This window comes from Rothia sp. HMSC078H08, from assembly GCF_001808955.1.
Classification (GTDB): Bacteria; Actinomycetota; Actinomycetes; order Actinomycetales; family Micrococcaceae; genus Rothia.
The window spans coordinates 75138-124871 of sequence record NZ_KV795243.1; the positions used below are offsets into that span (position 1 = coordinate 75138).

35 protein-coding genes, 3 tRNA genes and 2 riboswitches are annotated in these 49734 nt (G+C 58.9%); of the genes, 25 read left to right on the plus strand and 13 right to left on the minus strand.

What is annotated here, in order from left to right; translation table 11 throughout:
• The coding region (locus tag HMPREF2528_RS01420) for a zinc-dependent metalloprotease family protein (protein WP_070541764.1) at positions 1 to 773 on the plus strand (773 nt) is incomplete at its 5' end.
• Between the two features lie 95 nt (positions 774 to 868).
• On the opposite strand, the gene HMPREF2528_RS01425 is transcribed toward HMPREF2528_RS01420, so the two are convergent.
• Positions 869 to 1720 carry a transcriptional initiation protein Tat gene (locus HMPREF2528_RS01425; RefSeq protein ID WP_070541767.1) on the minus strand — a complete coding sequence of 284 codons (852 nt, stop codon included), beginning with the start codon at positions 1718 to 1720 and terminating at the stop codon, positions 869 to 871.
• 233 nt (positions 1721 to 1953) lie between these two features.
• Here HMPREF2528_RS01425 and HMPREF2528_RS01430 point away from each other — a divergent pair, with 233 nt between their 5' ends.
• Complete coding sequence (locus HMPREF2528_RS01430; protein WP_070541769.1) at positions 1954 to 3042, plus strand: zinc metalloprotease; 1089 nt, start codon at positions 1954 to 1956, stop codon at positions 3040 to 3042.
• Positions 3043 to 3217: 175 nt separating this feature from the next.
• On the opposite strand, the gene HMPREF2528_RS01435 is transcribed toward HMPREF2528_RS01430, so the two are convergent.
• The 4 genes from HMPREF2528_RS01435 to HMPREF2528_RS01450 all read right to left on the minus strand — a co-directional run bounded on the left by HMPREF2528_RS01435 (position 3218) and on the right by HMPREF2528_RS01450 (position 8592).
• A complete protein-coding gene (locus tag HMPREF2528_RS01435) occupies positions 3218 to 5341 on the minus strand; it encodes an AMP-binding protein (protein WP_070541773.1) in 2124 nt (707 codons plus the stop codon).
• 443 nt (positions 5342 to 5784) lie between these two features.
• Entirely contained in the window at positions 5785 to 6627 is an 843-nt protein-coding gene (locus HMPREF2528_RS01440; RefSeq protein ID WP_049338266.1) for an ABC transporter permease, read from the minus strand.
• A complete protein-coding gene (locus HMPREF2528_RS01445) occupies positions 6627 to 7691 on the minus strand; it encodes an aliphatic sulfonate ABC transporter substrate-binding protein (RefSeq protein WP_049338265.1) in 1065 nt (354 codons plus the stop codon). The genes HMPREF2528_RS01440 and HMPREF2528_RS01445 overlap by 1 nt, the downstream gene beginning before the upstream one ends.
• A 64-nt stretch (positions 7692 to 7755) precedes the next feature.
• Positions 7756 to 8592 (minus strand): ABC transporter ATP-binding protein, encoded by an 837-nt coding sequence (locus HMPREF2528_RS01450; RefSeq protein WP_049327389.1) that lies wholly within the window; start codon positions 8590 to 8592, stop codon positions 7756 to 7758.
• 4 nt (positions 8593 to 8596) lie between these two features.
• Positions 8597 to 8693, minus strand: a riboswitch (SAM riboswitch).
• A gap of 175 nt (positions 8694 to 8868) precedes the next feature.
• Positions 8869 to 8977, plus strand: a riboswitch (SAM riboswitch).
• A gap of 104 nt (positions 8978 to 9081) precedes the next feature.
• Between HMPREF2528_RS01450 and HMPREF2528_RS01455 the strand changes: the two genes are divergently transcribed.
• Both HMPREF2528_RS01455 and HMPREF2528_RS01460 read left to right on the plus strand, forming a co-directional pair.
• On the plus strand, positions 9082 to 10509 hold the full coding sequence (locus HMPREF2528_RS01455; protein WP_049333932.1) for an LLM class flavin-dependent oxidoreductase: 1428 nt from the start codon (positions 9082 to 9084) through the stop codon (positions 10507 to 10509).
• Between the two features lie 183 nt (positions 10510 to 10692).
• Positions 10693 to 11121, plus strand: a complete 429-nt coding sequence (locus HMPREF2528_RS01460) for a YchJ family protein (RefSeq protein ID WP_070541776.1) — start codon at positions 10693 to 10695, stop codon at positions 11119 to 11121.
• Positions 11122 to 11337: 216 nt separating this feature from the next.
• Here HMPREF2528_RS01460 and HMPREF2528_RS08995 read toward each other — a convergent pair whose 3' ends face one another.
• The 3 genes from HMPREF2528_RS08995 to HMPREF2528_RS01475 form a co-directional block, all read right to left on the minus strand.
• Positions 11338 to 12021, minus strand: coding sequence for a hypothetical protein (locus tag HMPREF2528_RS08995; RefSeq protein WP_083297860.1), 684 nt, complete (start codon positions 12019 to 12021; stop codon positions 11338 to 11340).
• A gap of 142 nt (positions 12022 to 12163) precedes the next feature.
• The gene (locus HMPREF2528_RS01470; RefSeq protein WP_070541782.1) at positions 12164 to 13612 is read right to left on the minus strand and encodes an NCS2 family permease; all 1449 of its coding nucleotides are present in this window, start codon (positions 13610 to 13612) and stop codon (positions 12164 to 12166) included.
• Positions 13613 to 13933: 321 nt separating this feature from the next.
• Positions 13934 to 15400: an NCS2 family permease gene (locus tag HMPREF2528_RS01475; protein ID WP_070541785.1), complete on the minus strand. Its 1467-nt coding sequence runs from the start codon at positions 15398 to 15400 to the stop codon at positions 13934 to 13936.
• 362 nt (positions 15401 to 15762) lie between these two features.
• Here HMPREF2528_RS01475 and HMPREF2528_RS01480 point away from each other — a divergent pair, with 362 nt between their 5' ends.
• Positions 15763 to 16128, plus strand: a complete 366-nt coding sequence (locus HMPREF2528_RS01480) for a DUF2218 domain-containing protein (RefSeq protein WP_070541788.1) — start codon at positions 15763 to 15765, stop codon at positions 16126 to 16128.
• 296 nt (positions 16129 to 16424) lie between these two features.
• Positions 16425 to 17828 carry an FAD-dependent oxidoreductase gene (locus HMPREF2528_RS01485; RefSeq protein WP_070541791.1) on the plus strand — a complete coding sequence of 468 codons (1404 nt, stop codon included), beginning with the start codon at positions 16425 to 16427 and terminating at the stop codon, positions 17826 to 17828.
• 356 nt (positions 17829 to 18184) lie between these two features.
• Here the strand turns inward: HMPREF2528_RS01485 and HMPREF2528_RS01490 are convergent, their stop codons facing one another.
• Positions 18185 to 18766 (minus strand): hypothetical protein, encoded by a 582-nt coding sequence (locus HMPREF2528_RS01490; protein ID WP_005507238.1) that lies wholly within the window; start codon positions 18764 to 18766, stop codon positions 18185 to 18187.
• Positions 18767 to 19773: 1007 nt separating this feature from the next.
• Here HMPREF2528_RS01490 and HMPREF2528_RS01495 point away from each other — a divergent pair.
• From HMPREF2528_RS01495 to HMPREF2528_RS01525, 7 genes are all read left to right on the plus strand, one after another.
• A tRNA-Glu gene (locus HMPREF2528_RS01495) sits at positions 19774 to 19846 on the plus strand.
• A gap of 68 nt (positions 19847 to 19914) precedes the next feature.
• A tRNA-Asp gene (locus HMPREF2528_RS01500) sits at positions 19915 to 19988 on the plus strand.
• A 73-nt stretch (positions 19989 to 20061) separates the two neighbouring features.
• Positions 20062 to 20134: transfer RNA gene (locus HMPREF2528_RS01505), tRNA-Phe, on the plus strand.
• 277 nt (positions 20135 to 20411) lie between these two features.
• Positions 20412 to 21362 carry an ABC transporter ATP-binding protein gene (locus tag HMPREF2528_RS01510; RefSeq protein WP_070541794.1) on the plus strand — a complete coding sequence of 317 codons (951 nt, stop codon included), beginning with the start codon at positions 20412 to 20414 and terminating at the stop codon, positions 21360 to 21362.
• Positions 21359 to 22138 carry an ABC transporter permease gene (locus HMPREF2528_RS01515; RefSeq protein WP_070541796.1) on the plus strand — a complete coding sequence of 260 codons (780 nt, stop codon included), beginning with the start codon at positions 21359 to 21361 and terminating at the stop codon, positions 22136 to 22138. The genes HMPREF2528_RS01510 and HMPREF2528_RS01515 overlap by 4 nt, the downstream gene beginning before the upstream one ends.
• A 3-nt stretch (positions 22139 to 22141) precedes the next feature.
• Positions 22142 to 22840, plus strand: a complete 699-nt coding sequence (locus HMPREF2528_RS01520) for an ABC transporter permease (RefSeq protein WP_070541800.1) — start codon at positions 22142 to 22144, stop codon at positions 22838 to 22840.
• A gap of 5 nt (positions 22841 to 22845) precedes the next feature.
• Positions 22846 to 23811, plus strand: coding sequence for an ABC transporter substrate-binding protein (locus tag HMPREF2528_RS01525; RefSeq protein WP_070541908.1), 966 nt, complete (start codon positions 22846 to 22848; stop codon positions 23809 to 23811).
• Between the two features lie 145 nt (positions 23812 to 23956).
• On the opposite strand, the gene HMPREF2528_RS01530 is transcribed toward HMPREF2528_RS01525, so the two are convergent.
• Positions 23957 to 25786: an alpha,alpha-phosphotrehalase gene (locus tag HMPREF2528_RS01530; protein ID WP_070541803.1), complete on the minus strand. Its 1830-nt coding sequence runs from the start codon at positions 25784 to 25786 to the stop codon at positions 23957 to 23959.
• 415 nt (positions 25787 to 26201) lie between these two features.
• Between HMPREF2528_RS01530 and ilvD the strand changes: the two genes are divergently transcribed.
• Both ilvD and HMPREF2528_RS01540 read left to right on the plus strand, forming a co-directional pair.
• Entirely contained in the window at positions 26202 to 28046 is a 1845-nt protein-coding gene (gene ilvD / locus HMPREF2528_RS01535) for a dihydroxy-acid dehydratase (protein ID WP_070541807.1), read from the plus strand.
• 252 nt (positions 28047 to 28298) lie between these two features.
• A complete protein-coding gene (locus HMPREF2528_RS01540) occupies positions 28299 to 29333 on the plus strand; it encodes a 2-oxoglutarate dehydrogenase (protein WP_070541811.1) in 1035 nt (344 codons plus the stop codon).
• A gap of 130 nt (positions 29334 to 29463) precedes the next feature.
• On the opposite strand, the gene HMPREF2528_RS01545 is transcribed toward HMPREF2528_RS01540, so the two are convergent.
• Positions 29464 to 29742 (minus strand): putative quinol monooxygenase, encoded by a 279-nt coding sequence (locus HMPREF2528_RS01545; RefSeq protein WP_044150828.1) that lies wholly within the window; start codon positions 29740 to 29742, stop codon positions 29464 to 29466.
• A 304-nt stretch (positions 29743 to 30046) separates the two neighbouring features.
• Here HMPREF2528_RS01545 and HMPREF2528_RS01550 point away from each other — a divergent pair, with 304 nt between their 5' ends.
• The gene (locus tag HMPREF2528_RS01550) at positions 30047 to 31243 is read left to right on the plus strand and encodes an RNase H family protein (RefSeq protein ID WP_070541814.1); all 1197 of its coding nucleotides are present in this window, start codon (positions 30047 to 30049) and stop codon (positions 31241 to 31243) included.
• 251 nt (positions 31244 to 31494) lie between these two features.
• Here HMPREF2528_RS01550 and HMPREF2528_RS01555 read toward each other — a convergent pair whose 3' ends face one another.
• Positions 31495 to 32052, minus strand: a complete 558-nt coding sequence (locus HMPREF2528_RS01555) for a hypothetical protein (protein ID WP_005507226.1) — start codon at positions 32050 to 32052, stop codon at positions 31495 to 31497.
• Between the two features lie 62 nt (positions 32053 to 32114).
• A complete protein-coding gene (gene cls / locus HMPREF2528_RS01560) occupies positions 32115 to 33593 on the minus strand; it encodes a cardiolipin synthase (RefSeq protein ID WP_070541817.1) in 1479 nt (492 codons plus the stop codon).
• A 113-nt stretch (positions 33594 to 33706) separates the two neighbouring features.
• On the opposite strand from cls, the gene HMPREF2528_RS01565 reads away from it, so the two are divergent.
• The 9 genes from HMPREF2528_RS01565 to HMPREF2528_RS01605 all read left to right on the plus strand — a co-directional run bounded on the left by HMPREF2528_RS01565 (position 33707) and on the right by HMPREF2528_RS01605 (position 49334).
• Positions 33707 to 34378 carry a TetR/AcrR family transcriptional regulator gene (locus HMPREF2528_RS01565; RefSeq protein ID WP_230457276.1) on the plus strand — a complete coding sequence of 224 codons (672 nt, stop codon included), beginning with the start codon at positions 33707 to 33709 and terminating at the stop codon, positions 34376 to 34378.
• 132 nt (positions 34379 to 34510) lie between these two features.
• Positions 34511 to 36238 (plus strand): MDR family MFS transporter, encoded by a 1728-nt coding sequence (locus tag HMPREF2528_RS01570; RefSeq protein WP_070541820.1) that lies wholly within the window; start codon positions 34511 to 34513, stop codon positions 36236 to 36238.
• 516 nt (positions 36239 to 36754) lie between these two features.
• Positions 36755 to 37750, plus strand: a complete 996-nt coding sequence (locus HMPREF2528_RS01575) for an ABC transporter permease (RefSeq protein ID WP_005507218.1) — start codon at positions 36755 to 36757, stop codon at positions 37748 to 37750.
• Positions 37747 to 38748, plus strand: a complete 1002-nt coding sequence (locus tag HMPREF2528_RS01580; protein ID WP_005507216.1) for an ABC transporter permease — start codon at positions 37747 to 37749, stop codon at positions 38746 to 38748. The genes HMPREF2528_RS01575 and HMPREF2528_RS01580 overlap by 4 nt, the downstream gene beginning before the upstream one ends.
• Entirely contained in the window at positions 38748 to 40841 is a 2094-nt protein-coding gene (locus tag HMPREF2528_RS01585) for an ABC transporter ATP-binding protein (RefSeq protein ID WP_049359635.1), read from the plus strand. Before HMPREF2528_RS01580 ends, HMPREF2528_RS01585 begins: the two co-directional genes overlap by 1 nt.
• A 431-nt stretch (positions 40842 to 41272) precedes the next feature.
• Positions 41273 to 42973, plus strand: a complete 1701-nt coding sequence (locus HMPREF2528_RS01590; protein WP_049353427.1) for an ABC transporter family substrate-binding protein — start codon at positions 41273 to 41275, stop codon at positions 42971 to 42973.
• 367 nt (positions 42974 to 43340) lie between these two features.
• Positions 43341 to 45071, plus strand: coding sequence for an ABC transporter family substrate-binding protein (locus HMPREF2528_RS01595; protein WP_070541823.1), 1731 nt, complete (start codon positions 43341 to 43343; stop codon positions 45069 to 45071).
• 409 nt (positions 45072 to 45480) lie between these two features.
• The gene (locus tag HMPREF2528_RS01600; protein WP_070541826.1) at positions 45481 to 47181 is read left to right on the plus strand and encodes an ABC transporter family substrate-binding protein; all 1701 of its coding nucleotides are present in this window, start codon (positions 45481 to 45483) and stop codon (positions 47179 to 47181) included.
• Between the two features lie 443 nt (positions 47182 to 47624).
• Positions 47625 to 49334 (plus strand): ABC transporter family substrate-binding protein, encoded by a 1710-nt coding sequence (locus HMPREF2528_RS01605; RefSeq protein ID WP_049357817.1) that lies wholly within the window; start codon positions 47625 to 47627, stop codon positions 49332 to 49334.
• The last annotated feature ends 400 nt before the right edge of the window (positions 49335 to 49734 follow it).

Here is a 49734-nt window from a genome sequence, read left to right on the forward strand (position 1 = left end):
ACGCCGGTAGCGCCCGCAGCGCCAAGTACAACCTCGGCGGGGGCAACGAAGTGGCGCACGAACAGCTCGACAACACCATGACCAAGTGGGCTGAAATCCGCTCGAAGAACATGGACCCCAACCGTGAAAGCGTCTTCCACTACATGATTTGGGGTGACGCCTACGACGAGTACGGCTCCTCGGGCCTGGGCTACGTGAGCGGCCGCGGCTTCATCGTGACCGTTGGCCCGCGCTTCTGGGGTAAGTCCGCAACCTCCGACGTGCGCGTGGGCACCTTCATCCACGAGCTGGGCCACAACCTGGGCCTGGGCCACGGCGGTACTGATGACGTGAACGACAAGCCGAACTACCAGAGCGTCATGAACTACAGCTACCAGATTTACGGCGTGCGCCGCGCCAGCGGTGAGCTGAAGTTCAGCTACTCGACCCGCGCTTACAAGACCCTGGACGAGAACAAGCTGGATGAGCGCGCCGGCTTTGGCCGTAACGCCTACGGCTGGCTGTACTTCCGCAAGCCGGCCTGGGAGGGTATCGACTTCAACGGCAACGGCAAGATTGACGACGAGCCGGTCTCGGTGGACCTGAACGGTGACGGCCAGCTGACCGAGCTGACCGCCCCGAATGACCTGGCAACCCTGAAGTTGCAGGCTGAGGGTAAGGAGGCGCAGGGCGGCGTGTACCGTTCCGAGAAGCACCTCTCGGCCGCGATTGATCGCAATGAGATGACCGCCGACATGGCCCGCTCCGAGGGCATGGTCCCGGCGAAGGACTAGTTCCTAGCGGCGGCCGATAGGCTGAGCCCTAAAGCAAAGGGGCCCGGCATCCATATTGGATGCCGGGCCCCTTTCTGCTTACTGTGGCGGCCGCGCTATCGGGTAATGGTTGCGGAGGCGCTTGCACCCGCCAGATCCCGGTAGGTGTACTCGCCGTCATCGGTCAGCTGCATCGCAACGGTGCCGCTGGTGAGCTGAACGGTCGTGGTCAGGGTGTAGCTGGAGGTCACCTCGGTGAAGTACACCGGAACCTGCGAGGCCAGCACCTGTGCGTAGCGCACGGGGCCGTTGGCGGTCGCGGTCAGGAAGTCCGAGGTGCGGATATCCAGCACGCCGGTCCAGGTGTTGCCCTCGATGACCGGCTCGTAGAACTTCGCCGCGTAGGCCACGCCGTTGAAGGCGCTCACTGCCGGGTTATTGGTCTTGGCGCCGCCCTCGCTCTTGTCCAGCGCGGCCACCTCGGCGTCGTTGTCGGTGTCCCACAGCAGCGGCGCGGTGACGTCTTCGGCGGTGGGGAAAGTGAACTCGAAGGTCACCTGCAGGTGCGCCGAGCCGTACAGGTAGGTGCTGCCCTGGAACTCGCCCTTGGAATTGATGGGGGCGGAAATCCACAGGCCGGCACCGCCGTACAGGCCCGCACCGACGCTACCGCCGGGGGTGAAGGTGCCGCCGCCTGCGCTCTTCGGGCTCGTGGAGGTTGCGGTCACGTTGGGCACCTGCACGGTGTAGGAGTCCAGACCGTAGCGGGTGTCGAAATCGTTGGAGGGGTTGGAGTTGAAGGCCTGGGTGAAGACACCGAACCTCATGGTCGGAGTCTCCTGCGCATCGGTGGACGCCGCGTAGGCGGGTACCGCCGCTGCGGTTGCGATGACGGGGGTGCTCCATGCGGCACCCTTGATGAGTGCGCGGCGGTTCAGACCGTTAGTGGTGTTCGAGGAAGAAGTCATGGGATCTCTCTTGTTGTGAAAAATGTGGTGATGCATGTGATTTGAATTACTGATACTCTAATGTAATTCAGCTCATCTTCAAAATTATCTCAACTTTTACTTCAATGTATGAACATTGCGGCACCCAGCTCACCTAATACGTGAAACGGGAGCATCATGGAAACCGTGGAGAACGCCCTCCCGGAAAACTCCACAGAAACACCACCGGTCACCACACACTGAAGGAACACAACATGGCATTTATGAAGAGCGCACGCGTCACGCTTGCCTCCCTCGCAGTGCTCTGCCTGGGCACTATCGCAGCCCCCGCAGCAAACGCCTACAGCCCCGATATTGACGGCGACGGCATCCCCAACACCTGGGAAATGAAGGGCTACGACGCTGACGGCGACGGCAAAATCGACGTCGACTTCCCCGCAATGGGCGCAGACCCCAACCACAAGGACATCTTCGTTGAGATGGACTACATGGCAGGTCTGCTGCCCAGCGAAGACGAACTGGACCGCATCACCAAGATTTATGCCGACCTGCCCCTGCGCAACCCCGACGGCACTACCGGCGTGAACATCCACCTGGACGCCGGTAGCGCCCGCAGCGCCAAGTACAACCTGGGCGGCGGCAACGAAATCAGCTACCAGGCACTCGACAGCGAATTCAAGGCACTCCACCGCATCAAGGCAACCGAAGGTAAGTTCAACCCCGCCCGCGAAGGCACCTTCCACTACGTCATCTGGGGCGACTACTACGACAACAGCACCTCCTCCGGCATTGCTAACTTCGGCGGCCGCAACCTCATGGTCACCGTCGGCCCGCACTTCTGGGGCGAGGCAACCAGCGACATCCGCGTGGCAGTGTTCGTGCACGAGCTCGGCCACAACCTCGCACTGAGCCACGGCGGCTGGGACGAAATCAACTACAAGCCCAACTACTACAGCGTCATGAACTACCAGTACACCCTCACCGGCGTGCCCATGGCTGACGGTAGCCGCTACTTCGGCTACTCCACCGCCGAATACCGCATGCTCAACGAGGCGAAGCTGTACGAGGCGCGCGGCTTCGGTCCCCGCGCGGCTGGCTTCCTGTACAAGGGCAAGCCCGCCGACCAGCCGATTGACTTCAACGGCAACGGCAAGATCGACACCGAGCCGGTGTCCGTGGACCTGAACGGTGACGGCATGATCACGAACCTGGGCGCGGCAAGCGATGTGAAGATGATCCGCTTCCAGGCGACCGAGCACCCCGAGAAGGACAAGGGCCCCGAGCACATTGAGCCGAGCGGCATTACCGCCGAACACGCTCGTTCGCTGGGCCTGATCAAGTAGGCTGACTGGACGGTGCAACGCCAACAAAAAGCCCTGTCAGCTTAGTAAAATGGCATAGCAAAAGGTGCGGATACCGAATCAGCATTCGGTATCCGCACCTTTACTCTATGTAGATTTTAGCTCAGCGCAGCTTTCAGCGCAGCTTTCAGCGCAGCGCTCAGCTCAGCAGCAGAGCCTAGACAGCCTCGCTCACGCGGCCGGTATCCACCAGCACCTGCGCAATGTGGCCCAGTGCCTCCTCATTCTGCAGCGAAGAAACATCGCCCAACGAGCGGCCCTGGTACAGCTCACCGAGCAGACGGCGAGTAATCTTACCCGAACGGGTCTTCGGGATATCGGCAACCGCCACAACGTCCTTCGGCTTAGCAATCGGGCCAATGTGCTCACGCACGTGCGCGGTCAGCGCCGCCTTCAGCTCATCCTCAGTCAGGTCCTTACCCTCATCGGTGAGCGTCACGTAGGCGACCGCCTGGTGACCGGTCAGCTCATCCTCCACGGGGCAGACACCAGCCTCAACCACAGCCGGGTGAGTCACCAGAGCCGACTCAATCTCAATCGTGGACAGGCGGTGACCCGAAATGTTAATCACGTCATCAATACGGCCGAGGATGTACACGTTACCCTCTTCGTCTTCCTTCGCGCCGTCGCCAGCGAGGAACCAGCCGCGCTCGCCGTAGTGACGCCAGTAGGAATCCAGGTAACGCTGCGGGTTCTGCCACACGGTACGAGCCATCGACGGGCCAATCTTATCGACCACGATGAAGCCCTGCTTGCCGGGTTCGACCGGGTCGCCGTGCTCATCCACCACGCGGGTGGACACGCCGGGAACGGCGCGGGTAGCGCAACCGGGCAGGGGAGTGCAGTGCGGGGTGCCCTCCGGGTAGGTGCCCTCGGGTGCGAATGCGGGGTCGTGCGGGCGCGGGGAGCACACGGTCGAACCGGTCTCCGACTGCCACCAGGTGTCGATGAACGCCGCAGTACCGCCGCCCACGTGCTGACGCAGCCAGCGCCACGCCTCCGGGTTGATGGATTCGCCCACCGAACCGAGCAGGCGCACAGTCGAGAAGTCGTACTTGCCGGGCTCCGGGCCGTTCGGGAACGCACCCATGAGGGAACGAATCAGGGTCGGTGCGGTGTAGTAGTTGGTCACGCCGTAGCGCTCAATAACCTCAAAGTGACGGCCGTAGTGCGGGGTGTTCGGGGTACCCTCGTAAATCACCTCGGACACGCCGTTAACCAGCGGACCATAAATTTCGTAGGTGTGCGCGGTCACCCAGGCGAGGTCGGCGGTGCACCAGTGAACGGTGGACTCTACCTTCTCGGGGTCGTTGACGGCGGACAGCTCGTCGGGGCGTAGCACGCCGTTCTCGTCCACGTAATCCGGCAGCAGATCGTACAGCAGCGCGTGAGTGTACGCGGTCTGCACCAGGTATCCAGCCATGGTGTGCACCAGGCCCTTGGGCTTACCGGTGGTGCCGGAGGTGTAAATGATGAACAGCGGGTCTTCTGCGTCGTGCAGTTCGTAGGCGTGGGTGTCCGGCTGATCGTCGACCAGGTCGTGGTACCAGACGTCGCGACCCTCGGTCCAGGGAACCTCAGCGTGCGCTACGGGGTCGGAGGCGCTGGTGCGGTCCACCACGATAACGTGCTCAATGTTGTTCTCACCGGAGCAAGCTTCGTCGGCGTTCACCTTCACGGGAACGACCTTGCCGCGGCGGTTCTGGCCGTCGGTGGTGATGAGAACCTTCGCGCCGGTGTCTTCCACACGGAACTTCAGCGCCTCAGCGGAGAAACCACCGAAGACGAGGGAGTGGATCGCGCCAATACGCGCGCAGGCGAGGGTGAAAATAATGGTTTCGGGGATGACGGGCAGGTAGATGACTACGCGGTCACCCTTACGCACGCCCAGGGACAGCAGGCCGTTCGCTGCCTTCGCGATGCGGCGCTGCAGCTCGGCGTAGGTGATGGCTTCGCGGTCGCCGGGTTCACCTTCAAAGTAGAGGGCGACCTTGTCGCCGCGGCCCGCCTCCACGTGGCGGTCCACGCAGTTGTAGGCGACGTTCAGCTTACCGCCCTCGAACCACTTAATTTCGGGGATCGTGAACTGTTCGATGCCTTCCTCATCGAAGCCGAGGGACTTCGGCTTCTCGAAGCGGTGCGCGGTGTGCCAGGGCTCAGCCCAGGTGAGGCGCTGCGCCTGCTTCTCCCAGAACGCGACGCGTGCCTCGTCAGATTCGAGGGCGGGGTTCGGGGTGGGGTTCAGCGGGTCGGTGAACGAGTAGGGGGTGGGCAGTCCCATTTTTCTCCCATCGGTTGCTGGCATTAGCACCCTTGCTCGCCGCGCCGCTGTCTGTGTGACCGTGGGGTCTGTGTGTGCGTTGGCGAGGGGGTTGCTGCGACGTCGTTGAGCCAGGTCTCTCGGTCGCTCTGGATGGTTTGCCTTCTTAGTAAAGCGCGCTCCGGGCTCGGACGCAAAGGGGACCGTCATATTCGGAATGGTGAGTACCAGTTCGTAATATAACGACATATTTAAAGACCCCGCCCCGCGCTCACTGCTGTGGGGCGCGGGGCGGGATTCATCATCATCATTCAGTAGGCGACAGGTTTCCCCGCCGACTTCTTTCTCCGGCGCGTAGCGATGATTAGCTCACCTTCGGGGAGCAGCCACGCGGCGGACATCTCTCCTAAAACTCAGCGCGTGCTGAGTGTTGCGTTTAGCTGTGGTGCTAATTGCTGGTGGCGTTAGTTGCTGGGGTACTTCGCCTTCACCCAGCGCTCGAACACGCCCACCAGCGCGTCGGTAATCTTACCGAGCACCGCCAGCGCCACAATAGCCAGCAGCAGGCGGTCGGTACGGCCGTTGTTCTGCGAGTCGGTCAGCAGGTAACCCAGACCCATGGATGCACCCAGCAGCTCAGCGGCGACCAGGAACAGCCACGCCTGAGCCAGCGCCAGACGCAGACCCGAAACCACCGACGGCAGAACCGCGGGAAGCTGAACCGTGGTGAACAGACGCAGACCCTTCAGGCCGAAGGCGCGTGCCGCCTCCACGAGCTTCGGGTCAACGTGCGCCAGAGCCGCAGAAACCGTGGTGTACACCGGGAAGAACGCACCAATAGCAACCAGGGTCACCTTGGAATTCTCACCAATACCAATCCACAGCAGAAGCAGCGGAACCCACGCCAGGGAGGGCACGGCACGCAGCGCACCAATGGTCGGTGCGGCAATCAGACGCACCGGTGCAGACAAGCCAATCAGCGCACCCAGCACCAGGCCGAGTACGGCACCAATACCGAAACCAATCAGCACACGCTGAGTAGAAATCGCCACGTGGCGGCCCAACTCGCCGCGCTGCGCCAGCTCAATACCGGCATTGACCACACGGTCGGGGGAGGGCAACTGAACCTGGGTGAACACGCCGTTGGTGCTCAGGATGTACCAGAGGGCAATCAACGCCAGGGGAAGAATCAGACCCAGGTACTGCTTACCGGCGAACGGGTTCGACGGCAGCTTCACGGAAGAGACACGCTTCTCAGAACGCTCAGCGCGAGTGCTGGAGGCGGCGGTAATCGTTGCGGCGGTCATTACTTCTCAACCACCTTTGCGATCTTCTCAACGGCTGCGCTGTCAGCCTTCTTTGCGAACTGGTCGTCCACAATGCTGTTCAGTGCCTTGTCCACGTCGGACTGGGAGGGAACGTCGCCGGACTCCACCAGAATCGGGCCGACACCCTTGAGAACCTCAACCTGCTTAGCGCCCGGAACCGGGTCGATATCCAGGTGGGTGCGCTCCATGACGACCTGGGCGGTCTCGTGCTTAATGCCGGACTCCTCCTCGACAATCTTCACAGCCTCTTCGGGGTTCTTCTTAGCCCAGGCGCGAGCGTACTCGTACACGTCCACGATGGTCTGTGCGGCGGTCGGGTTGGACTGAATGAACTTCTCGGTCGCGTTCAGGAATCCGTAGGTGTTGAAGTTCAGGTTGCGGTAGAAGAGCACGTCGCCGCTTTCCACCTCGGCAGCAGCCATGATCGGGTCCAGGCCACTCCACGCGTTGACCTGACCGTTATCCAGGGCGGTGCGGCCGTCGGCGTGCTGCAGGTTCTGAATGGTCAGGTCCGAAGCGGAAATACCCTCCTGCTTGAGTGCCTGCAGCAGCAGGAAGTACGGGTCGGTACCCTTGGTCACGGCAACGGTCTTACCCTTCAGGTCCGCAACCTTAGTGATGCCCGAATCCTTGCGGGTCACCAGTGCCGACCATTCCGGCTGCGAGTAGAGGCTAATGACCTTGATGGGGGAGCCATTAGCGCGTGCCAGCAGCGCCGCCGAACCGGCGGTCGAGCCGACATCAATATTGCCGCTACGCAGCGCCTCATTCGCCTTGTTCGAGCCGGCCGACTTGACCCACTCAACCTTCTTACCCTCGGCGGCGAGGGCGGTCTCAAGCCAACCCTTCTTGCGGATAATCAGGGACAGCGGGTTGTAGGTCGCGTAGTCAATGGTCACGGTGTTCTGGCCGCCACCACCGGCAGCACCGGAGGCGTTAGCGGAACCGGAACCTTCACCGGCGCAGGCGCTGAGCAGAGTAGCAAAAGCGGCGGCTGCGGCAAGGGACTTGAGGGCGGTACGGCGAGACGGGGAGTAAGTCATGATGAAATCTTTTCGCTTCTGAAGATGATGATGTGATGTGTGAGAAATGCGTTTCGTGGCGGCTTTAGGCGTTATCTTCCACGCCGAGCTCAGCCAACAGTTCGCTACGCAGCGCCGTGATCTCTGCATCGGCGCGGTCACGCGGGTGAGAACGGTCAACGGTCACAATGCGCTGGATGGTGGCGGGCGCCTCCGGGGTGTCCTTACCGAGGACAATCACCCGGTCAGAGAGGTACAGCGCCTCTTCCACATCGTGGGTGACCAGCAGAATCGTGGTCGGGTCTTGACGGTGCACGTCCAACAGCAAATCCTGCATGTTGATGCGGGTCAGCGCGTCCAGAGCACCGAAGGGCTCGTCGAGCAGCAACACGCCGGGGTTGCGTGCGAGCGCTCGCGCCAGGGACACGCGCTGAGCCATACCGCCTGAAATTTCCTTGGGACGGTGGGTTGCGTATTCACCCAGGCCGACTAGGTCGAGCAGGCGCGCTACGGATGCTGCACCTTCAGATTTTTTGGTGCCCTGCGGCAGTCCGAGCGCCACGTTGTCGGCGACGGTGCGCCAGGGGAGCAGGCGCGGTTCCTGGAAACCGATAGCTACGCGGGGGTCGAGGCCGGTCACTGCCTTCTCGCCGATACGCACGGTACCTGCGGTGATGCGGTTCAGGCCTGCTGCTGCACGCAGGAGGGTGGATTTGCCGCATCCGGAGGATCCGATGACGGAGATAATCTCGCCGGGGGCTGCGGTGAAGGAGACTCCGCGAAGAACTTCGTGGGTTCCGCCGGGCACGGGGAAAGACTGTCCGACGTCTTCAAAGCTCAAGGGGACGGCGGCGGTGGATACGGCACGGCGGCCGTTCTTTTCACTGGTGGGTACGTCAGTTACTGCACTGTTGAGTGTCATGTCACTTCCATCGTTCCTGGCGTTAGCACCGGGGGCGGAAGAATCCGTGTCGGTTGCTGCGACGTCGTGGAGCCAGGTCTCTCGGTCGCTCTGGATGGTTTGCTCTACTCACCCTATGGGCTGTGCCACGCCTCAATCAACCCGACGGGCGCGTATGAATTTCTATGACCGTATATTTCGCATTTATCACGAAATATTTCGGTTCCGCGTCACAAAAAGATTTTTTCGTCACAAACGTGACCTCCCTCCCGCGCGCCCCGTACACTCAAACCACGAGATCATGAGTCCCGGCGCTAAGCTCTGGCTAGCCGGGCGGCAACCCTCTCCCGTAGCGGGGTGCCCCAGATGATGATCTGGCCTCAACGGAAAGAGGCAAGTACGGCGCGAACGCGCCACCTGCACGAAGGCCACCACCGAACGCAGAAGGCAAGAAGGAGGCGGCGCGCGGGGTGCAGGGCACTAACCCGATCATTCGCGAAAGGAAAATCGATGGCTGAGCAGAAGAAGCGCATCGTAGTTAACGCATTCGAGATGACCTGCATTGGTCACCAGAGCTTCGACCTCTGGCGCCACCCGCGTTCCCGCGCAACCGAGTACAACACCATCAAGTACTGGACTGACCTGGCTAAGACCCTTGAGCGCGGCCTGTTTGACGCCGTGTTCATCGCTGACGTTGTTGGCATCTACGACGTGTACAAGAACTCTGCCGCTCCCGCCATCGAGGGTGCCGCTCAGGTTCCCGTGAATGACCCCGCAACCCAGATTTCTGCAATGGCTGCAGTGACCGAGCACCTCGGCTTCGGCGTGACTGCTGCCGCTACTTTCGAGCAGCCCTACACCCTGGCTCGCCGCTACGCCTCCCTCGACCACCTCACTGAGGGCCGCGTCGGCTTCAACGTGGTGACTTCTTACCTGCCTTCGGCTGCTGAGAACCAGGGCCTGCCCACCCAGATCCCGCACGACGAGCGTTACGAGATCGCCGACGAGTTCCTGGACGTCTGCTACAAGCTGTGGGAAGGCTCCTGGGAAGACGGCGCAGTCATCAAGGACCGCGAGCGCGGCATCTACGCTGACCCCTCCAAGGTTCACCCGATTGGCCACAAGGGCAAGTACTTCTCCGTGCCCGGCATCTCCCTGACCGAGCCGAGCCCGCAGCGCACCCCCGTGATCTTCCAGGCTGGTGCATCCAGCCGCGGCCAGAAGTTCTCCGGTAAGCACGCTGAGGCTGTGTTCATCAGCGCCCTGCGCCCGGACCTGACCCGCGTTGTGACCGACCGTATTCGCGCCGCTGTCGAGGAGCAGGGCCGTAGCCGCGACGACGTGAAGATCCTGGCAATGCTCTCGGTCATCGTGGATGAGACCGAAGAGAAGGCAAAGGCAAAGTACGAGGATTACAAGAAGTACGTGAACCTCGACTCTGCACAGGCTATTGTCGGCGGCTGGTCCGGTGTTGACCTGTCCCAGTTCGACGAGGACGAGGTTCTGAACTACGTGCAGACCGAGTCGATTCAGTCCTTCCTGACCCCCTTCACCCTGCAGGCGAAAGACAAGAAGTGGACCCGCAAGGACATCGCTGAGCACACCACCCTCGGCGGCATGGGCGAGGTCATTGTTGGTGACCCGGTTCAGGTTGCTGACGAGCTGGAGCGTTGGATCGACGAGGGTGGCCTGGACGGCATCAACCTGGCGTACCACGTCTCCCCGGGTTCCTTCGAGGACTTCATCGAGTACGTTGTTCCCGAGCTGCAGAAGCGCGGCCGCTACCGCACCGAGTACGAGGGCAACACCCTGCGTGAGAACATCTTCGGCAAGGGCCACACCAAGGTCGCTGACTCCCACCCGGCCGCTAAGTACCGCGGCGCATACGTGGGCAAGCCTTCGGCTGCTGACACCCCGGCTCGCGCAATCGCTGAATAAGAGTTGCCGCTGAAGCGTACCGTGTAGGTTCGCTCAAACTTAACGATTGAAAACAAGAACGCCCGTTCTGCTGAGGACAGTGTCCCCGGCGGAGCGGGCGTTTCTCTGCGCTGTGCCTTCTTGCCGCTGTGCTTTCTTGACGCGGGGCTTCCTTGGTGCGTCGCGTTCCCTATACTGGTTGGCATGACTGAACTGAATCATGACGACCGCTGCCCCTGCTCGAGTGGCGAGGTGTACGGCGCCTGCTGCGGCAGGTTCCTGGGCGAGTTTGCCGCCTCCGGTGCGCTGACCGCTCCCGCGCCGGAGCAGCTGATGCGCTCGCGTTTTACCGCCTTTGCGACAGGGGATGCGGCGTACCTGCTGGCGAGCTGGCATCCGAGTACCCGCCCGGCCGCCTTGGAGCTGGAGGATGGTATCCGCTGGTACCGCCTGGATATTCTGGGTGCTTCGGGTGGCCCCTTTGACGCCTCCGGTACGGTGGAGTTCGTTGCGTATTACCGGTCGGTGCCGGGCACCCCTGCGGAGGAGCGGGTGAAGGGCAGCATGCATGAGCTGTCGCGCTTTGAGAAGGTGGGCGGCGCCTGGTTCTACGTGGACGGCGACGTCCGCTAGATCCCGTAACTTTCCCTGCCTCTCGTACGTGTAGAGGGCAGGCATAAAAGAAATGGCAGAATCATTCCGAAACCGGAATGATTCTGCCATTTCTTGTTTTAGTTAGCTTCTGTCTTTTAGAAGATTTTCAAAGTCAATCTGAAATATCAGCCAGACCAAGCCAAGAGGCACGCTCTGCCCCAATAGCAGGAATCAAAATAGGGGATGCGGTCATGACTAAGACGCTTTCTTGAAAACAGAATTTTGAAGAATGCGCTCTGCCTCAGCAGAACTTCGCGGATCCCCCAAATCTAGAAGATCTACCGCCACATGCAGGGGCAGAATATGGGGCGGCTCATCGCATTCACGCAAGATAACATTCGCTGAACCTGCGGACGCCGGAACCAGATTGTACAGAAAAATAATGTTCTCTAAATCCTGATGCGAGATATATGCATCAACCATTGAGCCGTACACCTGCGAAATATCGCTACTAATGCCGGTAAGCGACAATGCAGGGTCTTCCAAAATTGCAGGAATTTCAGCGGGAGGAGCCTGCAGATGATGCACTTTCAGACCGCGGCGAGCTCGGTACCGCTCAACAGATGCAGGCCCTTGTATCTGAATCGCTGAGGCACGTTCTTTTGCCCTGCGGCGTTCCTCAGCAGATAGAACAGACAACTGCCCATCGCAGTAACGCGCCAAAGCGTTGAATGCATCGAAGGAAATAGGGCGACCAGCATTACTGTGGTGTGCTGCGGGAATGGCATCGACAATCCAGCGGCTTCCCAACTTACGCCCTTGGAGCATTCCGCGTTCTAGGCGGGCGCGTACGCTTCGCTCTGAAACCTTAGCTTCTTGAGCATACTCTTGAACGGACATCATGGCAGAATCATACCGAAAACGGAATGATTCTGCCATGATTTTTTCTCGCGCCCAGGTGCGATAAGGAACGTGTAAGAGTGAGCCAGATACACAAAAGGCAGGCCCTTCGGAAGCTTGAAAACTTACGTTCTCAGCTACCTCAGGAACCTGCCCTCAGTAGATATGTAGACCGTTGGACTTAGCTAGTCCAGCCGTTAATGATGCCCATACCGAAGTAAATCACGAACACCGCGGAGACCAGGTACATCAGCCAGTGCACATCCTTGCCGCGGCCCTGCACCAGGCGAATGAAGGTGTAGGACACGAAACCGGCGCCAATACCGTTCGCAATCGAGTACGACAGCGGCATGAAAATAATGGTCAGGAACGCCGGGATGCCCAGACCCCAGTCAGTCCAGTCAATATTCACGGCCTGGCGAATCATCAGGAAGCCGACCACAACCAGTGCGGGGGCAACCGCCTCGAAGGGAACGATGGTGACCAGGGGCGAAATGAAAATCGCCAGCAGGAACAGCACACCGGTCACAATGTTCGCAAAGCCGGTGCGTGCACCCGCACCAATACCGGTAGCGGACTCCACGAAAATCTGGTTCGCCGAACCGGACGCGCCACCACCAACAACGGAACCGAAAGCGTCCACGAGCAGGACCTTGTCGATGTCCTCAACCTTGCCGTCCTTCATGGTGCCAGCCTCGGCGGCAAGACCCACCGAAACGCCCATCGCGTCGAAGAACACGGACAGCAGAATGGTGAACACCAGCAGCGACGCAGCCAGCGGACCGATGTGGGTGAATGCACCGAACAGGTCAGCGGAACCGATGAGGGAGAAGTTCGGGGTGGTGAACTTCATGTCCGCAAGGGAAGGCACGTTCAGGGACCAGCCGGTTGCCGACTCCTTCACGGAACCGGAGGGGACAACCGCCTCCAGAATTAGGGACAGTGCGGTGGAGGCGAGCACGCCCCACAGGATTGCGCCCTTCACGTTACGGATGAACAGGGCGATGGTGAAGAACAGGCCGAAGAGGAAGACGAGGGTGGGCCAGCCGAGCAGGTGACCGCCCGCGCCGAGGCTCACCGGAACGGTGGTGCCAGCTGCGTCAGGCATGCGGCGGATAATGCCGGAGTCGACCAGACCGATAAAGGAAATGAAGAAGCCGATACCGACCACAATCGCGGTCTTGAGCGACTCGGGGACCGCTTCAAACACCGCGGTGCGGAAGCCGGTCAGCACCAGAACGGTCATGATCAGACCGGCAAGAACGACCAGACCCATGATGTCTGCCCAGGTCAGGTTCGGGGTGGTGGCAATGGTGGAGGCGAGCAGCGCGTTCACGCCCAGGCCAGCCGCCATGGCGAAGGGCTGCTTGGCGATAACACCCATGAGGATGGTCATCACGCCGGCAACCAGCGCGGTCACAGCCGCGACGGGTGCGATACCGAGGGTGCGTTCGGATGCGTCCTTGCCGAGGCCGATGACGAGGGGGTTCAGCACCACGATGTAGCTCATGGCGAAGAACGCGGCGAGGCCGCCGCGGAATTCTGCGGCGATGGAGGAGCCGCGTTCGGAAATCTTGAAGTAGCGGTCGAGTGCGCTGGTGGGCGCTACCGCCTTCTGGGGTTCAGACATGTGAGGATCCGTTGATGTTGTTCGGTGTGTACTGTTGCGCCGCCGGTTTCGCAGGTAAAGCTCGCGGGCTAGGCTCATAACCGGGCGCCACAATGGTTCAACCATTGTAGGCGCCGCCTCCTAACTTGTGCCATTGAAACGCGTTGTGTGCGGCGGTTCAGTCGGTGATGTGGTGTTTCCCCGGCCCCTGCAACCAGAATTGGGTAGTTGGGGTAGAGGGAAGAATAGCGCAGGGCGGGGTACCGGCACTCCAAAGGTGCCGATACCCCGCCCAGCTGGTGCCTGCGCCTCCACGTGTGGAGGGTTCGGCACCCGATGTATTTAGTGCATCCAGCCGGTAATCAGGCCGTTAGCGAAGAAGATGAGGAACACTGCGGAAACCACGTACATGAGCCAGTGCACGTCCTTGCCGCGACCCTGCACCAGGCGGATGAAGACGTAGGACAGGAAGCCTGCGCCGATACCGTCCGCGATGGAGTAGGACAGGGGCATGAAGATGATGGTCATGAACGCGGGGATACCCAGACCCCAGTCGTTCCAGTCGATGTTCACTGCCTGGCGGATCATCAGGAAGCCAACGAACACCATTGCGGGTGCAACAGCTTCGAAGGGCACGATGGTGACCAGCGGGGACAGGAAGATTGCGACGAGGAACAGTGCGCCGGTGACGACGTTCGCGAAGCCGGTGCGTGCGCCCGCGCCGATACCGGTTGCGGACTCCACGAAAATCTGGCTGGAGGAGGAGGAAGTGCCACCGCCGACTACGGAGCCGAGGGCGTCCACGAGCAGGACCTTGTCGACGTTCTCGATCTGACCATCCTTGATGGTGCCTGCTTCGGTCGCCAGACCGACGGAGGTGCCCATTGCGTCGAAGAACGCGGAGATGAGGATGGTGAAGATCAGCAGAACTGCAGCCATGCCCCCGAGGGTGCCGAAGGCACCGAACAGGTCAGCGGCACCGAACAGGGAGAAGTTGGGCAGCTTGCTGGTGTTGGAGTCCCAGACGGGGACGTTCAGGGACCAGCCGGTCGGGGACTGAAGCGAGCTGCCGGAGGGCACGACCTTCTCCAGGATGATGGAGAGGGCGGTGGAGGCGAGCACGCCGTAGAGGATTGCACCCTTCACGTTGCGGATGAACAGCGCAATGGTGAGGAACAGGCCGAAGAGGAAGACGAGGGTGGGCCAGCCGAGCAGGTGGCCGCTCACGCCGAAGGAGACGGGCACGGTGGTGCCTGCTGCGTCGGGCATACGGCGGATGATACCTGCGTTGACGAGGCCGATGAAGGCAATGAAGAAGCCGATACCGACGACGATTGCGACCTTGAGCGATTCGGGGACCGCGTTGAACACTGCGGTGCGGAAGCCGGTCAGCACGAGGATGGTCATCAGCACACCAGCCCATACGACCAGGCCCATGATGGCTGGCCAAGTCAGGCCGGGGGTGGAGGCGATGGTGGTTGCCAGTAGCGCGTTCACGCCGAGGCCTGCCGCCATGGCGAAGGGCTGCTTGGCGACGACGCCCATGAGGATGGTCATGACGCCTGCGACCAGTGCGGTCATTGCTGCGACCTGCGGTACGCCGAGGGCGTTGCCGGATGCGTCCTTGCCGAGGCCGATGATGAGGGGGTTCAGCACGACGATGTAGCTCATCGCGAAGAAGGTGGCGAGGCCGCCGCGGAATTCTGCGGCGATGGTGGAGCCTCGCTCAGTGATTTTGAAGTAACGGTCCAGTGCGCCCTTGGCTTCTGCCTTGGGGGTCTGGGGAGCCGCGGTGTTCTCAGAAGACATTCGTGAAAATCCGTAGATACTCATAGTCGGGGCGTGACTCGGGGTTCCGAGCCCGCATAAAAAAGTGCCACTTCCCGGTGTGTTGGGGAGGTGACACTGTTGTACCGAAATATTCTACGGTTAAAGTTTCTCTAAGCGTTAATCCAGGAAATTCCCAGCTTTCGTTCAGAGATTTTTTGTGGGAGGCGTAATAGCGGTAACTATCTCTCGCCTCTGCGCGAACAATAATAGTTTATTAGGTTAGTGAACCCTAAGTTCCTGCTATATTCGAGGTGAAACATGCGTCGCCGGATGCCAGGTTCCGTGTGGTGAGCCTTTTTCGGCATAGATGAGAATTCGGCATAGATAAGAAGGAACCCACCGTGACTGAAACTTCCCAAGAAAACACCGCTGAGAACTATCCCGCCGCAGAATCCCTGCCGGTACGCCAGCGCGCCGTCGTAGCAACCGACCGCCCCGCCCGATACATTAAGCAGCTCGGCTCGCACATGGGTCGCAAGCTCGGCACCGCAGAACTGCCCGACGGTCTGCGCCTCACCTTCAACCGCGACGGTATTTTCCGCGGCTACGGTGACCTGCGCGAAATCGACGGTGCCCTCATCATGGAGGTGCGCGCCGAAAGCGACGAGTTGGCTGCTGGTCTGGCGGATGTGCTGGACCGCCACCTGGTCCGCTTCGGTGAGCGTGACGAACTGGTCGTCACCTTCGAGGCGGTACCCGCCTCCTAGTCCCTGCTTTCTAGTCTTCGTTACCCTGCCCCGCCCTCCTGCACCTCGGAGGGTGGGGCAGTTTTTACGCCCGCCGCGTGCGCAGGGTTCCGGAACCGACCGTGCCGCACCTCCCCGGATTAGGTGACCCCGCCCGGATTAGGTGACAGAAAATTGTCCTATTTAGTGGGCGACGACATATAAGCCCCCGAACACCCGTCAATCCCCGGTAAAATAGGCAGGAAGTGAACACTAAGCTCACCGCCTGTTCGCGCCGCACCGGGCGCCGGACGGTGAACTTCGAAAGGAAGATTTTCGTGTCTGAAGCAGCACGCCCCCTGCGCGTCGCCGTTATTGGTGCAGGTCCCGCCGGTATTTACACCGCCGACATCCTCACCAAGTCTGAAGAGGTCCGCACCGGCGCCGTCGAGGTCGCCATCGACATCTTCGACCGCTACCCCGCCCCCTTCGGCCTGATCCGCTACGGTGTGGCACCGGATCACCCCCGTATCAAGGGCATCATCACCGCGCTGCACAAGGTCTTGGACCGCGGCGACATCCGTTTCTTCGGCAACGTCGAATACGGCAAGGACCTGACCCTCGCCGACCTGCGCGAACACTACGACGCCATCATCTTCGCAACCGGCGCGATTTTTGATGCACCCCTGAACATTAAGGGCATCGACCTGGACGGCTCCTACGGCGCAGCAGACTTCGTCTCCTGGTACGACGGCCACCCCGACTACCCCCGCACCTGGCCGCTCGAAGCTGAGCAGGTTGCAGTGCTCGGTAACGGCAACGTCGCCCTGGACGTCTCCCGCATCCTCTCCAAGCATGCTGACGACCTGCTCGTCACCGAAATCCCCGACAACGTCTACCAGGGCCTGAAGGCTTCTCCCGTGACCGACGTGCACGTCTTCGGTCGCCGCGGCCCCGCACAGATGAAGTTCACCCCGCTCGAGCTGCGCGAACTCGCACACTCCCGCGACGTGGACATCGTCCTGTATGAAGAGGACTTCCAGTTCGACGCTGCTTCCGAAGAAGCAATGGAGAAGAACGCACAGACCAAGGTCATGATGAAGACCCTGCGCGGCTGGCTGGAAGACCAGAAGACTAAGGAGCAGACCGCATCCCGCCGCCTGCACCTGCACTTCCTGCAGTCCCCGCACGAGATCCTCGGCGAAGACGGCAAGGTCGTGGGCCTGCGCATGGAGCGCAACAAGCTCGACGGCAACGGCGGCATCATCGGCACCGGCGAGTACGTGGACTACCCCGTACAGGCTGTCTACCGCGCGATCGGCTACTTTGGTTCCGAACTGCCCGAAATCGGTTACGACGACAAGCGCGGCGTCATCACCAACGTTGAGGGTCGCGTCGTGGACGAGAACGGCGAGGTCGTTCCCGGCCTGTACGCATCCGGTTGGATTAAGCGCGGCCCCGTCGGCCTGATCGGCTCCACCAAGTCTGACGCGCTCGAGACCATCACCCACCTGCTCGAGGACCGCGAGAACCTCTACACCGCACCCGAGCCGGAGGCAGAGGCATTCAGCGCCTACCTGGACTCCAAGGGCATCAAGTACACCACCTGGGAAGGCTGGCACCGCCTGGACGACCACGAGAAGGCACTGGGCGCAGCATCCAAGGATGCTGCCGGTGAGCCTCGCGCCCGCGTGAAGGTTGTGGACCGCGACGAGATGATTAACATCTCCCGCGGCGAGTAATCTTCTAGCACGTAGAACATAGAAATCGACCCCGTACCGTGAGCCGGTGCGGGGTCGATTTTTGTCTATACATAAGGAGGCGGGGGCGGCAGGAAACAGGGGAGCCACGGGGAGGAAGCTCGAGAAGCGCTCGCCCGAAAGAGAGGTTAAAGAAAACCCACCCCGCACCATGAGGTTATGCGGGGTGGGCTGGGTAGGTGCCGAAGACACTCGAGGACATACCCTCCGGCTACCCGGACGCGCAACGAGCCCATGCAGTGACTCCACGTGCGGCGCATCCCTTAACGGGGTCTAGAAAGCTAAAGAAACACCAAGATTAGCTCTCTAAACAAGCGCATAGCCGTACGGTGTGTAGACTATGCACACTTTTTGAGGACGTCTTCAATGCCCAAAATGGCCTTGAGTACGGTTTCAGTTTCAGTACCCAGCTTCTTGCGGGCTTCACCAGAAATGACGGCCTTCACGATGTTCTTGAAGGTCTTCCACTGCTTGAAGGCGTTAACGAGTGCCTTAATAAGCTTGTAAATGGCGATGCCCAGCTGAATGACAAACTTTGCAATACTGACAACGCAGGCAATAACACCAACGGGGGAGAGCGCTGCGTGGGCGCGTCCATCAGACTTACGAACAGCGGCCTTAGCGCTTGCAATCTGACGGCCTGCGTCAGTGCCCTGGACGGTGGTCAGGTTGCCCAGTGCGCTCTCAATGCCGCTATTAACGCGGTTGGAGGATCCAGGCTTCGCATACTTCAAACGGGCAGGTACCTGCTCTAGGCGGCGCAGAATCAGCTTGAGCTGCTGGTCGGCAGTCATTGCCTTCTGCGGGTGCGCCATCTGCTGTGCCTGCGCTGCGGGTGCAGCTGCACAGCCGAGAGCGATGGTTGCGGTGCCTACGCCGAGTGCACGGAATGCCGTGCGGCGATTCATCGTTGCGGACACTGGATCCCCCTTTGGATCTCTATGCGGTTTATCGGTGCTGTAATGTGCGGTGACTTTACGTCTGGGGCTCCGGAAGTGGCCCCGTGCAAGGTCCGGAAGTGACCTCACGCCCTCTATAGTACGGTGCTCAAAGAGGGGGCTTCAAGCTATTTCAGGGGGTATTTTCAGCTGGCTTTCATCTCTCCTTGTCAATCGCTAGAGGTTTATCAAATCTTTATATTTCTGCGTCGTCATAATTGCGTAGATATCTGCACTGAGAGAAAAATAAGCGTCTGACAAGCCGGTTTATTGTATTCCCAAGAGTGAATATTTGCATCTACGTGCATTCTGGCCTGTAGTTGCTTTGCGCGGCAGAATTTTGTGGGTCGCTTGAAGGTTGAGACGAGTCTTGCTGAAGGGATGCGCCGCCAGATTCACCGAAGATGCACCACGGAGTCCATCGCAGGATTCACCACAGAATTTGCCGCAGGATTCACTGCAGAATTCGCCGTGCACTCTCTTGCGTTTTTGCACTCCGGGTAGCGCCTCCGTGTGCACCTTATATAGGCGCTGCAGAAAGTACTGAAAATTTTTTGGAGATTTTTTGGACTGCCGTGAGGCGAGTGGGGGAGCGGAAAACGGATTTTCGGAACTCTTGTGAAGGGTCGTTCAAAGATCTTTGACTCTCTTTGGAGCAAAATTTTGAAAGATTCTGAAGGAAATTTGTAGAAATCAGAGCAAAAAATAGGGCTTCCTCGAGGCCTCTGTAGGCGCCCAAAAGTCGCTAAAACCCCTCCAAAAGCCCCTGATATGGGGTGTTGTGAAGAAATTTTAAAATTTTTTGAAGTTTTTCTGAATCCTCATTGACAAGCTTAAATACATATGTGCCAGGCTATAAATCGTCGAAAATGGGGGTCAAAATCGGGCAAAATCGAACAAAACGGTTTGCGCGCCTCCGCAAACCTGTCATAGACTAGTGGAGGTTCGAACGACGGGATGAAGAAAACGGAACCTGTTCGATCGACTAGGCCCCCATCGTCTAGCGGCCTAGGACGCCGCCCTTTCACGGCGGTAGCACGGGTTCAAATCCCGTTGGGGGTACTTGCAAATCTCACGATTTGCAAAGCCAAGTTAGATGATATAGAATTTACTTCTGTTGATTCCAACAAGGCCCCGTAGCGCAGTTGGTTAGCGCGCCGCCCTGTCACGGCGGAGGTCGCGGGTTCAAGTCCCGTCGGGGTCGCTCTGGCCGCGTAAGTTCAGATGATTATTCATCCGAAGACGCGGTCATTGCGTATCTAAAAGTAAATACGCAAGGCTCTGTAGCTCAGTTGGTAGAGCGTACGACTGAAAATCGTAAGGTCACCGGATCGACGCCGGTCGGAGCCACGAAATCCGCCTCCAGGCTTCTACAGTGGGGCGGGTTTTGTTTTTAAAAAACTTTGCGGTTGCAGATACTGCAAAACCGTCGAAAAGGCGGCATTTTGGGAATAAAACCCTGAGATGCCGCCTTTTGTATAAGAAAACAACGCCACGCTCACTCTAGAAAGCTTCCCGCAGAAAACTGACCCAAATATTTCTGCGGGCACGGCGCATGCACCGGGTTATAAAACCGGGCTGTAACACCAGGCTGTAACACCAGGCTGTAGAAAGGATTGCCGCACCCATGACCGCTCAGAATCCCAGCGCTCAGCCTCCGGAAATCTCACCCCAAATTCCGGGCTCACCCCAGATTCCCTGGGCAAAAAATGCTGCTGTCGATAGTGCTCAGGCGGGCGGAATCCGCTTCGAGAACATCACCAAAAGCTACCCGAGCCGAACCGGTGAACCCACCACGGTACTGCAGAACCTGAACCTGCATATTCCCGCCGGTCAGATTACCGTGTTCGTCGGCCCCTCCGGCTGCGGTAAAACCACTAGTCTACGCATGATTAACCGCATGGTGGAGCCCAATAGCGGAACCATCACCATTGACGGCGTGAACGTGCACGAGAAGAACCCCTACGAGTTGCGCCGCGGCATTGGCTACGTAATGCAGCAGGGCGGGCTCATGCCGCACCGCACCGTCGCGCAGAATATTGCCACCGTACCGCGCCTGCTCGGCGCCTCCCGCAAGGAGGCGCAGGCGCGCGCCCTCGAACTGCTCGAAGTAGTCGGTCTGGATCCTTCGTACGCCAAGCGCTACCCCTCCCAGCTTTCGGGCGGTCAGGTGCAGCGCGTTGGTGTGGCGCGTGCTCTCGCCGCCGATGCGCCCGTCCTGCTGATGGACGAGCCGTTCTCCGCGGTGGATCCGGTGGTGCGTACCGACCTGCAGAAAGAGCTGCTGCGCCTACAGGGTCGACTCGCCAAGACGATCGTGTTCGTCACCCACGACATTGATGAGGCGCTTCTGCTCGGCGATACAATCGCCGTCTTCGCGGAGGGCGGCCGCCTCGCACAGTTCGGTACTCCCGAAGAGATTCTCTACAGCCCCGCCGATGATTTTGTGCGTTCCTTCGTGAGCCGCTCCGTTGCCGGTCTGCTGGATGAGCAGACGGTGCGCCAGGCGCGCGCACGCCGACTTGCCGCCTCCCGAGAAGCACAGAATGGTGCGGTAGAAGGCGAGAAAAGCGAATGAGTCTTCTAGAAAATATTGTGCTCGCGGCACCACCTCTTGCCGCGCAGTCCCTAGTGGCATCACCCTTCGCAGTAAGTGATATGCACTGGGAATGGGTTGCCACCAATAGCCAGCGCATCCTCGAGCTGACCCTCAGCCACCTCTACCAGGGCGTCGTGCCCGTCGCGATTGGTGCTCTCGTCGCGCTGCCGGTCGCCTACTACGCGAGCCGCCGCCGTGACCGCGGTTCCGAACGCCGCATCGGTGCGCGAACCCTCATGCACCTCTCCTCACTGCTGTACACCATCCCCTCGATCGCGCTGTTCGTGCTCATGCCGCTCATTCTGGGAACCTCCATTATTTCCCCGCTGAACGTGCTCGTTGCCCTGAGCGTCTACTCCTTCTCGCTCATGGTGCGCTCCGGTGTGGATGCCTTCGACTCCGTACCCGATAGCGTGCACGAATCTGCACGCGCCCTCGGATACACGCCCCGACAGGCGCTGATGGAGCTCTACCTGCCCCTCACTACGCCCGTCATTATGGCGGGAATCCGCGTGGCAACCGTGGCAAATATTGCGATGGTGTCCGTGGGTGCCCTCATCGGTGTGCCCTCGCTTGGTACGCTCTTCACCGACGGACTCGCGCGCAATATCCCTTCGGAGATCCTGGCTGGCGTAATCCTCAGCCTGCTGCTGGCACTGGTCCTTGACCTGCTCCTTATCCTTCTGACGAGGGCACTTACGCCCTGGCAAGCGGCTATGGTTGCGAACCGCCGCAGTCCCGAAAGGAAGGCATAACCCGTGAACGTCATAGAACGAACCTTCGCCTACCTCATGGACGGCGCCAACTGGCAGGGAAGCGGCGGAATCCTCGTGCGCCTGCTCGAACACCTGAGCGTCACCGCCCTCGCCACCGCCTGCGCGGCACTCATCGTCGTGCCTCTCGGTCTCTGGGCTGGGCACCACCGCCCGGGTTACGGCACCAACCGCGGCCGTAGCAACCTGCTCATGAGCGCCGTAGCCGCCACCCGCGCGCTACCCGCGCTCGGTCTGCTTACCATCCTGGCACTCTGGCTGGGTGTCTCGACCCTGCCCTCCCTCATCGTGCTCATTATTATTGCGGCAGCGCCCCTGCTCGCCGGAGTCCTCGAAGGCCTCGCTGCAGTACCCGAAGACCTCGTGGACGCAGCCCGCGCCCAGGGACTCACCGAATGGCAGATCCTGACCCGCCTCGAAATCCCGCTCGCCGCCAACATGATGCTCGGCGGGCTCCGCTCCGCACTCGTGCAAGTCATCGCAACCGCGACCATCGTCGCCTACCTCAGCGGCGGAACCCTCGGCAGGTACCTCTTCGACGGGCTCGCCGTGCGCGATTACCCGCGCATGCTCGTCGCAACCCTGCTCGTAGCGCTTCTCGCCTTCGCCGTGGACGCGCTCATGGGCCTTGCGCAGCGTGTTCTCACCCCCGCGGGGCTCACCATCAACCGGAAGAAGGCATGAACCCGATGAATCAGGCACCTAAAACCTTCTCGCGCCGTACCGTATCTCGTCGCACTGCTCTCACCGCCGCCGGTGCACTCGGCATGGCGGGTATTCTTAGCGCCTGCGGGCTCAGCGGCGACAAAGTCTTCAGCGGCGAACACGAAGGAATCATCGTCGGCTCAGCGGCCTTCGCCGAATCCCAAATCCTTGCCGAAATCTACGCCGGAGCCCTCGCCCGGGCGGGATTCAACGCCCGCACCCAGCTGAGCATCGGCGCCCGCGAGGCGTACCTGGGGGCACTCGCCTCCGGTGCGGTGGACGTTATCCCGGACTACTCCGGCAACCTGCTGCTCTACCTGAATCCGAAGGCTACAGCTAGCACTGCGCAGGAGATTCTGCGGGCGCTACCCGCCGCCCTTGGCACGCTTAAGGCGGGCGACTCAGGAGCGGAAATTCGCGCCCTGAACGCCTCCGCGGCGGAGGATAAGGACTCGCTCGTCGTTACCGCGCAGACCGCCCAGAAATACGGTCTGCGAAGCCTTGAAGACCTCGCCTCCCACTGCACGAATCTGAAGCTCGGCGCCGCCCCGGAGTTTGCCGAGCGCGCCTACGGCATCCCCGGCCTTAAAGAGAAGTACGGATGCGTTCCCGCCGAGTTTGTGCCCCTCTCGGATGGTGGCGGCGCGCTGACCGTCAAGGCACTGTTGGATGACACCGTGCAGGTGGTTGACCTCTACTCGACCACCCCCGCAATTGAGCAGAACAAGCTGGTGGTGCTGGAAGATCCGAAGAACATGATTCTGGCTCAGCAGGTGCTGCCCATTATCAATACGTCGCGAGTTCCCGACTCCGCGGCGGAGGTTCTGAACCGTGTCTCGGCGAAGCTCACCACCGCCGATTTGCGCACTCTCAACGACCGCGTTTCGGGTACCTCCAAGCAGGAGCCCGCGCAGGCGGCGGCTGCCTGGCTGAACGAGCACGGCTTCTAAAAATCTGCCTGATATTCCACATAAATTCCTCTATAGGAATGTCTATAAACAAAACCGACCTGGGAATATTCTAGAAATAGAATATTGCCAGGTCGGTTTATATTGCCCTTATCCCACACGTTAGGGGAGGGGCATACAGTAGCTTTTAGCCCTCAATCAGCAGCGCCAGAGCCTCATAGGGGCGCAAGCTCAGCGTCACCGTCTCAGCCGAATCAGATACGGCAGAATCGACCGTAGAATTCTTGTAATTACACACCAGCACGCGACCGGAACGAACGAATTCAGCCGGAACCTCAACCTCGGTCGGCTCACCGTAGAAGTTCGTCAGCACCAGCAGGCGCTGCGCCGGGCTACCGTTCTCAGCACTAGCCTCAGCCGGCAGCTCACGCAGGTACGCAAACACCCGCTCGTGATCCAGCGCGTAGGGCGCGTACGAACCCGCAGAGATGACCGGGTACTGCTTACGCAGGGCAATCAGGTTGCGGTAGTAGGGCAGAATCATGCCGTCGCGTTCCTCATCTTCCACCGAAATACCGGCACCGGTCGCCGCATCACGAACCGGGGCGGGAGCCAGCCACGGCGACGTGGAACCAAACCCGGCAATCACCGGATCCGCGGTCCACTGCATCGGCACACGCGAATTATCGCGAGCCTTCGACGCCACAATCTCCAGGGCCTGCTGCTCGCTCAGACCGCGCTCACGCAGCATTGCGTAGGCGTTGTGCGCCTCCACATCCACATACTGCTCGATCGAGGAGTAGACCGGGTCAATCATGCCGATTTCCTCGCCCTGGTACACGTATGGGGTGCCGCGTAGCAGGTGAATTACGGTCGCCAGCATGGTCGCCGACTCGGCACGGTAACGCTCAACGTCACCAAAACGGTTCAGCGCGCGCGGCTGGTCGTGGTTATTCCAGAACAGCGCGTTCCAGCCGCCGCCGGCCTGCATACCCAGCGCCCACTCGTTCAGGATTTGCTTCAACTCGGCAAAACGGAACGGCACCTTCGACCACTTCTCGCCGTTCTCGTAGTCCACCTTCAGGTGGTGGAAGCTGAACACCATGTCTAGCTCGTGGTTTACCGGGTTGGAGTAGCCCACGCAGTTTTCGATGCTGGTCGAGGACATTTCGCCCACGGTCACGGTGTCATCATACTGACCGAACGAGGCGCGGTTCAGCTGCTGAATGCGAGTATGCACAATCGGGGTGTCGGTGTATTGTGCCTTGTCCACGGTGCCTTCGGGGGCGTCGAATAGCTCTTCACCCTTACCGATGACGTTAATGACGTCGAAACGGAAGCCGCGCACGCCCTTCTCGTACCAGAAGTTCACGACCTTAAACAGCTCGTCGCGCACAGTCGGGTTGTACCAGTTCACGTCCGCCTGGGTGCGGTCGTACAGGTGCATGTAGAACAGGGGAGTGCCGTGCTCATCCGTGTACTCGCCAAAGCGGGACCAGCAGGAGCCGCCGAACTTCGACTCCCAGTTGGTCGGTTCGCGCAGCTGACCGTCCTCGGTGTATTTGCCGGGGCGAATGTAGAAGTAATCCCAGTACTCGCGCTCACCGGCGAGCGCACGCTGGAACCACTCGTGCTCGGTCGAAACATGATTGAGCACCATGTCGAACATGACGCCCACACCGTGCTTGGCAAGGGCGGCAATCATCTCTTCGACGTCCTTCATGGTGCCCAGGTCGGGGTTGATGGCGTAGTAGTCGGAGATGTCGTAGCCATTGTCGTTCTGCGGGGAGGCGAAGAACGGGTTGAACCACACCATGTCCACGCCCAGAGAAGCAATGTAGGGCACCTTCTCGATGACGCCGCGCAGGTCGCCGTAGGCGCCACCCGCCGCGGAGTATAAGGACTTTGGGTATACCTGGTAGATTACGGAGGACGCGAAATCTTTGCCGCCTGCCGGGGTGGTTGCCGGGCTGGTTGCCGGCGTGAGGGTGAGCGATGCGGTGGGTGCCTGTGTCATGGAAACCTTCTGAAACGTAAGCAGGGTTCAGCGTGTATAAAAGCGTGTATAAATCAGTGTGTTGGAAACGAACCGCGCCGGTGCTGCGTGTGCTGCTACGTATGCACAGCGAGGCCCGTACGCGGCAGGCACAGCGGCCCGCCGCCTCCCGGTGCGTTCGCCGACTGAATATCGCCGCCCGGAACCTGGGCTCATTCCAGATTAGGGGGCATAATGGGGTGATGTCCCCCGTCTACCCCAAAGGGGGCAATTCTGCCGCAGATCCGGCACAACCCCCGTGGCCTCAACCCTCCCACCGATAGGCGGTTGCAGGCTCGTGCGCGTTTCGATGCATGAAACCAAAGTGACCCTGAGCTGAAGAGCGTTGGACGCCGCGCGTAAAATCAGTACTTGCATCACTACGGAAGGTAAAACAATGCCAGAACTGCGTTCACGTACTTCAACTCACGGCCGTAACATGGCTGGTGCCCGCGCCCTGTGGCGTGCCACCGGCATGGGCGATGACGACTTCGGCAAGCCCATTATTGCTATCGCGAACTCCTTCACCCAGTTCGTGCCCGGCCACGTGCACCTGAAGGACATGGGTGAGCTGGTCGCCGGCGCGATTCGTGAGGCTGGCGGCGTCGCCAAGGAATTTAACACCATCGCTGTTGATGACGGTATCGCGATGGGTCACGACGGTATGCTCTACTCGCTGCCTTCCCGCGATCTGATTGCAGACTCGGTCGAGTACATGGTCAACGCGCACCGTGCCGACGCGCTGGTCTGCATCTCTAACTGTGACAAGATCACCCCCGGTATGCTTCTGGCGGCTATGCGCCTGAACATCCCCACCATCTTTGTCTCTGGCGGCCCCATGGAGTCCGGCGAGGGCATTGAGGGTATTGTTGAGCACCGCCTCGACCTCATTGATGCCATGGTGATGGCTGTTAACGACAGCGTCAGTGACGCTGCGCTCGCTCAGGTTGAGAAGAACGCCTGCCCGACCTGCGGTTCGTGTGCGGGTATGTTCACCGCAAACTCCATGAACTGCCTGAATGAGGCGATTGGCCTGGCGCTGCCCGGTAACGGCACCACCCTGGCTACTCAGGTGGCTCGTAAGGAGCTGTTCCTGGACGCTGGCCGCCGCATCGTGGAGCTGGCTAAGCGCTACTACGAGCAGGATGACGAGTCGGTTCTGCCCCGCTCCATTGCGACCAAGGAGGCGTTCGAGAACGCTATGGCGCTGGATGTGGCGATGGGCGGTTCGACCAACACCGTGCTGCACACCCTGGCGATTGCTCACGAGGCGGGCGCTGACTTCACCCTGAAGGATATTGACCGTATTTCGCGTCAGGTTCCCTGCCTGGCGAAGGTTGCCCCGAACTCCACTAAGTACCACATTGAGCACGTGCACCGTGCCGGCGGTATTCCTGCCCTGCTGGGTGAGTTGAACCGTGCCGGCCTGCTGCACAAGAACGTTCATTCTGTTCACGCTGACTCGCTGGACGAGTGGCTGGACGAGTGGGATATCCGCAGCGGCAAGGCGAGCGAGAAGGCGAAGGAACTGTTCCTCGCTGCTCCCGGCGGCGTGCGCACCACTCAGGCGTTCTCCACCGCGAACAAGTACGAATCCCACGAGACCGACGCCGAGAACGGTTGCATCCGCGCCGTGGAGCACGCGTACACCAAGGACGGCGGTCTGGCGGTCCTGTACGGCAACATTGCCCAGAACGGCGCGATCATCAAGTCTGCTGGTATTGATGAGGAGCTGTTCCACTTCAAGGGCCGCGCCTTCGTGGTCGAGTCGCAGGACGAGGCTGTGCACGAGATTCTGTCGAAGAACGTGAAGGAAGGCGACATTGTTGTCATCCAGTACGAGGGTCCGAAGGGTGGCCCCGGCATGCAGGAAATGCTGTACCCGACCTCCTACCTGAAGGGTCTGGGCCTTGGCAAGAAGTGTGCGCTGATTACTGACGGTCGTTTCTCCGGTGGTACCTCGGGTATTTCTATCGGTCACGTCTCCCCGGAGGCGGCTGCTGGCGGCGCGATCGGCCTGGTGCAGACCGGTGACGAGATTGAGATTGACGTGAACAACCGCATCCTGCGTGTGAACGTTTCGGATGAGGAGCTTGCTGCTCGCCGCGAGGCGAAGGGCGCTACACCGTGGCGTCCGACCAAGCCGCGTGAGCGTCAGGTATCGAACGCCCTGAAGGTGTACGGCATGCTGGCTGCTTCGGCTGATAAGGGCGGCGTGCGCATCCTGCCCGAGGACGCATAAGCCCCTCACGTATCGTGTGAGAATTTAATATCTTGCCCTGATGGGCTGGCGCCCCGTTCCGCGGTTTTTCTGCGGGCGGGGCGCTGTTCTTTGTTCGCGTATTTGTTTACCGTCGTGGGATACCCGGTGCGGCGTATTGCCTTGTCAGTTGCGGTGCAGTAGGGTGTAAGAAGGTATTTAGGTACCCGATTCACCGACTCAGCACAACCACTCAAACACAACGCAATTCGCAACCCTCACAAGGACGTATTCATGGTTACCCTGCCCGCACGCGCACAGCGTGCTTTTACTCGTCGTGCCCTGACGGCTCTTGCCTGTATCGGTGCGCTCGCTTTGAGCTCTTGCTCTGCTCAGCCGCAGGCTGATGATTCTGAAACCGCCCCGATGATGGTGGCGACTTCTTCTGCGCCCGTTGATGCAAAGACCCTGTTCACCGCGGCGGATGGCTCCTGGAAGCCGAATACTGTGCAGATCTCTGCCGGCCTGGATTCCCCGGTAACGTACGACTCGGTAGCGACCCCCACGGATGAGCCGAGCACGGACGCCGAGTACGAGGCGGCATACGCCTCGGCGAGTGGCTCTGCGAACACTATTGATGCGGGCACCCGCTGCGGTGTGACAAGCCTGCTGGGTGGTTCCGCCGGTATTTACGTGTATGACGGTTCGGATTGTGCCAAGGCTCAGGAGGCGGTGCGCCTCTTCAACAGCCGCAAGAACCAGGACGGCGCGGCGAGTGTTGAGTGGTACCAGTGCGCTACGAAGGTGCAGGGCCGCGACTACATTACGGGTGCCTGCTTCACGCAGGGTGGTAGCGTTGAGAAGCCGCGCCTGGCGCTGATTCCGGCACAGACCCGCATGCTGTCGGGTACGCTGACTTTCGCTGAAGCGTACGGTGGCGGCACTTTCGGTCAGGGTGATTCTGCGAAGACTGTTGAGGCGCTGCGTTTCACCAGCCCGGACTCTAAGGTCGCGTGCTCGGTGACCCCGTCGGGTGTGGACTGCCAGGCGATGGTGGGCGTGACCCTGGAGGGCTGGGATGCCGCATCCGGTAAGGCGCAGCAGCGCGTGCACATGGTGCAGGGCCAGGCGCCCGAGGTGAGCCTGGTCGGTCAGACCGCCACCCCGGAGCCGGTGAATACTGAGGGCATTGTTGCCCTGTCTACCGGTCAGGTGGTGACTGCGTACGGTTACACCTGCAAGTCGGTGAATACCGGTAAGGTGCATTGCGTGAGCGCGACGAATGGTTTCACACTTGATTCGATGGAGGTTGGCGTAGAACGCCGTTAAACCGAGAGCGCTGCTAAACCGAGAATGAAGGCGCGCTGCGAGTAGCTGCTCTCGCCTCCATAACTGACATGCGAAGGTGCCCGGCACCCCTCACTTAGGGGGTGCCGGGCACCTCGGTCTTTAACGTCGTTTAGCGGAAGTTGACGATGCGAACGTCCAGCTCGGAGGAGAGCAGCGGCTCCCATGCGGCGACAGCCTTCTGGAAGTGTTCGGTGCCCATGTGCTTTTCGAGCAGTTCCTGGGATTCCCAACGCTCGATGAATGCGAAGTCGGTGTCGGAGACGGCACCGAAGTCGTAGCTGACGTTGCCTTCGTCCTGGCGGCTTGCGGTCACGAGCGGTTCGATGGTCTTGAGGAATTCTTCGACGTGCTCGGGCTTGACGGATACTCCGGCGTAGACACCAATCATGGGGCTCTCCTTGTGGGGTGGTGCGGCGGTTGCCGCGTCGTATATGACTCTTTTACCGTACACCTTTCCCCGCGCCTCGGTGAGGTATGCGCGGGGGTTTCTCGCGCTGTGTTGTGCGCTGTGTTCTGTACTGGGTTTTGTGCTGTGCCGGCGTGAGAGAGGAATTGCGGTGATCCATTCGCTAACTGTAAAAAAGGTGTTTTATATTTGCGTGCCCCTTTCTTTTCGACCTATAAAAGAATGAGGACGATACACCGCATGAATGGAAGGAGACGCGGTATGGCACACATGGGGGGTGACACTCATGGGATTTTCACCGGCGCATATCAAACGATGCACCCTGACCTGGGAGGCGCCCGACTATAGCGCCTCGTACCCTGCCGGGTACACGGATCAGGGCGTTGCTGTGATTGCGGTGGCTCAGGAGCATCGTAAGGCGCAAGGTTTTTGTTATTCGGCGTTGTCGACGGTGGTTTTTATTTCTAAGCAGGACGGCACCCGCACCGTGGTGAATGAGGAGCCGATGCTTTTCACTCACGTTCATTCCCTCATGGAATGCTGTGATGAGGTGCATCCGCGTCTGCTGGGTCGTGCCGTGCTTTCTGCGTGGGATGTGGTTCCTGAGCAGTACCGTCAGAACCTGGTGACGATTGCTGCGGACCGTAAGAATCTGAAGCAGCTTTTCCGTGATTGCGACCAGTTGAAGGGGATTATGGAGTACCGCGCCTTTGAGAAGGTGCTGGACCCGTACGATAACCATTCTTTGGGGGAAGTGCATGTGAAGCTTGCTGGCACGCCCGCGTATGAGCGGATGCAGGCTGAGGTGTGTGCGGCACGTACCGCCGTGGATGAGATGGTGGAGGAGGCGCTGACCCCTCGACCGCTGGACCAGCTGCAGGACTATAGCGTTTTCACGGATTGTTCGTTCCGTTCGACTCACAATAAGAAGTATCAGCGTGGCGGCCGTATGGGTATCGCCGGCGTGAGTGAGGACGGCTTCTATTTTCATACCCACTATGATGGCGTGAATATTATGACCGGTGAGCTGTCTGCGATGTTGGCGGCTTATACGGTGTTCCATAGCGGTTCGCGCCGCCTGATTATTCATACGGATTCTTTGGGTGCGTTGACGTTTGTATTGCGTTTGGCGCATAGCCGTTGGGCTTTTGAGGCGTGGGTTTCTGAGGGTATTCAGGATGAGCGCGTGGTGGCTCAGATGCGTGCTTTGACGGAGGCTATCCGCGAGAAGCGTGTGCTGGTGAAGCATGTTCCGGGCCATACGGGCCACGGTTTGCAGGAGAGTAGCGACTCTGTGTCGAAGATGCATCGCCATTTTCCGGGGCAGATTGTGGATAAGCGTCATCAGAGCGAGTTTAATCAGCGTTGCGAGTCGATTATTACTGCTTTGTCGGGTTGTGCGAAGGCTGTTCGCCTGCTTGCGCCGGAGTGGTTGCAGATTAAACCTTCTTCAATCCACACGGGAAACCGTTTATGGCGCTAAACTAGTCCAGGGTAGAAATGAACGCGCGATACATTCGCTGCATACGAAGGTATGCGATGTCGGAGGTGTCGCGTGTTTCTTTTTGCCCTTTTGCCTTCTCCGCATGCGCTTTTACGAGGCTCACCTGTAGCGCTGCTCTAGCTTGTAGCCCCGCGCATCCTGCAATGGTGCGTGGGAAAAGAATGCGGGGGAAACGAAAGCTCCCCCTGAGCGTCGAATCAATCGAACTCAGGGGGGGGGGAGCTTTTAGGTTATTTACCAGCGTGGGTGAACATAATCTTCACAATCGCAAGAACAATAACGGCGAGGGTGAGCCACACGGCGCTTCGGACAGTACGCCAGCAGATTGGCTCGCCGCGGTAGCGAGCAATCGCGAAGTTGAGGGTAAAAATACGCCACACCACGGTCACAAGACAGAGAATAATAGTGCAGTCAAAAATGATGTCGTAGGTGCCGCCGGGCGGTAGGAATGTCGCCAGAATCAGGAGCGCCACGGGGTACACGGTCGTACCCAGAATAGGGCTCGCGTTGCCCAGCGCGTGCTTGACGAAATCTCGCGGCGGGGTGCCGCCGTGCAGCACCCGGTACTCCTGCATTTCTGAGATGACGTGGGCAATGTAGGTGGTCAGACCGGTACCCGTAATGTAGAGGATTGCGGTGCCGTCAAAGATCGCGTTCGCGTCGTGAATGCTCAGCAGAGCCGCCAGCACCAAGAAATTACCGTAGGTGTACGCAGAGATACGGTGAGCAACGTCGTGCGCATCGAGTTCAGCGAATTTACGGCGTGCTTTACGGAATAGAAGGGGCATTCGATAGTCCTTTGGCGGGTGCGGGGATGAAAACTCAGACCCCCGAGTGTGTGACAAATAGCTTAGAGGAGCGATGACCACAGTCGGCAGAGGTTCTCCACCATCTTGATGCGGCGCGGGCGCTCCGCCCACTGGGTGTACAGCAGCTCGGTGCAGACCTGCTCGTATTCGGCGCATACTTCATCCAGCATCGCGACCATGCCGCGGTCAATGACGAACGTTGACACTTCCATGTTCAGTGAGAAGGAACGCGGGTCCATATTGGACGAGCCAATGAACGTAATTTCGTCGTCGACCATCATGAACTTGGAGTGCAACACGGTCGGGCTGGGGTACTGCAGAATACGCACACCCGCCTGCAGCAGCTGCTCGTAGTAGGAACGCTGCGCCATGTTCGGCAGGAACTGGTCGCCCTTCTCGCACACAATCACGGTGGTTTCAATACCGGAGTAGGCGGCGTTCGTGAGTGCCTGCAGTAGGGTCTCTTCGGGCACGAAGTAGGGCGAGCAGATGGTAATACGCCGCTCGGCGTTGTAGATCAGGTAGTTAATGAGGCGCAGGTTGTTTTCGGTTTCAAAACCGGGGCCGGAGGGCACAACCTGGGCGCGCATCCCATCCTTGTAGTAGGGGATATTGGTGTTAATTTCTGCCAGGATCAGCTGGTTCGTTTCGGAGTACCAGTCGGAGACGAAAACGGCGTTGAGCTCTTCAACGATGGGGCCGGTGCAGGAGAAGGTCAGGTCCTTCCACTCCAAGCCCTTCTTAATGTTTTCGGGCATGTCGTAGGAGCGGTGAATAGCGTTCTGCGAACCGGAGAACGCGACGCGTCCGTCCACGACGAGGACCTTGCGGTGGTTACGCAGGTCGGGTCGCTGCCACTTGAGTTTCCACGGTTTGAGCGGCAGCATGAGGCGCCACTGCATACCCGAGTCGTTGAGCATTTTCACGAGTTTCTTATAGGACGGGTATTTGCGGGAGCCGATGTGGTCGAGGAGTACGCGCACCTGTACACCGCGTTCGTGGGCTGCGAAGAGGGCGTCCCAGAGGACTGCGCTCGCCTCGTCGTAGGCGGTGATGTAGAACTCGAAGTGCACGTATTTGGTGGCGCGGTCGACTTCTTCCGCCATGGCGACCATTGCCTCGTGGTTGTCGGTGTGGAGGGTGAATTGGTTGCCGCCGACCAGGGGGAGTGAGCCCAGGGTGTAGTTGAGCTGGCTGGCTACCTTTGCGGGGTCGGAGAGGTCGTCGGTGCGGGTGAGGAAGGGCTTGTTCTCGCTGACTTCGCGGATCAAGTCGTTCATGGCGTGTTGGCGTGCGCGGCGGTAGGCGGGCAGGCGCGAGGAGCCGAAGACGAGGAATGCGATGAACCCTACGAAGGGGATGAAGAAGATGGCCATGAGCCAGCCCAGGGCAACCACGGGTTTGCGGTTGTAGGGGAGCCAACAGAGGGCTGCGAGTCGGATGAGGATATCGGCGATGCCGAGTGCGAGGCGTAGCCAGTCTGGCAGGAAATCGAGATAGGCGGGGGCAAACAAGTTCATCCCTCTATTATGCCGATGTTTTGTGTGGGGCTGGAGCTTAGCTGGCTATGCTGTGGGCCTTAACGCCAAAAATGCACTTGAGCATTGTGTGCAGTGATGAAATAATTGCAGTTATGCAGAAAAAGGAACAGAGCCTTCGCGAACGCCGCCGCGAACAAACCTGGACGGCAATCCACGAAGCAGCCCTCAAACGCGTCCGCGAACACGGGATGCGCGGAACCACCGTTGAAGAAATCGCCCAGGAGGCGGGCGTCTCCCCGCGTACCTTCTTCAACTACTTCCCCTCTAAAGAGGATGCCGTCCTGGGTCTGCGCGAACCGGTGGTCAGCGAGGAAATCCTCGAAACAGACCGTGCCCACGAGGATGACAACACGATCATTCGTGTAACCCACCTTCTCTGGGAGGTCATTTTCCAGAGCTTCCACTACGCCAAGGGCAAGGACCCTCGAGCTCCCTATCAGGAGTTCCCCGAGTCCGCGAAACGAATGAAGATGCACTACATGAAGTGCGAACAGGTGCTCACCGAGTACCTGAACACCATCGACTGGGTGGCTTTTGATGCTGCTGGTCGCCGCGGCCCCTTCCCGCGCCGAAACCCGGCTGACCCGCTGACCGATCACTTCCGCGAGCGATCGCGCGCAAAGGTCCAGCTTGCCTCCGCGGTGCTTCGTCAGCTGGAGTTTGCCCGCGACCTGGAAGACAAAGAGGATATCGCCCGCCATATCCGCCAGACGGTGAAGACCTTCCAGTTCCTGCTTTTTGAGCAGAACCGACCGGCAATCTAGCGGCGGTTCACTGCTACAAATGACAAAAGCCCGCCGGAAACCGAATCGGAGGCCCCGAATCGAGGTAACCGAATCCAGAGCCCGGCGGATACTCACAACAGACATATATAGAACGTAACTAAGGATTAAACGATGAGTACAGAGGAAAAGAATCTACCTCAGCCGCCAGCCGGTGAGGCTAAGCAGGAAAGTAAAAACCGCATCCGCGCCATGTTCCTGGGCCTGGTCATTGTGATGCTCATGTCCTCGCTGAACCAGACGATTCTGGCGCCGTCGCTGCCCACGATCGTTGGTGAGCTTCACGGCGTGGAGCACATGAGCTGGGTGATTACCATTTTCATCCTGCTTTCGACGATTACGATGCCGGTCTACGGCAAGCTTTCTGACCAGTTCGGACGCAAGCCCTTCCTGATTTTTGCGATTGTTGCTTTCATGGCGGGTTCGATTGTTGGTGCGCTCGCTCAGGACATGAACTGGCTGATTTTTGCTCGTGCCCTGCAGGGTCTGGGCGGTGGCGGTCTGATGATTCTTTCTCAGGCTGTGATTGCTGACGTGATCCCTCCCCGCGACCGCGGCCGCTACATGGGTATTATCGGTGGCGTTTTTGCTTTCTCGTCGGTGGCTGGTCCGCTGATTGGTGGCTGGATTACTGAGGGTCCGGGTTGGCGTTGGGCGTTCTGGCTTAATCTGCCGTTGGCTATTCTGTCGATTCTTGCGGTGATTTTCTTGCTACCGCACCGCCCGTTCCGTGACCGTGAGAAGCACAGTATCGACTACCTTGGTTCGCTGATTCTGATGGCGGGTACGAGTGCGCTGGTGCTTGCCACGATTTGGGGTGGCAACCAGTACGAGTGGACCTCGCCCGAGATTATTGGTCTGCTGGTCTTCTCTGTGGTTGCTGCGCTGGTGTTTATCCCGGTGGAGAACCGTGCGGCTGAGCCGGTCATGCCCATGTACCTGTTCAAGAATCGTAACTTCCTGCTGACTCTGGGCGCTTCGCTGGCGCTGGGCGTGGCAATGTTCGGTGCGGTGGAGTACATCCCGACTTATCTGCAGATGGCGCTGGGTGTGAGCGCTACGGTGGCCGGTCTGCTGATGATCCCGATGATGGGCGTCATGCTGGTGGTGTCCATTGTGACGGGCCGCGTGGTGTCGAAGAGCGGTCGCTACAAGCGTTACGTGACGAGCGGTACCGCGATTGTGGCGCTGGGCCTGTTCCTGCTGTCGACCGTGACTATTGAGACTCCGACCTGGCTGTTCTGTGTGTACCTTGCGGTGATGGGTGCCGGTCTGGGTATGTCCATGCAGTTCTTGACTCTGATTGTTCAGAACGCGTTCCCGGTGAGCGTGGTTGGTACCGCGACGGCGTCGAATAACTTCTTCCGTCAGGTGGGTGCTACTGTGGGTGCCTCGCTGGTGGGTGGTCTGTTTACCTCGCGTCTGACCTCGCTGATTTCTGAGCGTATGCCGCAGCAGGCGCTGCAGTCTTCAGGTAGCCATGCGTCTTCGTCTCTGACTCCTGAGCTTGTGGCGTCTTTGCCGGAGCCGGTGCACGGCATCATTGTGAATGCCTATAACGATGCGTTGATTCCGCTGTTCCTGTACCTGGTGCCGCTGGGTCTGGTGTCTACGCTGCTTCTGTTCTTCATTCGTGAGGATGCGCTGGCGACGACCCTGGAGACTGAGCCGGCTGTTGATATTGCTCGTGCGGCGACTGGCGCGATTCCGGTGATTACTCCGGAGATGGCTGCTAAGGACGCGCAGGCTTTGAAGAGCATGCACGGCTCTGCTCGTGCTCGTATTGATGAGTCGTTGAGCTCGGAGGCTTCGCCGGATTCGGAGCCTAACGCTAAGAGCTAGGGTCTTAGCACTAGATGCGGAGGCGTTGCCTTCCTATATAAGTGGCGCCCCGGTGCGAGTCGTGTGCTCGTGTCGGGGCGCTGTTTTTGGCTGAGTTGCCTTAAATAGCGCGCTTAAGAGGTGTGCCTTAGTGCTTGGTTTAGGGGTTGGAAGTGTTGGTTTAGTCCCTTAAATAGTGGGTTTACGTGGTGTTTTGCCCCATTAAAGCGCTTATCGAAAAGGTTATTACGTCCCTATGTCGAGAGAATTGTTTCCGATGTAAAATTTTCGTAAAAATTGTTAATCCGCCCCTTTTCCCCGGTATTCCGGGGCATTTTTTTACCCAGCTCCCTTTTAGCTTGCATACAGGCTGTTCTAAGGGGTGAAAGTGCCCAATGTGGGTTTGGTGGAAGTGTTACAGGCTATATAAGATAAAGTACATATGCTCCTAGTGACAGTCATCACGAAGCAGTGCACTGGGACAGCATGACACACATGCCTTAACACCGACATCTACACAAGGAGGGGAACCGTCCCATGTTTAGGTACATCCTCCAGCGATCGCTGACGTACCTCGTCATGGTCTTTATTACGACCACGATGGGTTACTTTGCAGCGGTTACTGCCCTGAAGCCTGCCCTCTTGGAGCAGGAAAAGGTTCCGAAGCCTAGCCCCGAGCAGGTGAACCGTAACTTCGCATCCCTGGGTCTCGATCCCGAAATGAACCCCTGGGACCGCTACGTTCAGTGGCTGACCAATGTGGTCACCAAGTTCGATTGGGGCCGTAGCCCCAACGGCGCGTACATTAACCAGGAATTTGGCCAGCGCGTGTGGGTTTCTACCCGCCTGCTGCTGGTGGCTACCATTCTCTCGATTGTGATTGGTATTGCCCTGGGTGTGTACTCGGCAGCTCGCCAGTACAAGTTCTCTGACCGTGTTATCACCGGTTACTCCTACCTGGTCTACATCATCCCCGCTCCCGTTGCTTACTTCGTGGTGCAGCAGGGCGCGACCACTATCAACAACATCGCCGTTGCTAATGGTGGAGAGAAGATTTTCTATGTGACCGGTATTTCGACTCCGGGTCTGACCGGATTCTGGGAAATCACCATGGATATGGCGGCGCACTACGTCGTGCCGACCTTCTGTATGACCATCTTCGGTTGGGCTGGTTACCAGATTGCACAGCGTCAGTACCTGCTCGATAACGTGAACGCTGACTTCGTGCGTACCGCTCGTGCTAAGGGCTTGACCCGTAACCAGGCGATTACTCGCCACGCACTGCGCGTCTCCTTCATCCCCGTGGCACAGTCCATCGCGTACCAGATTCCGATGATTTTTGCGGGTGCATTCTTCGCCGAGACCGTCTTTGCATGGCCCGGTATCGGTAAGTGGTCGATTGACTCCATTTCCGCGCAGGACGTGAACGCTGCGACCGTGACCCTCGCGTACGGTTCTGCACTGTTCGCTGTCGGTGCGATCATCGCTGATATCGCTACCACCATCGTCGACCCCCGAGTGAGGATCTCATGAGTCAGGTAACTGCAACTTCCTCCGTACCGGTGGTACAGGAGAACGGTGACTTCAAGGTCATCAACAAGAGCGTTATTATTCTGCGCCGCTTCCTGCGTAACAAGGCTGCAGTCTTCGGTCTGTGCGTGTTCATCGGCATGGGTCTGTTCGGTCTGTTCGGTAAGTACCTGACCAAGTACAAGCCCAACGACATTGACTACATGGCGCTGGGTGAAGGCCCCTCGGCCGAGCACTGGTTCGGTACCACCATCGCGGGTAATGACGTGTTCGCCATGATGTCTGAGGCCGTCTGGACCTCTCTCCAGATTGGTGTGGTCGTCGGTTTGGCCACTGTGTTCATCTCCGCAGTTTACGGTTGTGTGATGGCGTACTTCGGTGGCTGGATTGACAAGATTATGCTGTTCATCCTCGAGACCCTGATCATGGTTCCCTCGCTGCTGATTCTGGCAATTCTGATTAACGGTCAGGTTGGTAAGCAGATTCAGAAGAGCGTCCCCACCTGGGTTCTGCTCTCTGCAGTGCTGATTGCCTTCGGCTGGATGGGTAGCGCCCGTGTTATTCGTGCAATGGCGCAGTCCCTCATCAACCGCGACTTCGTGAAGGCTGCACGCTACATGGGTGTGCACCCCTTCAAGATTGTGATGCGCCACCTGGTTCCGAACATTGGCTCCCTGCTGGTTCTGAACTTCACCAGCGGCATCATGGGCGCTGTGCTCTCTGAGGTCGCTTACTCCTTCATCGGCATCGGTATTAAGTACCCCAACTACTCGCTGGGCTCGCTGATTTCGGATGCTTCGCAGCAGATTAACACCCTGCCGCACATGTTCTGGTTCCCGGTTCTGTTCTTCTTCCTGCTGGTTGGTCCGCTGGCCCTCATGAACGACGGTCTGCGTGACGCATTCGACCCGACTTCGATGTCGGTCGGTAAGATCAAGAAGTCCAAGAAGAACGAGAAGGCAGAGGCACCCGCTGCCGCTGCAAAGGAGGCGAAGAACTAATGAGTACCTCTCCCGTTCTGAGCGTTAAGGACCTCAACGTCCGCTTCAACACTGAGAATGGCGTCGTGCACGCTGTTCGCGGTGTGAACTTTGACCTGTACCCCGGTAAGACCCTGGGTATTGTGGGTGAGTCCGGTTCCGGTAAGTCCGTTGCTTCCATGGCGATCATGGGCCTGCACCCGACCACCGCTGACATCACCGGTTCGGTTAAGTACAACGGCACCGAGCTGCTGGGTCTGAGCGATAAGGAAATGTGCGCATACCGCGGCAAGGAAATCTCTATGATTTTCCAGGATCCGCTGTCCTCGCTGACCCCCGTGTACACCATTGGTGACCAGATTGCTGAGGTGCTCAAGGTCCACAACAAGGGCATGAGCAAGCAGGCTATCAAGGACCGTTCCATCGAACTGATGCGTATGGTGGGTATTCCTTCGCCGGCTGACCGCCTGCGTTCCTTCCCGCACGAGTTCTCCGGTGGTATGCGTCAGCGCATCATGATCGCTATGGCGATTGCGAATGACCCCCGCGTGCTCATCGCCGATGAGCCCACCACCGCACTGGATGTGACCATTCAGGCGCAGGTGTTGGAGGTTATGCAGAAGGCTCAGGAAGAGACCGGCGCAGCGACCATCATGATTACCCACGACCTCGGTGTTGTGGCTGGTATGGCTGACGACATTCTGGTGATGTACGCCGGTAAGCCGGTGGAGATTGCTAAGGCAGAAGACCTGTACAAGCATCCCTCCCACCCGTACACCATCGGTCTGCTGGGTGCGGTCCCGCGTGTGGACCGTTCCGAGAAGGTCTCCCTGGTACCCATCGAGGGTACCCCTCCGAACCTGATTAACCCGGTGACCGCGTGCTCCTTCCGCCCGCGTTGCCCCATCGCTAAAAGCGGTGGCCAGTGCTGCCAGGACTCCAACGGCGAGCCCGATCTGCAGCTGCTGGAAGGCGTTGGCGAGGGCCACTACTCCTCCTGCACCATCTCTCAGGAGCTGGTCGGTAAGACCGCAGACGAGCTGTACCCGGTTCCGGAACCCCCGGTGTCGAAGTACGACGGCATCCCGCGTGAGGAGCGTGCCCCCGTCCTGGAGGTCCGCAACGTCAAGAAGCACTTCCCGCTCATGAAGGGTGCGCTGATTAAGCGCCGCGTGGGCACTGTGAAGGCTGTGAACGGCCTGTCCTTCGACATTCGCGAGGGCGAGTGCTTCTCCATCGTGGGTGAGTCCGGTTGTGGTAAGACCACCACCCTGCTGGAAATCATGGAGTTCAACAAGAACACCGACGGTGAGATTCTGATTAACGGAACCTCCACCAAGGACGGCAAGTCCGCAGGTGAGATTCTTGAGCTGCGTAAGAACCAGCAGATGGTGTTCCAGGACCCCACCGGTGCTCTGGATCCGCGCTTCACCGTTTACGAGGTGCTGGCTGAGCCCCTGGAAAACCAGGGCATGAACAAGGCAGACATCAAGAAGCGCGTCATCGAGCTGATGCACATTGTGGGTCTGCAGCCCGACCACGTGAACCGCTTCCCGAACCAGTTCTCTGGCGGTCAGCGTCAGCGTATCGGTATTGCTCGTGCGCTTGCCGTTAACCCTAAGCTCGTGGTTCTGGATGAGCCGGTGTCCGCACTGGACGTGTCCGTCCAGGCTGGTGTGATCAACCTGCTGGAGGAGTTGCGTGCAAACCTGGGCCTGAGCTACCTGATGGTTGCTCACGACCTCGCGGTGATTCGCCACGCATCCGACCGCGTTGCAGTGATGTACCTGGGTCGTATTGTTGAGATCGGTGACGTCGACCAGGTGTTCGACAACCCGATCCACCCGTACACCCGTGCACTGCTCTCGGCGATTCCGGTTCCGGATCCCGAGGTTGAGGCAAAGCGCCACCGCATTATGCTTGAGGGCGACCTGCCCACTCCGGTGAACGCGCCTAAGGGTTGTGGCTTCTCGAGCCGTTGCCCGGTCTTCAAGCTGCTGCCTGAGGACAAGAAGCGTCGTTGCCTGGAGGAGATGCCGGAACTGACCCCCGTTGAGGGCCAGGATCACGGTTATGCTTGCTACTACCCTGAGGCTGAGGCCGCTACGGTGTAGCTCTAGAGTCGGCTGAATAAGTCGCATGTGTGCCGAGGGGCGAATATTCGTTGAATATTCGCCCCTCGGGTTTTTTAATGCCCGGTACTGGTGAGGCGCGTGCAGCTTGAGATTGTCACCTGGTGAGACGGCGGGAGCCTCAGAATGTGGCGCTTGGCACTGAAACCAGCAAGAAAACAGGAAAAACTGCACTGACTAGGCGTAACCTTTCTCACCATTCAAGATATGAATATTTATAGGCGAGCTTCTATACCGCGGGTAAGCCATAATTAAGCCTGTGGGTGCGCCGCTAGGGGCGTGCCTCAAGGAACACATTCATAGACCGGCACTAATTCATCGCTCACCGCACCCTAATTGCGGCGCATGAGCAGGGAATCCTTGACGCTTTCCTGCGGGATTATTGAGGGTCAAACGTATAAGAGGACACTCTCATGGAGAAGAATTTCATCCTGAACCGTCGTACCGTTCTCGGTGGCGCTGCAGCACTGGGTACCGTGGGCGTACTGGCTGCGTGCGGCTCGTCCAAGGACTCCAAGGCAACCACCCAGGGTGCAACCGTGGGCACCGATGCCAAGGAGCTTTATGACCTTGCTGAGGCAGCTGTATCTGAGCTGAAGGATGGCGGCACTCTGCGCCTGGCTATTCCCGGTATTGGTCCGGACTTCAACCTTTTCAGCGCGGACGGCAACTCCCTGTACACCCAGACTGCTATGAGCCCCGTGGCTTACGCAGGCCTGTGGCAGGGTGACCCCATGGGTAAGCGCACTCTGGCTCCCGATTTCGCGAAGAGCTTCGATGTTTCCGAAGAAAACGGTCTGCCCGTTGTCTCCATTGAGCTGAACCCCCAGGCTAAGTTCAACGACGGTACCCCCATCGACTACAAGGCTCTGCAGGCTACCTGGGAGGTCCTCAAGAGCACCGATGGCGGCTACAAGATTGGTACCAGCGGCATCTACAGCAGCATTGCTTCCGTGGAGCGCGACGGTGATGACTTCAAGGTGAAGGTAACTTTCTCCGCACCTTACTACCCGCTGGATACCCTCTTCGCTGGCATTATGCACCCGGCTCTGCTGGACAAGGAACTCTTCAACACTGGTTTCGTTGACAAGCCGCACCCCGAGTACTGGGTTGGCCCCTTCACCATTGCTGAAGGTGGCTGGAACTCCACCGAGAAGACCCTGACCCTGACCCGCAATGAGAAGTGGTGGGGCGAGAAGCCCGTTCTGGAGCGCATCGTCTTCCGTCAGATGGATACCGCTGCTGAGCGCGCGGCATTCAAGAACGATGAGCTTGACGCGATTGGCGCTACCACCGCTTCTGCATACAAGGAGCTCAAGGAAGTTGCTAACACCGAGATTCGTCGCGGTGCTCGCCTCTTCGCCGGCGGTCTGACCATGAACCCCGCCCGCATGCAGGATGTTGCTCTGCGTCGCGCTGTGGTTGTTGGTCTGAACCGTGAGGCTCTCGCTAAGGTTCGTTTCCAGGGTCTGGATTACGAAGAGAAGCTCCCCAACTCGGTTATTCATATGCCCTTCACCGAGTACTACCAGGACGACTACCCGACCCCGAACAACGATGCTACTGCAGCATCCAAGATTCTGGAAGAGGCAGGCTACACCAAGAACGGTGAGTTCTACGAGAAGGACGGCAAGCAGGCTGCCTTCAAGTTCTCCATCTTCGGTGAGGACCCCACTGCCAAGGCTGTCGGTCAGACCCTGGTTCAGCAGCTGAAGTCCGTCGGTATTAATGCTGAGCTCGACTCCCGTGCTGTGAGCGAGTTCAACAAGACCATGGCATCCAAGGATTACGACGCAACCTCCTCCGGTTTTGCTCCGACCTCCCCGGATGCTACCGAGGCTACCGAGCAGTTCTACATGCGTCGTAAGCCCGAGGAAGCCGGTTCCGATGAGATCAATGAGATGATTGCAAAGATGAAGCTCATTGCTGACGACAAGGAACGCAACCGGGCTTGCAGCGAGATCGAGAAGAAGCACCTGGCTGAGTTCGCAGTGCTGATTCCGCTCATCAACGGCCCCGAGTACAAGTTCGTGAAGAAGGGTCTGCGCAACTACGGCGTGTCCCTCTTCCAGGGCACCGGTATTCACTGGCAGAAGGTTGGTTGGGCTAAGTAAGTCCTTATCCCTTCACCTAATAGGTGAATAGTCTAGAGCTACTGAAAGTGTCCACCCGGATTATCCGGGTGGACACTTTTTGCATATCTGGAGGAATTGCTTTGGGCATTTTGTGTACCGGTGCAGGGGAGCGGTGGCATAGCTATCCGGCAAAATCCGAAAAATTCGCACAAAAACAGCGTATTCATGGTATGAATATTCAAAAAACACGATAAATATTAAGAAATATTGTAAAAATGCTTGGTTTTTGCTCCCGAGGCGCGCTACAGTGGAGTTATACAAAATTATGCAGTGCTCTGCATAAATAATCATTACTTCGGGGATACGGGATACACCCGCCCACACAAGACAGAAGGAAACCACTCCCATGACCGCCAACACCGCATACACCGCGAGTAGCCACGAAGCGACCAAGAACAGCTTCAGCCGCCGCGCCCTCATTGGCGGCACTGCGGCTCTGGGAGCTGTAGGTCTGCTCAGCGCCTGCGGCAACGGCAGTGCAAGCTCTGAAAAGACCAAGGCTGCCGGTGCCGGTGCCAATATCGAAGACCTCTACAATATCAACGCTCAGGACGTGAACAGCCTGAAGAAGGGCGGCATCCTACGCCTGCCCGCCGGATCTATCGGTCCGAACTTCAACTTCTACACCCAGAGCGGTAACACCAGCGATAACGTCAACGTTATGAGCACCATCAGTCAGGCTGGCATGTGGAACCTCGACTTTGATGGCACCTACAAGCTGAACACTGACTTCGCTGTCTCCTTCGAACACAGCAAGAAGGGCGACAAGATTCAGGTTGCCGTCAAGCTCAACCCCAAGGCTGTCTTCAATGATGGCACCCCCATCACCTACAAGGCGCTCCAGTCCACCTGGAATATCTTCAAGAGCCTGGACAACGGCTACAACATTGTCTCCAGCGGCATCTACGAATTCGTTGAATCCGTAGAAAAGGGCGAAGACGACTACAGTGCAACCGTCACCTTCTCCAAGCCCTTCTACCCGCTGCAGAGCCTCTTCTCTGAGATTCTGCACCCCGCCCTGGAGGATGTTGAGCTCTTCAATAACGGCTTCGTGGATGCGCCCCACCCCGAGTACTGGGCTGGCCCCTTCACTCTGGCGGATAAGGGCTGGGACTCCACTGCGAAGACCTTCAGTGTTGTACCCAATGACAAGTGGTGGGGCGCCAAGCCCCTGCTGGACAAGATTGTGTTTACCCAGATGGAGTCCAGCGCTGCACGTGCCGCGTTCAAGAACGACGAAATTGACGCTATCGGTGCAAGCACCTCCTCCACCTACACCGAGGTGAAGAACGTGGCAGGTACCGAACTGCGTAAGGGTACCCGCCTCTACGCCGGCGGCCTGGATATTAATCCCCGCCGCGTCAAGGACGCTGCCCTGCGTAAGGCAATCTTCGTCGGCACCAACCGTGAAGCACTCGCAAAGATTCAGTTCCAGGGTCTGCCCTACGAGGAAGCTATCCCCGGTTCGATGATTCACATGCCCTTCTCGCCCTACTACCAGGATTCTTACCCGACCCCGAATAACAGTGTCTCGGAGGCGCAGAAGATTCTGGAGGCCGCCGGTTACACCAAGAACGGCGACTACTACGAGAAGGACGGCACGAAGGCTGGCTGTGCAGTGGTGGTCTTCGGTGACGATCCGACCAACAAGGGTAAGGCTCAGACCTTCACTCAGCAGATGAAGGATGTCGGCATTGAGATCCGGATCGATCAGCACGCCGATAGTGAGTTCGCCACCATTCTGGGCAACTGGGACTACGATATTTCCTTCAGCGGCTACTCGGTCTCTGCTGACGCAACCGAGGGTACCAAGCAGTTCTACTACTCCGAGAACAACGAAGGTATCGGCAGCAAGGAAATCGATGCCCTCATCGACGCCATGACCCTCATTGAGGATGACAAGGAACGTAACCTTGCCTGTAACGAGATTGAGAAGAAGCACATGGCTGAGTTCGCCTTCCTGGGTACCATTACGAACGGCCCTGACTTTGTGATGGTCAAGAAGACCCTGGCTAACTATGGCCCGCACCTGTACAAGTCGATGGACTGGACTGCTGTGGGCTGGATGAACTCCTAAAAGACGCCTGCCCTACGAGCGGGTCGAATGTGTATGTGCACATTCGGCCCGCTTTGCTGTGCCCGCTGGCTATTTCTTGAGGTGGGGGAGGGACGTTGCGCGAAGGGTGGTGGGGTTGTGCCGACATGGATTTAGGCCTGCGGCCTTAGGGTCGGGCGTAATAATTAAGAAATATTTATCGTGTTGCGCACTTGTGGTGATGCGTGTGGTGTACACTACTAAAAAATATTAAATGTGGCTTAGAACATAGCTTTAGGTCACATTATTTTGCATGGCTTGACCTGCCCGCCCATCACCGCAGATGGCAGACGCTCCTGTAGGCGGAAACCCCGCCTCCAGAGCACGCGAGCCACCCACTTTACACTGCAAACACTGCATCAGTGCAGTCCACACCCCCAAGGAGCCCGTCATGAGCCCCCACCCCATCCCCTCCCTCTCCGGATTCAACCCGATCATGAGCCGCCGCGTACTGTTCGGCGGCGCAACCGCCGTCGCTGCTGCCGGCGTACTGAGCGCTTGTGGCTCCTCGTCCCCCAAGACCGAGCACAAGGCAAGCGAAACCCCGTTCTATGAAATCAACGAGCAGGATGCCTCGAAGCTCAAGCAGGGCGGTACCCTGAACCTGAGCACCTACTCCCTGGGCCCGGACTTCAACCGCTTCTCCCAGAACGGCTCGAGCACCTCCGTCTCCGAAACCATGGGCGTTATCGCCGGTGCCGGCATCTGGCGCAGCACCTACAAGGGCGAAGACGAGCTCGACCCCAACTACTGCCTCGGCTTCGAAGCTAAGGAAGTAGACGGCAAGATCACCGCAGAGGTTCGCCTGAACCCCAAGGCAGTCTTCAACGACGGCACCCCCATCGACATCGACGCCCTCAAGGCAACCTGGCAGATCCAGCGTGACCCCGACGGTGAATACAAGATTGCCGCGGCAGGTATCTACGAGTACATCGAAAGCGTTGAAGCTATCGATGGCGACCGCTACCACGCACGCGTTGTTTTCAAGACTGCGCACAACCCCGTCAAGGGTCTGCTCTTTGGTGGAATCCTGCACCCGGCGATGCTCGACGTAAACCTCTTCAACGAAGGCTTCGTGGACAACCCCCACCCCGAGCTCGGTTGCGGCCCCTTCACCCTGGCACCCAACGGCTGGAACTCCTCCGAGAAGACCTTCACTGCTGTGCCCAACGACAAGTGGTGGGGCGAGAAGCCCAAGCTGGACCGCATCGTCGTGCGTGAAATGGCAGACGCCGCAGCACGCGCCGCGTACAAGAACGGCGAACTGGACGTCGTCGAGTCACGTACCCTCAGCGCCTACAACGAGATGAAGGACGTTGCGAACTCTGAAATCCGCCGCGGTCGCCGCCTCTTCGCCGGCGGCATGAACCTGAACGCAGAGCACATCACCGATGTTGCTGTCCGTAAGGCAATCTTCCTGGGTATCGACCGTGGTGCTCTGGCAAAGATTCGCTTCCAGGGTCTGCCCTACGAAGAAGAAGTTCCCGGCTCGATGCTTCTGTTGGGTTCCTCCCAGTACTACCGCGACAACTACCCGGCACGTAACCCGGAGGAAGCACGCAAGGTCCTGGAGAAGGCAGGCTACACCAAGTCCGGCGACTTCTACGCGAAGGACGGCAAGACCATCACCCTGAAGCTGACCACCTTCGGTGATGACGCCACCACCAAGGGCCAGGCACAGACCTTCATCCAGAGCATGAAGGAAATTGGCATTAACTTCGAGCTCGATTCGCGTGCACAGTCTGAATTCTCGAAGGTTGTTGGTAACCGCGAGTACGACGTAAGCATTTCGGGCTTTGGCGTAACCTCCGAGCCGACCAGTGCTGCCGAGTACTTCTACCACTCCAAGAACTGGAACGGCGTCGGCACCCCCGAAATCGACGCTATGGTCGACGAGATGGTCACCATCCTCGATGACGCTAAGCGCGCCGAGAAGTGCAACGAAATTGAGAAGAAGCACATGAGCGAGGTTTGCCTCTTCATCCCCTTCCTCAATGGCCCGGACTTCAAGGCATGCCGCCCGAAGCTCGCTAACTACGGTGCGTTCCTCTTCAAGACCACCGACTGGTCTACCGTCGGCTGGATGGCATAAGCCGCAGTTTTAAGCTCCCTGCCCCCTATACGTTTTCGCAGTGTCGTATAGGGGTAGGGAGTTTTTTCTTGTGGAGGGTTCAGCGCGCTTTAGCTGCCCCGACGCTGTGCTTGTAACTTGTAACAACTCTCAAAGCACCGGGTGTGACGCGCTCGCGCGCCAATGCGACATAATATTTCATTTTTTAGTTTTCGCACGCGGCTTCCGCGTGATGATGCGGGTTCAGGTGCTGAACCCGTGATTTTTAGACGGTGTATAGTTCTTCCAGAGTCTGGACTGTGGTCTGCGTCGCTTCTTTTGGGGGTATACTGTGTTTCAACCACAAACAATGTGGGGGCTCTCACAAAGGTGACGGGCGGGAGCTTCGGCGCTCCCGCAAAATCGGCGCACAACACGGTGCGCTTATCAAATAGCACCTGAGCCCTCCGGCATGAGGAGAATACATGACTCATCTACGTATTAATCGCCGTACCCTGCTGACCGGCACCGTTGCCCTGGGTACCGTCGGCCTGCTCGCTGCATGCGGCGGCGGCTCTGACAAGAAGATCAGCGGTAAGGCTGCATCAAGCACCGAGGAAATCGTCAAGAACCTCGAAATCAACAAGCAGGACCGCTCCTCCCTCAAGCAGGGTGGCGAGTTCCGCGGTAGCGTCTCTGCAGTCGGCCCGAACTTCAACATTCTGACCCAGAGTGGCTACACCACCGCGAACCTCACCGCATTCGGTGGCCCCTGCAACATCCCCTCCGCTATCGGCTTCACCTCCCTGAGCCCTGCTGGCGAATACAGCCTCAACGACGACTATGTCAGCGACTACAAGGCAGAGACCGTTGGCGGCGTGCAGACCATCACCTTCAAGCTCAACTCTAAGGCCGTCTTCAACGACGGCACCCCCGTTGACGTTGAGGCAATCCGCGCCGCGTGGACCGTCTACCGCAACCCCGATGACGGCTACAACGTCATCGCAACTCCCTTCTGGCAGCAGGTGGCGTCCATCGACCCCGTGGATGGCGACAAGACCCGCGTCAAGATCGTCATGTCCAAGCCCCTGTACCCCGCTGAGACCCTCGGCCTGCTCGGTCTGCACCCCGCACTGACCGACAAGGAGCTCTTCAACAACGGCTTCGTGAACAAGCCCATGGATCAGTACTGGTCCGGCCCCTTCAAGATTGGCGAGTGGAACTCTTCGGCTAAGACTCTCACCCTTGTGCCCAACGACAAGTGGTGGGGTGAGAAGCCGCTGCTGGACCGCATTATCTGGCGTGAAATGGGCGACGAGGCAGAGCGCGCAGCGTTCAAGAATGGCGAGCTGGACAGCATTGGCTTTGCTGGCCTGGCAACCTACAACGCTGTCAAGGGTCAGCCCGGTGTCCAGATTCGTACCGGCCAGAGCCTCGGCGTGATTAACCTGCAGTTCAACCCGACCCGCGTGACCGACACCGCCCTGCGCCGTGCAGTCTTCGCCGCGGTTGACCGCTCCCAGCTGGCTAAGGTCAAGTTCGGCCAGATCAACTGGGAAGAGCCCCTGACCGGCTCCATGATTGCTATGCCCTTCCAGAAGGGCTACCAGAACAACATGCCGTCCAACCCCGGCGCCGAGGCTGCGGCAAAGATCCTGGAAGCAGCAGGCTACTCCAAGTCCGGCGACTACTACGCCAAGGACGGCAAGACTGCAGGCTTCTCCATCACCTACTTCGGTTCGGATGCAACCTCTCTGGCTCAGTTCCAGAACCTCGAGCAGCAGCTCAAGGCGGCAGGTATTAAGCTCGAGCAGGACAACCAGCCGCAGTCCCAGTTCAACTCCGTGATGGGCGCTAAGCAGTACGACTGTGCCTTCTCCGGTTGGGGCATTGGTGCTGACCCCGCCGACAGCGTTCAGTACTTCTACACCAGCGAAATTAACGAGGGTGTGGGCGATCCTGAGCTGGATAAGTACATTGCCTCCATTTACGAGAAGGAATCCCACGAGGAGCAGTTGAAGATGGCTGCTGAGGCTGAGAAGCAGCACATGGAGAAGGTCGCTATTTACTTCCCCTACGCTAACGGCCCCAGCTACGTAGCTGTGAAGGAGAAGCTGGCTAACTACGGTCCTTCCCTCTTCGCAACCAGCTACACCGACCCCAAGCGCTGGGTCAATGTGGGTTGGCAGAACTAAAGCCACATGTTAATTTTCTGGATTCCTATTCGGTAGTTGCTGAATTTTCGGAGGCGCCGGTATAAGGCTCTGGAGGGTAAAGTCCCGCGGTATTCCGCCTCAGTGGCGGGGTACTGCGGGGCTTTTCTGTGTTTTTGATGGGGGGTTTGTGGTGGGGTGGTTTCGGGAATTGGCTGAAATATTTTCCCTAAAACGGTGAACTAGGTCATAGTGCGTGGGAAATGTGTGTATACTAATCTCAATGCAAAATGTGCGTGCTGTCACAAAGGTGTGCGGGTTGTGTTCCCCCGCGTACAGCAAAGCAGCATCCCACCTAACTGAGGAAAACTAATGACCACTTTCACCCTCAACCGTCGTACCCTGCTCACCGGCACCGTTGCCCTGGGTACCGTCGGCCTGC

What these genes read in the sequence shown, in the direction of transcription:
- HMPREF2528_RS01425 (WP_070541767.1), bottom strand. Translation starts at nt 1,720, where the DNA reads ATGACTTCTTCCTCGAACACCACTAACGGTCTGAACCGCCGCGCACTC.
- HMPREF2528_RS01430 (WP_070541769.1), top strand. Translation starts at nt 1,954, where the DNA reads ATGGCATTTATGAAGAGCGCACGCGTCACGCTTGCCTCCCTCGCAGTG.
- HMPREF2528_RS01435 (WP_070541773.1), bottom strand. Translation starts at nt 5,341, where the DNA reads ATGGGACTGCCCACCCCCTACTCGTTCACCGACCCGCTGAACCCCACC.
- HMPREF2528_RS01440 (WP_049338266.1), bottom strand. Translation starts at nt 6,627, where the DNA reads ATGACCGCCGCAACGATTACCGCCGCCTCCAGCACTCGCGCTGAGCGT.
- HMPREF2528_RS01445 (WP_049338265.1), bottom strand. Translation starts at nt 7,691, where the DNA reads ATGACTTACTCCCCGTCTCGCCGTACCGCCCTCAAGTCCCTTGCCGCA.
- HMPREF2528_RS01450 (WP_049327389.1), bottom strand. Translation starts at nt 8,592, where the DNA reads ATGACACTCAACAGTGCAGTAACTGACGTACCCACCAGTGAAAAGAAC.
- HMPREF2528_RS01455 (WP_049333932.1), top strand. Translation starts at nt 9,082, where the DNA reads ATGGCTGAGCAGAAGAAGCGCATCGTAGTTAACGCATTCGAGATGACC.
- HMPREF2528_RS01460 (WP_070541776.1), top strand. Translation starts at nt 10,693, where the DNA reads ATGACTGAACTGAATCATGACGACCGCTGCCCCTGCTCGAGTGGCGAG.
- HMPREF2528_RS08995 (WP_083297860.1), bottom strand. Translation starts at nt 12,021, where the DNA reads ATGGCAGAATCATTCCGTTTTCGGTATGATTCTGCCATGATGTCCGTT.
- HMPREF2528_RS01470 (WP_070541782.1), bottom strand. Translation starts at nt 13,612, where the DNA reads ATGTCTGAACCCCAGAAGGCGGTAGCGCCCACCAGCGCACTCGACCGC.
- HMPREF2528_RS01475 (WP_070541785.1), bottom strand. Translation starts at nt 15,400, where the DNA reads ATGTCTTCTGAGAACACCGCGGCTCCCCAGACCCCCAAGGCAGAAGCC.
- HMPREF2528_RS01510 (WP_070541794.1), top strand. Translation starts at nt 20,412, where the DNA reads ATGACCGCTCAGAATCCCAGCGCTCAGCCTCCGGAAATCTCACCCCAA.
- HMPREF2528_RS01515 (WP_070541796.1), top strand. Translation starts at nt 21,359, where the DNA reads ATGAGTCTTCTAGAAAATATTGTGCTCGCGGCACCACCTCTTGCCGCG.
- HMPREF2528_RS01525 (WP_070541908.1), top strand. Translation starts at nt 22,846, where the DNA reads ATGAATCAGGCACCTAAAACCTTCTCGCGCCGTACCGTATCTCGTCGC.
- HMPREF2528_RS01530 (WP_070541803.1), bottom strand. Translation starts at nt 25,786, where the DNA reads ATGACACAGGCACCCACCGCATCGCTCACCCTCACGCCGGCAACCAGC.
- ilvD (WP_070541807.1), top strand. Translation starts at nt 26,202, where the DNA reads ATGCCAGAACTGCGTTCACGTACTTCAACTCACGGCCGTAACATGGCT.
- HMPREF2528_RS01540 (WP_070541811.1), top strand. Translation starts at nt 28,299, where the DNA reads ATGGTTACCCTGCCCGCACGCGCACAGCGTGCTTTTACTCGTCGTGCC.
- HMPREF2528_RS01545 (WP_044150828.1), bottom strand. Translation starts at nt 29,742, where the DNA reads ATGATTGGTGTCTACGCCGGAGTATCCGTCAAGCCCGAGCACGTCGAA.
- HMPREF2528_RS01550 (WP_070541814.1), top strand. Translation starts at nt 30,047, where the DNA reads ATGGGATTTTCACCGGCGCATATCAAACGATGCACCCTGACCTGGGAG.
- HMPREF2528_RS01555 (WP_005507226.1), bottom strand. Translation starts at nt 32,052, where the DNA reads ATGCCCCTTCTATTCCGTAAAGCACGCCGTAAATTCGCTGAACTCGAT.
- cls (WP_070541817.1), bottom strand. Translation starts at nt 33,593, where the DNA reads ATGAACTTGTTTGCCCCCGCCTATCTCGATTTCCTGCCAGACTGGCTA.
- HMPREF2528_RS01565 (WP_230457276.1), top strand. Translation starts at nt 33,707, where the DNA reads ATGCAGAAAAAGGAACAGAGCCTTCGCGAACGCCGCCGCGAACAAACC.
- HMPREF2528_RS01570 (WP_070541820.1), top strand. Translation starts at nt 34,511, where the DNA reads ATGAGTACAGAGGAAAAGAATCTACCTCAGCCGCCAGCCGGTGAGGCT.
- HMPREF2528_RS01575 (WP_005507218.1), top strand. Translation starts at nt 36,755, where the DNA reads ATGTTTAGGTACATCCTCCAGCGATCGCTGACGTACCTCGTCATGGTC.
- HMPREF2528_RS01580 (WP_005507216.1), top strand. Translation starts at nt 37,747, where the DNA reads ATGAGTCAGGTAACTGCAACTTCCTCCGTACCGGTGGTACAGGAGAAC.
- HMPREF2528_RS01585 (WP_049359635.1), top strand. Translation starts at nt 38,748, where the DNA reads ATGAGTACCTCTCCCGTTCTGAGCGTTAAGGACCTCAACGTCCGCTTC.
- HMPREF2528_RS01590 (WP_049353427.1), top strand. Translation starts at nt 41,273, where the DNA reads ATGGAGAAGAATTTCATCCTGAACCGTCGTACCGTTCTCGGTGGCGCT.
- HMPREF2528_RS01595 (WP_070541823.1), top strand. Translation starts at nt 43,341, where the DNA reads ATGACCGCCAACACCGCATACACCGCGAGTAGCCACGAAGCGACCAAG.
- HMPREF2528_RS01600 (WP_070541826.1), top strand. Translation starts at nt 45,481, where the DNA reads ATGAGCCCCCACCCCATCCCCTCCCTCTCCGGATTCAACCCGATCATG.
- HMPREF2528_RS01605 (WP_049357817.1), top strand. Translation starts at nt 47,625, where the DNA reads ATGACTCATCTACGTATTAATCGCCGTACCCTGCTGACCGGCACCGTT.